The sequence below is a fragment of the Cognatishimia sp. F0-27 genome, from assembly GCF_020667845.1.
Taxonomy (GTDB): domain Bacteria; phylum Pseudomonadota; class Alphaproteobacteria; order Rhodobacterales; family Rhodobacteraceae; genus JAFMPQ01.
On the sequence record NZ_JAFMPQ010000010.1, the window covers coordinates 57672 to 114482 of the forward strand.

General features: G+C 60.9%; 53 protein-coding genes (2 of these 53 running past the window's edge). 31 read left to right on the plus strand and 22 right to left on the minus strand.

Features of this window, described 5'->3' with window-relative positions:
* Positions 1–997, minus strand: partial view of a 15-cis-phytoene synthase gene (gene crtB / locus J1C49_RS07430; RefSeq protein ID WP_227445179.1) — the 5' portion only. The gene continues 41 nt to the left of window position 1, outside the view; 997 of the gene's 1038 nt are visible here — the first part of the coding sequence; it begins with the start codon at positions 995–997; its stop codon lies beyond the left edge, outside the window.
* Entirely contained in the window at positions 994–2550 is a 1557-nt protein-coding gene (locus J1C49_RS07435) for a phytoene desaturase (RefSeq protein ID WP_227445180.1), read from the minus strand. The genes crtB and J1C49_RS07435 overlap by 4 nt, the downstream gene beginning before the upstream one ends.
* Positions 2551–2677: 127 nt before the next feature.
* Between J1C49_RS07435 and crtA the strand changes: the two genes are divergently transcribed.
* Genes crtA through J1C49_RS07460 form a run of 5 tightly spaced genes read left to right on the plus strand, consistent with a single transcriptional unit; the run spans position 2678 to position 8198 of the window.
* The gene (gene crtA, locus J1C49_RS07440) at positions 2678–3400 is read left to right on the plus strand and encodes a spheroidene monooxygenase (protein WP_227445181.1); all 723 of its coding nucleotides are present in this window, start codon (positions 2678–2680) and stop codon (positions 3398–3400) included.
* Positions 3397–4401, plus strand: coding sequence for a magnesium chelatase ATPase subunit I (bchI, locus tag J1C49_RS07445; protein ID WP_227445182.1), 1005 nt, complete (start codon positions 3397–3399; stop codon positions 4399–4401). The genes crtA and bchI overlap by 4 nt, the downstream gene beginning before the upstream one ends.
* The gene (locus J1C49_RS07450; protein ID WP_227445183.1) at positions 4398–6095 is read left to right on the plus strand and encodes a magnesium chelatase subunit D; all 1698 of its coding nucleotides are present in this window, start codon (positions 4398–4400) and stop codon (positions 6093–6095) included. The genes bchI and J1C49_RS07450 overlap by 4 nt, the downstream gene beginning before the upstream one ends.
* Positions 6096–6950, plus strand: a complete 855-nt coding sequence (bchO, locus tag J1C49_RS07455) for an alpha/beta fold hydrolase BchO (protein WP_227445184.1) — start codon at positions 6096–6098, stop codon at positions 6948–6950.
* A gap of 36 nt (positions 6951–6986) precedes the next feature.
* The gene (locus tag J1C49_RS07460; RefSeq protein ID WP_227445185.1) at positions 6987–8198 is read left to right on the plus strand and encodes an MFS transporter; all 1212 of its coding nucleotides are present in this window, start codon (positions 6987–6989) and stop codon (positions 8196–8198) included.
* A 325-nt stretch (positions 8199–8523) separates the two neighbouring features.
* Here the strand turns inward: J1C49_RS07460 and J1C49_RS07465 are convergent, their stop codons facing one another.
* Genes J1C49_RS07465 through J1C49_RS07475 form a run of 3 tightly spaced genes read right to left on the minus strand, consistent with a single transcriptional unit; the run spans position 8524 to position 10825 of the window.
* The gene (locus J1C49_RS07465) at positions 8524–9108 is read right to left on the minus strand and encodes a Smr/MutS family protein (RefSeq protein WP_227445186.1); all 585 of its coding nucleotides are present in this window, start codon (positions 9106–9108) and stop codon (positions 8524–8526) included.
* Positions 9108–10106, minus strand: a complete 999-nt coding sequence (locus J1C49_RS07470; protein ID WP_227445187.1) for a murein transglycosylase A — start codon at positions 10104–10106, stop codon at positions 9108–9110. The genes J1C49_RS07465 and J1C49_RS07470 overlap by 1 nt, the downstream gene beginning before the upstream one ends.
* 59 nt (positions 10107–10165) lie before the next feature.
* Entirely contained in the window at positions 10166–10825 is a 660-nt protein-coding gene (locus J1C49_RS07475; RefSeq protein WP_227445188.1) for a Tim44/TimA family putative adaptor protein, read from the minus strand.
* Between the two features lie 132 nt (positions 10826–10957).
* Here J1C49_RS07475 and J1C49_RS07480 point away from each other — a divergent pair, with 132 nt between their 5' ends.
* Together J1C49_RS07480 and secB are read left to right on the plus strand one after the other, a co-directional pair.
* A complete protein-coding gene (locus J1C49_RS07480) occupies positions 10958–11500 on the plus strand; it encodes an FxsA family protein (RefSeq protein WP_227445189.1) in 543 nt (180 codons plus the stop codon).
* Positions 11501–11637: 137 nt separating this feature from the next.
* Positions 11638–12162 carry a protein-export chaperone SecB gene (gene secB, locus J1C49_RS07485; protein ID WP_227445190.1) on the plus strand — a complete coding sequence of 175 codons (525 nt, stop codon included), beginning with the start codon at positions 11638–11640 and terminating at the stop codon, positions 12160–12162.
* Positions 12163–12184: 22 nt separating this feature from the next.
* Here secB and dnaQ read toward each other — a convergent pair whose 3' ends face one another.
* The 4 genes from dnaQ to J1C49_RS07505 are packed head-to-tail and all read right to left on the minus strand — an operon-like array spanning position 12185 to position 14869.
* A complete protein-coding gene (gene dnaQ, locus J1C49_RS07490; RefSeq protein ID WP_227445191.1) occupies positions 12185–12871 on the minus strand; it encodes a DNA polymerase III subunit epsilon in 687 nt (228 codons plus the stop codon).
* Complete coding sequence (gene coaE, locus J1C49_RS07495; protein ID WP_370639381.1) at positions 12868–13497, minus strand: dephospho-CoA kinase; 630 nt, start codon at positions 13495–13497, stop codon at positions 12868–12870. The genes dnaQ and coaE overlap by 4 nt, the downstream gene beginning before the upstream one ends.
* Positions 13440–14273, minus strand: coding sequence for a shikimate dehydrogenase (locus J1C49_RS07500; protein WP_227445193.1), 834 nt, complete (start codon positions 14271–14273; stop codon positions 13440–13442). The genes coaE and J1C49_RS07500 overlap by 58 nt, the downstream gene beginning before the upstream one ends.
* Positions 14270–14869: a nucleoside triphosphate pyrophosphatase gene (locus J1C49_RS07505; protein ID WP_227445194.1), complete on the minus strand. Its 600-nt coding sequence runs from the start codon at positions 14867–14869 to the stop codon at positions 14270–14272. Before J1C49_RS07505 ends, J1C49_RS07500 begins: the two co-directional genes overlap by 4 nt.
* Positions 14870–15400: 531 nt before the next feature.
* Between J1C49_RS07505 and rho the strand changes: the two genes are divergently transcribed.
* Genes rho through J1C49_RS07535 form a run of 6 tightly spaced genes read left to right on the plus strand, consistent with a single transcriptional unit; the run spans position 15401 to position 22149 of the window.
* Positions 15401–16672 carry a transcription termination factor Rho gene (rho, locus tag J1C49_RS07510; protein WP_227445195.1) on the plus strand — a complete coding sequence of 424 codons (1272 nt, stop codon included), beginning with the start codon at positions 15401–15403 and terminating at the stop codon, positions 16670–16672.
* Positions 16673–16676: 4 nt separating this feature from the next.
* Entirely contained in the window at positions 16677–17960 is a 1284-nt protein-coding gene (mnmE, locus tag J1C49_RS07515; protein WP_227445196.1) for a tRNA uridine-5-carboxymethylaminomethyl(34) synthesis GTPase MnmE, read from the plus strand.
* Positions 17961–17972: 12 nt separating this feature from the next.
* Positions 17973–19841, plus strand: a complete 1869-nt coding sequence (gene mnmG / locus J1C49_RS07520) for a tRNA uridine-5-carboxymethylaminomethyl(34) synthesis enzyme MnmG (protein WP_227445197.1) — start codon at positions 17973–17975, stop codon at positions 19839–19841.
* Between the two features lie 6 nt (positions 19842–19847).
* Positions 19848–20441: a 16S rRNA (guanine(527)-N(7))-methyltransferase RsmG gene (gene rsmG / locus J1C49_RS07525; protein ID WP_227445198.1), complete on the plus strand. Its 594-nt coding sequence runs from the start codon at positions 19848–19850 to the stop codon at positions 20439–20441.
* Positions 20428–21243, plus strand: coding sequence for a ParA family protein (locus J1C49_RS07530; RefSeq protein WP_227445199.1), 816 nt, complete (start codon positions 20428–20430; stop codon positions 21241–21243). The genes rsmG and J1C49_RS07530 overlap by 14 nt, the downstream gene beginning before the upstream one ends.
* An 18-nt stretch (positions 21244–21261) precedes the next feature.
* Positions 21262–22149 (plus strand): ParB/RepB/Spo0J family partition protein, encoded by an 888-nt coding sequence (locus J1C49_RS07535; RefSeq protein WP_227445200.1) that lies wholly within the window; start codon positions 21262–21264, stop codon positions 22147–22149.
* Positions 22150–22157: 8 nt separating this feature from the next.
* Here the strand turns inward: J1C49_RS07535 and hemW are convergent, their stop codons facing one another.
* The 3 genes from hemW to rph are packed head-to-tail and all read right to left on the minus strand — an operon-like array spanning position 22158 to position 24635.
* Positions 22158–23321 carry a radical SAM family heme chaperone HemW gene (hemW, locus tag J1C49_RS07540; RefSeq protein WP_227445201.1) on the minus strand — a complete coding sequence of 388 codons (1164 nt, stop codon included), beginning with the start codon at positions 23319–23321 and terminating at the stop codon, positions 22158–22160.
* Positions 23311–23925 (minus strand): RdgB/HAM1 family non-canonical purine NTP pyrophosphatase, encoded by a 615-nt coding sequence (gene rdgB, locus J1C49_RS07545; RefSeq protein ID WP_227445202.1) that lies wholly within the window; start codon positions 23923–23925, stop codon positions 23311–23313. The genes hemW and rdgB overlap by 11 nt, the downstream gene beginning before the upstream one ends.
* On the minus strand, positions 23922–24635 hold the full coding sequence (gene rph / locus J1C49_RS07550) for a ribonuclease PH (RefSeq protein WP_227445203.1): 714 nt from the start codon (positions 24633–24635) through the stop codon (positions 23922–23924). Before rph ends, rdgB begins: the two co-directional genes overlap by 4 nt.
* A gap of 130 nt (positions 24636–24765) precedes the next feature.
* On the opposite strand from rph, the gene hrcA reads away from it, so the two are divergent.
* Together hrcA and J1C49_RS07560 are read left to right on the plus strand one after the other, a co-directional pair.
* Entirely contained in the window at positions 24766–25830 is a 1065-nt protein-coding gene (gene hrcA, locus J1C49_RS07555; protein ID WP_227445204.1) for a heat-inducible transcriptional repressor HrcA, read from the plus strand.
* A 66-nt stretch (positions 25831–25896) separates the two neighbouring features.
* Positions 25897–26400 (plus strand): nucleotide exchange factor GrpE, encoded by a 504-nt coding sequence (locus J1C49_RS07560; RefSeq protein ID WP_370639382.1) that lies wholly within the window; start codon positions 25897–25899, stop codon positions 26398–26400.
* A gap of 77 nt (positions 26401–26477) precedes the next feature.
* Here J1C49_RS07560 and mutS read toward each other — a convergent pair whose 3' ends face one another.
* The gene (gene mutS / locus J1C49_RS07565) at positions 26478–29102 is read right to left on the minus strand and encodes a DNA mismatch repair protein MutS (RefSeq protein WP_227445242.1); all 2625 of its coding nucleotides are present in this window, start codon (positions 29100–29102) and stop codon (positions 26478–26480) included.
* Positions 29103–29219: 117 nt separating this feature from the next.
* On the opposite strand from mutS, the gene J1C49_RS07570 reads away from it, so the two are divergent.
* Both J1C49_RS07570 and J1C49_RS07575 read left to right on the plus strand, forming a co-directional pair.
* On the plus strand, positions 29220–31475 hold the full coding sequence (locus J1C49_RS07570) for an NADP-dependent malic enzyme (RefSeq protein WP_227445206.1): 2256 nt from the start codon (positions 29220–29222) through the stop codon (positions 31473–31475).
* 115 nt (positions 31476–31590) lie between these two features.
* Positions 31591–32463 carry a ribokinase gene (locus J1C49_RS07575; protein ID WP_227445207.1) on the plus strand — a complete coding sequence of 291 codons (873 nt, stop codon included), beginning with the start codon at positions 31591–31593 and terminating at the stop codon, positions 32461–32463.
* 44 nt (positions 32464–32507) lie between these two features.
* Here the strand turns inward: J1C49_RS07575 and msrA are convergent, their stop codons facing one another.
* Positions 32508–33140, minus strand: a complete 633-nt coding sequence (msrA, locus tag J1C49_RS07580) for a peptide-methionine (S)-S-oxide reductase MsrA (RefSeq protein ID WP_227445208.1) — start codon at positions 33138–33140, stop codon at positions 32508–32510.
* A 137-nt stretch (positions 33141–33277) separates the two neighbouring features.
* Between msrA and J1C49_RS07585 the strand changes: the two genes are divergently transcribed.
* Positions 33278–33997: an HAD family hydrolase gene (locus J1C49_RS07585; RefSeq protein ID WP_227445209.1), complete on the plus strand. Its 720-nt coding sequence runs from the start codon at positions 33278–33280 to the stop codon at positions 33995–33997.
* A 6-nt stretch (positions 33998–34003) separates the two neighbouring features.
* On the opposite strand, the gene J1C49_RS07590 is transcribed toward J1C49_RS07585, so the two are convergent.
* Positions 34004–34282 carry an SCP2 sterol-binding domain-containing protein gene (locus J1C49_RS07590; protein WP_227445210.1) on the minus strand — a complete coding sequence of 93 codons (279 nt, stop codon included), beginning with the start codon at positions 34280–34282 and terminating at the stop codon, positions 34004–34006.
* A gap of 84 nt (positions 34283–34366) precedes the next feature.
* Positions 34367–35593, minus strand: coding sequence for an argininosuccinate synthase (locus J1C49_RS07595; protein WP_227445211.1), 1227 nt, complete (start codon positions 35591–35593; stop codon positions 34367–34369).
* Positions 35594–35784: 191 nt separating this feature from the next.
* Between J1C49_RS07595 and J1C49_RS07600 the strand changes: the two genes are divergently transcribed.
* From J1C49_RS07600 to J1C49_RS07610, 3 genes are read left to right on the plus strand one after another with little or no spacing between them, the layout of a single operon-like run.
* Positions 35785–36525 (plus strand): hypothetical protein, encoded by a 741-nt coding sequence (locus J1C49_RS07600; protein WP_227445212.1) that lies wholly within the window; start codon positions 35785–35787, stop codon positions 36523–36525.
* Between the two features lie 57 nt (positions 36526–36582).
* Complete coding sequence (gene ilvA / locus J1C49_RS07605; protein WP_227445213.1) at positions 36583–37812, plus strand: threonine ammonia-lyase IlvA; 1230 nt, start codon at positions 36583–36585, stop codon at positions 37810–37812.
* A gap of 2 nt (positions 37813–37814) precedes the next feature.
* Entirely contained in the window at positions 37815–38633 is an 819-nt protein-coding gene (locus tag J1C49_RS07610; RefSeq protein ID WP_227445214.1) for an SDR family oxidoreductase, read from the plus strand.
* Between the two features lie 142 nt (positions 38634–38775).
* Here J1C49_RS07610 and J1C49_RS07615 read toward each other — a convergent pair whose 3' ends face one another.
* Positions 38776–39120: an Hpt domain-containing protein gene (locus J1C49_RS07615; protein WP_227445215.1), complete on the minus strand. Its 345-nt coding sequence runs from the start codon at positions 39118–39120 to the stop codon at positions 38776–38778.
* Positions 39121–39359: 239 nt separating this feature from the next.
* On the opposite strand from J1C49_RS07615, the gene J1C49_RS07620 reads away from it, so the two are divergent.
* Positions 39360–40649: a PP2C family protein-serine/threonine phosphatase gene (locus J1C49_RS07620; RefSeq protein ID WP_370639383.1), complete on the plus strand. Its 1290-nt coding sequence runs from the start codon at positions 39360–39362 to the stop codon at positions 40647–40649.
* Positions 40650–41021: 372 nt separating this feature from the next.
* Here the strand turns inward: J1C49_RS07620 and J1C49_RS07625 are convergent, their stop codons facing one another.
* Positions 41022–41471, minus strand: coding sequence for an NUDIX hydrolase (locus J1C49_RS07625; RefSeq protein ID WP_227445216.1), 450 nt, complete (start codon positions 41469–41471; stop codon positions 41022–41024).
* Between the two features lie 77 nt (positions 41472–41548).
* On the opposite strand from J1C49_RS07625, the gene J1C49_RS07630 reads away from it, so the two are divergent.
* From J1C49_RS07630 to J1C49_RS07670, 9 genes are all read left to right on the plus strand, one after another.
* A complete protein-coding gene (locus J1C49_RS07630) occupies positions 41549–42535 on the plus strand; it encodes an Hsp33 family molecular chaperone HslO (RefSeq protein ID WP_227445217.1) in 987 nt (328 codons plus the stop codon).
* Positions 42532–43137, plus strand: a complete 606-nt coding sequence (locus J1C49_RS07635; RefSeq protein ID WP_227445218.1) for a CoA pyrophosphatase — start codon at positions 42532–42534, stop codon at positions 43135–43137. Before J1C49_RS07630 ends, J1C49_RS07635 begins: the two co-directional genes overlap by 4 nt.
* On the plus strand, positions 43134–44297 hold the full coding sequence (locus J1C49_RS07640; protein WP_227445219.1) for a CCA tRNA nucleotidyltransferase: 1164 nt from the start codon (positions 43134–43136) through the stop codon (positions 44295–44297). Before J1C49_RS07635 ends, J1C49_RS07640 begins: the two co-directional genes overlap by 4 nt.
* Positions 44298–44460: 163 nt before the next feature.
* Entirely contained in the window at positions 44461–46299 is a 1839-nt protein-coding gene (locus J1C49_RS07645; RefSeq protein ID WP_227445220.1) for an ABC transporter ATP-binding protein, read from the plus strand.
* Positions 46296–48143 carry an ABC transporter ATP-binding protein gene (locus J1C49_RS07650; RefSeq protein WP_227445221.1) on the plus strand — a complete coding sequence of 616 codons (1848 nt, stop codon included), beginning with the start codon at positions 46296–46298 and terminating at the stop codon, positions 48141–48143. Before J1C49_RS07645 ends, J1C49_RS07650 begins: the two co-directional genes overlap by 4 nt.
* A complete protein-coding gene (locus J1C49_RS07655; RefSeq protein ID WP_227445222.1) occupies positions 48140–48688 on the plus strand; it encodes an AAA family ATPase in 549 nt (182 codons plus the stop codon). The genes J1C49_RS07650 and J1C49_RS07655 overlap by 4 nt, the downstream gene beginning before the upstream one ends.
* The gene (locus J1C49_RS07660) at positions 48675–49904 is read left to right on the plus strand and encodes a class I SAM-dependent RNA methyltransferase (protein WP_227445223.1); all 1230 of its coding nucleotides are present in this window, start codon (positions 48675–48677) and stop codon (positions 49902–49904) included. Before J1C49_RS07655 ends, J1C49_RS07660 begins: the two co-directional genes overlap by 14 nt.
* Before the next feature lie 2 nt (positions 49905–49906).
* The gene (locus J1C49_RS07665; protein ID WP_227445224.1) at positions 49907–50698 is read left to right on the plus strand and encodes an ion transporter; all 792 of its coding nucleotides are present in this window, start codon (positions 49907–49909) and stop codon (positions 50696–50698) included.
* 92 nt (positions 50699–50790) lie between these two features.
* A complete protein-coding gene (locus tag J1C49_RS07670; protein WP_227445225.1) occupies positions 50791–51294 on the plus strand; it encodes a murein L,D-transpeptidase family protein in 504 nt (167 codons plus the stop codon).
* Positions 51295–51599: 305 nt separating this feature from the next.
* Here J1C49_RS07670 and J1C49_RS07675 read toward each other — a convergent pair whose 3' ends face one another.
* The 4 genes from J1C49_RS07675 to J1C49_RS07690 form a co-directional block, all read right to left on the minus strand.
* Positions 51600–54740, minus strand: a complete 3141-nt coding sequence (locus J1C49_RS07675; RefSeq protein WP_227445226.1) for a peptidoglycan DD-metalloendopeptidase family protein — start codon at positions 54738–54740, stop codon at positions 51600–51602.
* A gap of 33 nt (positions 54741–54773) precedes the next feature.
* Positions 54774–55235 carry a hypothetical protein gene (locus tag J1C49_RS07680; protein WP_227445227.1) on the minus strand — a complete coding sequence of 154 codons (462 nt, stop codon included), beginning with the start codon at positions 55233–55235 and terminating at the stop codon, positions 54774–54776.
* 614 nt (positions 55236–55849) lie between these two features.
* Complete coding sequence (locus J1C49_RS07685) at positions 55850–56755, minus strand: metal ABC transporter substrate-binding protein (protein ID WP_227445228.1); 906 nt, start codon at positions 56753–56755, stop codon at positions 55850–55852.
* 5 nt (positions 56756–56760) lie between these two features.
* On the minus strand, positions 56761–56811 hold the final stretch of the coding sequence (locus J1C49_RS07690) for a hypothetical protein (RefSeq protein WP_227445229.1). 291 nt of this gene lie beyond the right edge of the window; the window shows 51 of its 342 coding nt (coding positions 292–342); its start codon lies off the right edge, out of view — the gene reads right to left on this strand; its stop codon occupies positions 56761–56763.

Consider the following 56811-nt stretch of genomic DNA (forward strand, 5'->3'; position numbering starts at 1 on the left):
TTTCCTGATCGGACCGCGCAAGCTGCGTCAAAGCCTCGATCAACCCGTCCGCGCGGCTGCGCCCACGGGCGCCAATTGCCGCCGCATCCACAAGGAACGCGACCTCTGGCAAGGGTCTGGCATACAGTGTCGCCGCCCTTGGCGTCAGCATCGAGAAGCCAGCCATGAAGCCCGCCTGCCCTATCCATGCAAGCTTTTGACCCTTGGACGTGTGCGCCCGTGACGAAATCGAGTCGTAGCCTGATTCCGCAACCTTGCCACCGATCCCGGCATAGATCAGACGCGCCGCGAAAATACCGGGCCGCGCAGCGCGCGGCAGGGCGGCAATGCCCGGCTCCGACCGGTAATAGAGCCGATTGGCCTCCATCACGAGGCGGCGGGTCAAAAGCCGAATCGCCTTGGTCGGGCGCGGGTTGGCAAGAAACGCCTCCGGGTCGATCCCGGCTTCATCAAGCCAGTCGGTCGGCAGGTAGAGCCGGCCTTCCAGCGCATCTTCGCCAATATCCCGTGCGATATTCGTGAGCTGCATCGCAACGCCGAGGTCGCAGGCCCGTGCCAGCGCATCCGCATCGCGCACCCCCATGAGAACCGACATCATCGCACCCACTGCCGAAGCGACCCGCGCGGAATAGGATTTCACATCCGACAGGCTCGCATACCGCCGGCCCATCGCATCCCAGGCCAATCCTTCGAGCAGCGCATCTGGCAAAGCGCGCGGCATCCGCGTTTCCTCGACCACTGCGGCAAAAGCCCGGTCGGGTGCTGCGTTGCGCGGGCGGCCTTCATAGACGCGGGCAAGGCGGTCCTGAAGTTGCAGGACCGCGGCCGCCTTCTCCGATTGCAGGTCGACGGCATCATCTGCAAGCCGACAGAATGCATAAAGCGCAAGCGCCGGTTCCCGCACCGATTTCGGCAACAGCCTCGAAGCGGCATGAAAGGAGAGCGACCCATGCCGGATCATCTCGGCGCATTCGGCCATATCTTCCTGGCGGCTCATTCTGCCGCCATCCTTTCATCGCGCATGACAAACTCCGGGTCAGGAACCAATTGACTAAGCACTTCGGCTGATGAAATCACACCGGGCAGACCGGCACCGGGATGTGTCCCCGCACCGGTGAGGTAGAGACCGTCCACTTCCTCGGAGACGTTGTGGGGCCGAAACCAGGCGCTTTGCAGAATGCGCGGCTCGATTGAAAAGCCGGTCCCGTAGGGCGCACAGTAGCGGTGCTTGAATGTCTCGGGTGTAAAGACCTCTTCCGCAGTCAGGCGGTCTGCGAAGCCGGGCAGAAGCTGGTCTTCGAGCACCTTGATGACCTTGGCCTTGTAAGCGGCGCCTTCCGCTTGCCAATCGACCGGGTTTTCGTGGCCGAGATGCGGCACCGGCGACAACACGTAGAACGTGTCGTCTCCGTCCGGCGCCACGCTTGGGTCGGTCACGGAAGGCCGATGAACATAGAGCGACATGTCATCCGCAAGTTTCCCGGACAGGAAGATATCGCGCACCAGCCCCTTGTAGCGCGGACCGTTCAGTATGGTGTGATGACCCACATCCTTCCACATTCCGCGCGTGCCCTTGGTGCCGAAATACCAGACATAAAGACCCATGGACCACCGCGACTTCTTCAGCCGTTTGGAGGTCCAGCGCTTGCGTGGAAGCTTGCGCAGCAGGTGATCGTAGGTAAAGCCGGCATCTGCATTGGATACGACCACATCGGCCGTGATGATCTCGCCACTGGCCAGTTTTATACCGCGGGCCTTGCCGTTCTTGACCAGGATCTCATCGACATCGGCGCCCATCCGGACATGTCCGCCCTGGCTTTCGACAATCTCCGCCATCACCTTGGCAATCCGGGCCACGCCACCAATGGCATAGTGCACCCCGAATTCCTTCTCCAGATGGCTGACGAGTATATACATCGAGGTGACGTTGAACGGATCGCCCCCGATAAACAGCGGATGAAAGCTCAGCGCCATACGCAGGCGTTCGTCCTTCACGCGTTTGGCCGCGTGGGCATAGACCGATCGATCAGCGCGCAGCATCGCAAATTTCGGCAGAACCTGAATCAGATCCCAGAGTTTGTGCATGGAGCGCCGACCGAGATCCTCGAATCCGAACCAGTAGCGCTCTTCGCTGTCGCGCAGGAACTTGTCATAGCCCTTCACGTCGCCCGGAGACAGGCGCGCCACTTCGGCCCGCATCTTCTCGGTCGATTGGCTGGCGGTGAAGGTCGACCCGTCCGGCCAGCGGATCTCGTAGAACGGATCGAGCGCACGCAGATCCACATCGGCATGAAAGTCGCGCCCGCAAGCCGCCCAGAGTTCCTTGAACACCTGCGGCACGGTAACGATGGTCGGCCCAAGGTCGAACCGATGGCCGTCCTTGGAGATCGAGGAGCCACGTCCTCCCGGAACATCGAGCCGGTCAAAGACGGAAACACGGTATCCGCGTGCGCCAAGACGCATGGCGGCGGCAAGCCCGCCCAGACCAGCGCCCACCACGATGGCATGAGCATTGGAACGGGGGGTAATGGAAGGATCTATGCGGGTCATTTTAACGAGACTACCACTGTCAATTTTTTCTGACAATGGAACGTTATGACACGCCTGCATAGCGGAAATTGAGTTGATTTCTGATTTTCATGTGTCAAACTAAGTTTACACGTTTGGGAAAGCGCACATGCAATCCGTTAGTTTGAGCTTGTTCCGCTTCGGCGGTCTTGCAGCCCGTTCATGGGCTTTTGCCATGATGGGCGCGGCTCGATTCTCCTTGCCCCGTGTCGATGGCATACAATTCTGGAAGCTCTGTGGCTCCGGTACGGGCGAGGGATTCACGCCGATTCCCAACACGGCGGTCTATGCCATCCTCGCCACCTGGCCCGACCTCAAGACCGCGCAGGATCGAATCGCCAACGCATCGGTCTTTCAGCGATATCGCCGGATGGCGGAGGAAAGCTGGACGCTTCACCTCACGCCAATCACCGCCCGGGGCCGCTGGTCGCAGCAGGCACCTTTCGAGGCGCAGGACGATTCGGGCGCCGGCCCCATTGCGGCGCTGACACGCGCGACCGTGAAACCGGCCGTTGCCGCGAAATTCTGGCGCCGCGTGCCCGATATCAGCACCGTGATCGGCGCAGATCCCAACGTGTTGTTCAAGATTGGTATCGGCGAGGTGCCGTTGCTGCACCAGATCACCTTTTCCGTCTGGCCGGACACGTCCAGCATGGCGCATTTTGCGCGCAAGGACGGGCCGCATGCACGCGCCATCAGCGCGGTGCGCTCCGAAAACTGGTTTCGGGAAGAGCTCTATGCCCGCTTCCGCGTCGCCGCAGAAAGCGGCCAGTGGGACGGACAAAGCCCACGCCTCCCCCTTACACACCCCCCTATGGAGGTTGCCCCATGAAGACCCCGTTCCCTTTCTCTGCCATCGTTGGTCAGGACGCCATGAAGCTTGCCATGGTTCTGACCGCGGTGGATCCCGGTATCGGCGGGGTTCTCGTCTTTGGCGACCGTGGCACCGGAAAATCCACTGCCGTGCGCGCGCTGGCCAACCTCCTACCGCCTATCGACAGGTTGGCGGGCAGCCCGACCAATGCCGACAGCCTCGACACGCATCCTTCCTGGGCCGAACCTGTATCCGGCAGATCGGAAACCGTGCCAACCCCGGTGATCGACCTGCCCCTTGGCGCCACGGAAGACCGCGTTGTCGGTGCGCTGGATATCGAACGGGCGTTGACCCGCGGCGAGAAAGCCTTTGAACCCGGCCTTCTGGCGCGCGCCAACCGGGGCTATCTCTATATCGACGAGGTGAACCTGCTCGAAGACCACATCGTCGACCTTCTGCTCGACGTGGCACAATCCGGCGAGAACGTCATCGAACGCGAGGGCCTGTCGATTCGCCACGATGCGCGCTTTGTCCTTGTTGGTTCGGGAAACCCGGAGGAAGGCGAGTTGCGCCCTCAGCTTCTCGACCGGTTCGGGCTGTCTGTCGAGGTGGCGTCGCCCACGGATATCGAAGAGCGGATCGAGGTCATCCGCCGCCGGGCCGCCTTTGAAAGCGATCCGGACAGCTTTTTGAACAAGTGGCAGGCCGAAGACAGCATCGTCCGCGACAGAATTCTCGAAGCGCGCAAGTCATTGCGCCGAATCGGTGCAACCGATGATGTGTTGCGCGATTGCGCGCGGCTTTGCATGACCTTGGGATCCGACGGCCTGCGCGGAGAGCTCACGCTCTTGCGGACAGCCAAGGCATTGGCAGCCTATGGCGGATCAAAAACGGTCACACGGGAACACCTCAGACAGATCGCGCCCATGGCACTGTCGCACCGGCTGCGGCGGGATCCGCTGGACGAGGCGGGATCGACCACACGGGTCAAACGCACCGTCGAAGACGTGTTCGCATGATCGAAGACGCCGTCGAGCCCTGGGTCGCGGGACAACTCGCGCTCTGCCTTCTTGCGGTGGATCCCGTCGGGCTCAAGGGCGTGCACCTGCGGGCGCGGGCCTGTCCGGTCCGGGACGGGTTCCTGAAAGGCCGGCCATCCGCCCTTGCCGATACGCGCAGGTTCACGCCTGCGATCTCCGATGTGCAGCTCTTTGGCGGGATCGACATTTCCGCAACGCTGGCGGCAGGCCGCGTCGTCACGTCGGAGGGGTTGCTGGCGCAGAGCAAGATGCTGATGCTTGCCATGGCAGAGCGCTGTGACGCCTCTTTGGCCGCGCGTTTGGCCCAAGTGCTTGATCGGGACGACGGGCACAGCCTCATTTTGCTCGATGAAGGGGCGGAACCGGATGAACGCGCTCCAGATGCGCTGACGGAGCGGCTGGCCTTTTCCTTCAATCTCGACGGGCTGCGGGCAGAGAACCTCGCCGGACTGGCACTTGACGAGGACGACATCATTGCCGCGCGCGGTCGGCTGGCGACGATGCGTGTCCCGGAAGAGGCATATGTGAGCCTCACCCATGCTGCCGTTCAATTCGGCATCCCCTCAATGCGCCCGCCGACAATGGCGCTGCGCGCCGCCATGGCGCATGCCGCCTTGATGGGGCGCGATACTGTCGGCGATGACGACCTGCGCCTCGGAGCGCAGCTGGTCTATGCCCATCGCGCGACGCAAATGCCCCCCGATGACGACGCCGATGACATGGAGCCGCCCGCAGATCAGCCCCCGGAAGACGAGGGGATGGCGCAGGACGAGACCGACCAGATCGAACAATCCATGCCCGACGAGATGATGATCGAGGCGATCGCGGCAATCCTGCCGCCGGACCTTCTGGCTGTTCTGGCTGACAAACGCAGCGGGCGCAGCACCGGTGGTGCCGGCGGTGCAGGACGCAAGCACAAGGGGAACCGCCGGGGTCGCCCCCTGCCCGCCCGACCGGGACACCCCGGTTCCGGCTCGCGCATCGACGTGGTTGCAACGCTCCGGGCCGCCGCCCCTTGGCAACCCGTCCGGCGCCGTGCGCGACCCGATGCCAAAAGCCGCGTGATCATCCATCCGTCCGATATCCACCTCAAACGCTACGAGGAGCGCTCCGACCGGTTGATCATCTTCGCGGTAGACGCCTCCGGCTCCGCCGCGGTGGCGCGATTGGCGGAAGCAAAAGGTGCGGTGGAGCTGATGTTGGCGGATGCCTACGCCCAGCGCGATCATGTGGCGCTCGTGGCTTTCCGGGGCGAAGGCGCCGATCTGGCGCTGCCGCCGACCCGCTCCCTCGTTCAGGTCAAGCGCCGCCTCTCGGGTCTGCCCGGTGGCGGAGGCACGCCGCTTGCGGCCGGGCTGCGCGCTGCTGCGGATCTGGCCCGCCACGCGATGGGCCAGGGCCTGTCGCCCTCGCTGGCGCTTTTGACGGATGGCCGGGCCAATGTGGCCTTGCCGGGCAGTGTTCCTGGACGCGCGAGCGCGCAACACGATGCCGAGGCCATGGCCCGTTTCGTTCGTCAGATCAACATGCCCATAGCGGTGGTCGACACGGCCAATCGCCCGCAAGCCGCGTTGCGCGGGCTCACCGCAATCCTCGGTGGATCCTATCTGCCACTGCCGCGCGCGGATGCGGCACGGATGAGCAAGGCGATCGGGGCTGCGCTGGAGAGCTGAATGGAACAGGCCAAGCTCAATACATGGCCGCTATGCGAGCATTCCCGCTTTGTGCGCTCCCGCCCGCATGAATGGCATATCCAGACGATGGGCGCCGGCGAAACCATGCTGCTTTTGCACGGCACCGGTGCATCGACGCATAGTTGGCGCGACATCATGCCGATACTGGCAACGCATTACCGTGTCGTCGCCGTTGACCTCCCCGGCCATGGGTTCACGCGGCTCGGCAGCAAGATGCGCTCCTCACTCGAACATGTGAGCACCGACCTTGCCGCGTTGCTGCAGCAGGAGTCGATAACGCCATCGGTCATTGTGGGACATTCGGCGGGCGCCGCCATCGCGCTGCGTCTCGGGATGCGCACTTTCCCGGATGCCACGCTGATCGGCATCAATCCCGCGCTTGAACCTTTCCAAGGGCTGGCCGGCGTCATGTTCCCCGTGGTGGCCCGTATGGTTGCCGTCACGCCGGGTGCGGTGAGCGTGATCGCGCGAAGCCTTGAGAACCCGGGCCGGGTCATCAGCCTGTTGCGCGGCACCGGGTCAGATGTTCCCGCCGCGAACATGAACCTTTATGCGCGGCTGTTCCGCGATCGCAACCATGTAGAGGGCACATTGATGATGCTGTCACAATGGTCGCTGGATGGCCTGTTGGACGACCTTCCGAGGATCCGGAACACGACAGTCTTCATTACCGGAAGCCGCGACCGCATGGTGCCACCCATCGGTGCGGTGGAAGCCGCGCACCGGATGCCGAATGCCGTTGTGCAAAGCGTGGACGGATGCGGGCACCTGGTTCACGAGGAAGCGCCCGAGGCGGTTGCGCGCCGGATAATTGCGGCGCTGAAAGCCAATTGATCTTGCGGCCCTGAGCGGAACGGAAGATGACGGGGCATGCGCCTTGCGACCTTCCTTTCCGAGAATGCCCGGTGGCTCGCGGCCGGCGCGCTGCTCACCTTCCTGTCGAGCTTTGGCCAGACATTTTTCATCTCGATTTTCGCCGGGCAGATCATGGAGACGCACGGGCTCAGCCACGGGCAATGGGGTGGCCTCTACACGCTCGGGACGGGCGCTTCCGCCGTTGTCATGCTCTGGGCGGGCTCCCTGACCGACCGCTATCGCGCCCGGGCGATTGGCGCGGCGATCCTGTCATTGCTTGCGGCAACCTGCCTGTGGATGGCGCTCAACCCATTTGCGGCGATGGTGCCCTTCATCATCTTTGCCTTGCGGTTTTCCGGGCAGGGCATGGCAAGCCACATTGCGGTCGTCTCGATGTCACGATGGTTCACCGCAACGCGCGGGCGGGCGCTTTCGGTGGCTGGTCTGGGCTTTGCGCTGGGCGAGGCGGTGCTGCCTGTGGCCTTTGTGTCGCTGATGGTGGTGATGGATTGGCGCTGGCTATGGGTGCTCGCGGCGCTGATCGTGCTGCTGGCGATCCCGGTGCTGTGGCGGCTTCTCCGAGAGGAGCGAACGCCGCAAAGCATGGCGCATGAAAACCAGTCCGCAGGCATGGGTGATGTGCACTGGACACGCGCGAAAGTGCTTCGGCATCCGCTGTTCTGGTTCATGGTCCCTGCGCTTCTTGGCCCCTCGGCCTTCAACACGGCCTTTTTCTTCAATCAGGTGCATTTCGCGGAGATCAAGGCGCTCTCGCATCTTCAACTCGTGGCGCTGTTCCCGATGTACACCGCGCTGGCGGTTGCCGCGATGGTCATGACCGGGTGGGCGCTCGACAGGCTCGGAACGCCCCGGTTGATCCCATGGTATCAACTGCCCATGGTGGCGGGCTTTCTGATCTTCAGTCTTGGGGACAGCCCGGCAACCATCTTGATCGGTCTTTTGTTTCTTGCCCTGACGACGGGCGCGAACTCCGTGTTGCCCAACGCGTTCTGGGCGGAATTCTATGGCACGCGTCACATCGGATCGATCAAGGCCATGGCCGCTGCGGTCATGGTTCTCGGCTCTGCCATCGGACCGGGCATTACGGGCGTGCTGATCGATGTCGATATCGGTCTGGAAACGCAATATCTCTGGGTAGCCGGGTATTTTGTGTTTGCCACCGGCATGATGGCCATTGGTGTCGGACGGGCAAAACACGGCCTCTAGCTTGCGACAGGGCTTGATCCAATGAGGCTCTCGTGGTTCTCGCGGAATAGACGCGAGCAGCCCGATGCGGCATGCCGATCGCGGCCAGGGACCAACCGAAACCGCGCCAAAACCGCAGGGCAGTGCGATACATCTCGCCGCGATTCGCTTGCGTTACGAAAACCCTTTGGAACCGGCCAGCAGCTCCGAGCTGGAACGACGTCGGCACCTGTCATGCGGTCTTTGGAAAAGCACCTTTCAATCCGGAGCGAAGCCTTGTCAGGACAAAACCGGCGGCGAATGCAACGCAACCCGAGGCCTTAGAGCAAAGCCGCGGCCCGTCGTATCACCGGCGCCGGCGCAAATACACATAGAAGGCCCCTTCTCCTCCGTGGCGACGGTGGGCCTGCGCGATCTGCAGAACCGCGCCGCCAATCGGGGTCATGCGCAGCCATTGCGGCACCTGCGTCCGCAAAACGCCCCGTCGCCGCGGCATCGGATCGTAGGGGTCTTCCCGCTGACCCTTGCCGGTGATCACGAGAACAAGCCGGAGGTTTCGGGCCTGACTGGTCAGGATGAAGTTGATGAGTGTGGGATGCGCCTGATCCAGCGTCATGCCGTGCAGATCGATACGGGCTTCCGGTGTGGCCTTGCCCCGCTTGAGACGCGTGAAGGCCTTGGCGTCCATTTGGACCGGTTCGGCCCTGAGCCGGTCGCCCGTGGTTGGTGGTGGCGCGGGTGCGGTGGTGCCACGACCCGGGGCCTTCTGCCCAAGGTGAAAGGCAGGAATAGTCTGAGGCTGTGGCTCGGGTTTCTTCGGCGACGGTTTCGGCAGAGGATCCGCCCGCCGCGCCTTGTGCAGCGGATCCGCGCTCCGCGCGACCTTGTTCCAAAGGTCAAGCTCTTCAGGGCGAACGCGCCGGCGCGACATTACAACGTCGCGTCAGGCAAAAGCGCATAGGCACGCTGAATCGGCATCAGCACCACAAGACGGCCCGGATCCTTGATCCGGCCTGCAATCCGGCCGGCTTCGTCGCCCGTCCCGATGAAAATATCCGCACGCTGGGCACCCTTGATGGCCGACCCGGTATCCTGTGCGATCATCAACCGGCTCAGTGGGTTTTCGCCCTGTTTCTCGATCCACACCGGTGCGCCGAGCGGTGTGTAAGCCGGATCAATGGCGATGGAGCGCATGGTTGTGATGGACCGGTTCATCGCGCCCAGCGGTCCGCGATCCGCGGGAACCTCGCTCACCTCCCGAAAGAACACGTAGCTGTCATTGGTCAGGAGGAGCTCCTCACCTTCGATCGGATTGCGGCGCACCCAGTTCTGGATCACCTGGGCCGACACTTGATGCGGCTCGTAGACACCCCGCCGCACAAGCTCCTGACCGATGGAGCTGTAGGGATGACCGTTCGAGCCGCCATAGCCAACACGAATATACGACCCGTCGGGATACCTGATCCGCCCGGAGCCCTGGATCTGCAGAAAGAACAACTCCACAGGGTCATCGACCCACGCAATCTCCAGCCCGAGCCCGTCCATGACACCGGATGTCAGGATACCGCGCCGTGTCATCCAGGGTCGCGTCTGGCGGGCCTCGCGTGGCATTTCATAGACCGGGTAGCGATAGCGCGTGGTCGGCACGGGAGACCCGTTCAATTCCGGTTCGAAATAGCCGGTAAACAGACCGTCCTTGCCATCGGTGATCATGACCGGGCGGAAAAAGAGCTCGAAGAAAGCGCGCGCGTCGGTGACGTCTCCGGCCACGGCACAAAGCGTCTGCCAATGCGGGTCCCGCATATCGCCACAGGTGTTGCGAAACACCGTAAGGGCTGCGGCGTGGTCATCGTCCTGCCACCCGCTCAGGTCGGAAAAATCGAGGATCGCGTAAGAGGGATCGCTCTCTGCGCTCGCAGAAATGGTCATGGCCGCGCATCCCAGCGCGGCCCATATCGTAATACAGAATGCAGCAAAGCCGCCCCGCGTCATTCGTCCGTGGCAACAAGCTGCCAGTTGGGATCGTCCACGCCCATCATGCGTGCATAGGTCCAGACATCCTTCTGTCGCTTGACCGATTTGGGATCGCCCTCGACGATCTCGCCAGAAGTATCCTTGACCACGGACGTCAGCTCACCAACGTAGCGCACGGTGATTTCGGCCTTGCCGCTCTGCTCATCAAAGCTCGCATCGGCGAGGGTCAACTCCCGCAGCCCGATAAACTCGGCTTCGATGGTCAGGCCCTGCTCCTCGCGGGCCGCCACCACCTCTGCAAAGGTCTCATAAACATCATCCGCAAGAAACGGCTTGAGGTTCTCGATCTCTCCGCGTTCGAAACCCATGAGGATCATCTCGTAAGCGCCACGCGCCCCGCCGAGGAAATCCGACACGCCGAAAGACGGCTCGACCCGTTTCATTGCGGCAAGGGCCCGCGCGGCGTCGCTGTGTTCGGGCACATGGTCAATGATGTCATGATCGGGACCGCCCTCGATCACCTCGAAATCCCGGCGGTCGTTTGCCCGTGACGATCCCGCTGGCGCGGGCGGATTCTCATACCCATCCCGCGTGCCCAGGACACTGCGCAGCCGCAGGATCAAAAATACGGCGATGCCGGCCAGGACCAGTAACTGCAAGATAGGGGACTCCATCGATACCTCGTTGCGGGTGGAATTGTGGAAACACGTCTGCTGCATCCTTATGTAGGTGCTGGGATGGGGTGAGTCCACCTGTCCTGCCCGAACACACGCGGTCAGTGCCGCGGTTTTGAGAAAGGAAGTCCCATGTGGCTGTTTATCGCCTTCCTGATGGTGCCGTTGATCGAGATTGCCTTGTTCATCCAGATCGGCGGTCTGATCGGTCTCTGGCCGACATTGGCCATCGTCGTTGCAACGGCGATCCTCGGCACCTGGCTGGTGCGGGCACAGGGACGCTTGGCCATGAATGACTTGCGGCGGTCTTTCTCGACGCTGGATGATCCGAGCGAGCCGCTTGCGCATGGGGCCATGATCCTCATTTCCGGCGCCTTGTTGCTGACACCCGGATTTTTTACCGATGCCGTGGGCTTCGCGTTGCTTGCGCCGCCGGTCCGTCGCGCTGTGTTCCGCTATGTCGCGGCCCGGGTGCAGGTTTCCCGGTTCGAGATGGGTGCCGCCGCCGGGCCCGACCCAAGCCGGGTCGATCCGCGCAGCGGTCACGGCCGCCCGCAATCTCCGCCACCGCAACGGCCACGCAGCGGTGACACGGTGATCGATGGTGAATATACGGAAGTTCCGCCCACCAAACCGTCCAGTCAGAAAGGACCATCCGGCTGGACCAAATCCTGACGGACTGGGGCGGCCACCAGGGTGACCGTTTATGTGGCCCGGCTTCTTTCGCCAATCTTACATCAATGGCCATTGAGGCTGGTCCGGTCCGCTGCTAAGCCTGTCGCCGACCAATTTTTTTGACCGGAGTAGCAAAAATGGCCGAGACTGAAAACGGCGCAGGGGCAGACCAGGCGGCTCAGCCCGCCCAGGCAGCGCAGCCCAAGATGAATGTCCTGGCGCAATTTGTACGCGACATGAGCTTTGAGAATATCCTCGCGCAAAAAGGCGTGCAGGGTGAGGTGCAGCCGGACGTGCAGGTGCAGGTCAACCTCGACGCCAAGAAACGCAGCACCGAAAACCAGTATGAAGTGGTTCTGAAGCTGAAGATCGATTCAAAATCGAAATCGGCGGGTGAGCAGCTTTTCCTTCTCGAGATGGATTACGCCGGCGTTTTCAACATCGAAAACGTGCCAGACGAGCAGCTGCATCCCTATCTCCTGATCGAATGCCCGCGGATGTTGTTCCCGTTTGTCCGCCGCATCGTATCGGATGTGACGCGGGATGGTGGCTTCCCGCCGCTGAACCTCGAACAGATTGATTTCCTTGGTCTCTATCGCCAGGAATTGCAGCGTCGTGCGGCCGCGCAGGCGCAGCAGTCGGCACCTCCCGCGCAGGCCTGAGCTGACACGTTGGCGCTTCGGCTCACGTCTTGAGCCAGAGCGCGTCAGACCCGAGTTTCTCGACAAAGGCGGCGTGAGCCGCCTTTTCGCTTTCCGTGATCCGAGAGGGCAGGGGGACGGGGCGCGGGCGCGGGCGCCAGACCTCGGCCGGTTCACCGTTCTGCGCAGCACCCGGCGAGGCCAGACCGAAATCCGGTTGCTTGCCACCGATCAGCTCAAGATACACTTCCGCAAGGATCTCGCTGTCAAGCAAGGCGCCGTGCAAGGTGCGCGCTGAATTGTCGATGGAAAACCGACGACACAACGCATCAAGGGAGGCTGGTGAACCGGGGAAACGGCGCCGCGCGATTTCGAGCGTGTCAATAGCGGCATCGTTCGGCAGGAGCGGGCGCGAGGCCCAGCGCAGCTCCGCATTGAGGAATTTCATATCGAATGCGGCGTTATGGATCACCAGTTTGGCGCCGTCGACAAATTTCAGGAAATCATCGGCGATTGCCGCAAAAAGTGGTTTGTCGCGCAGAAAATCGTCGCCAAGCCCATGCACTTCGAAGGCTTCCTGCGGCATGGAGCGTTCCGGGTTGATATACTGGTGGTAGGTGCGTCCGGTGGGCACGTGATTCATCAGCTCAACCCCGCCGATTTCGACGATGCGGTCCCCGGCTTCCGGTTCGAACCCCGTGGTTTCCGTATCGAGAACGATCTCTCTCATGTCAGCTCCTCGATGATCTTGGACACCATATCTTGTGCAGATCCCAAAGTCGATGTGTCTATAATGTAGTCAGCGCGCTTCCGTTTTTCAGCATCCGGTGTTTGGCGCGACAGAATAGTCTCAAAATCCGCGTCGGTCATTGTGCCGCGATCCAGCACGCGCTGTCGTTGGGTTGCCGCATCGACAGAGACAACCGCGATCTTGTCGCAAAGCGCATCCGCACCGGTCTCGAACAAAAGCGGAATGTCGAGCACGACCAAACCGGACGCCTTTTCCAGAAATCCGGCCCGGTCCCGAGCCACCAGCGGGTGCACGATGCCATTGATCTTGTCCAGAACGGCTGGATCTTTGGCGATCAGCGCGCGCAACGCATCGCGGCTTACATGACCATCGTCGCCAACCACGCCCGGAAAGACCGCTTCAAGCGCGGCCGGGGCAGGGCCATCCGGCGCATAGAGCTTGTGAACCGTGGCATCCGCATCCCAGACCGGGATACCGGCCTGCGCGAACATCGTCGCAGTGGTGCTCTTGCCCATGCCAATAGAGCCTGTCAGACCCAGAATAACCCTCACAGAAGGACCGCATCGCGGGTTGCGGCGTCGATCTCCGGTCGGTGACCAAACCACCGCTCGAATCCCGGAACGGCTTGATGCAGCAACATCCCCAACCCGTCCACGGTGACACAGCCAGCCTCTTTCGCCACTCGCAGAAGGCGCGTTTCCAGAGGCGCATAGACCAGATCGGTCACAACCGTGCCCGGCATCAACCCGTCCAACGGCACCCGCAGCTCCTGTTTGCCGGTCATGCCAAGCGACGTCGTGTTGACGACGGTTGCGGCATCTTCGAACAGGTTGCCCGCCTGAACCCAATCATAGACGCGGATGCGATTTCCGAAATCATCCTTGAGTTTTTCTGCGCGCAGCCGGGTCCGGTTCGACAGGCGGATTTCCGGAACGCCCACGTCCAGCAAGGACACGATGACGGCGCGCGCCGCGCCACCCGCGCCCAGCACCGCAGCGGGACCCGATTTCGGATCCCAGTCCGGCGCGCCCTGGCGCAGGTTCTCGATAAACCCGTAACCGTCGGTATTGTCCGCGTGGATCAACCCATCCTTTCGGAAAATCAGGGTGTTGGCGGCACCAATCAGCGTTGCACGATCCGAAATCAGATCGGCAATTTCCATCATCTGCTCTTTATAGGGGATCGTCACGTTCACTCCGACGAAACCGATCTTTGGCAGAAGACGCAACGTTTCCGCCAGCTTGTCATGCGGCACATCCATGGGAATGTAATGCCCGGGCAGCCCGTAGCGGCGCAGCCAATGCCCATGAAGCCTTGGCGACTTGGAATGCGCAATCGGTGAGCCGATGACACCGGCGAGCGGAATTTTCGAGAGTGTCATGCCGGGATCCTTCCGGTGATCGCCAGGTGATTGAGGAGTTCGAGAAGCGGCAGACCGAGGATCGTGAAGTGATCCCCGTGTATACGCGCAAACAGCCGCACACCTTCTTCTTCGAGCTTGTAGCCGCCAACGCTGTCTCCGATCCCGGGCCAGCAGCGCTCGAGATAGGCGTCGAGATAGGTCTCGGAGAGATCCCGCATGGTGAGACGGGCCACGCCCACATGGCGCCACACGGGTTCCGCACCCTCGTAAAGGACAGCGGCGCTCAGCAATTGGTGGGTCTTGCCGCGCAGTTGGAGGATCTGCGCGCGCGCTTCATCGCGCGTGGCGGGTTTGGAGAAAACGGTGTTCTCGAAGGCCAGCACCTGATCGCAACCCAACACAAGCGCTTGCGGATGCCGCGCGCTGATCTTGCGTGCCTTTGCTTCCGCCAGCGTATCCGCAATGTCACGCGGGCTTGCGGCGTCACCGAGCATCGATTCGCGGATGGCGTCTTCGTCGACCCGCGCTGGTATCGTATCGATCTGCAATCCTGCGGATCGGAGAAGGCTGGCACGGATTTGCGATCCGGAAGCGAGGATGAGGTCAGTTTTCATGCGGATAGATCTGGGGACAACCCTGTGTCTCGAACCATGTATTGTTCTGAGGAAAAAGCCTCTCGGATGCAAGCTGGGGAGAAGCACGGCGGTTGTGCGCAAGATCGACCCGGGTTGTACGGGCTCTGAGTAGGATAACTTCGCTCTGTCGACAAAATGCGGGTTCCTGTGGGTGTCCAACAGGTCATCAACAGTGCATGGACAGGTCTAGAATCTTTATAACAAACTGAATTTATGAACTTTTTTGGAAAAAGACAAATTTCATGCTCTTGCTGTCCACAGATTTATTCCCGGAACGGTCGTATGTGGAAAACGCGTTAACAGAGTGTTAATCCACAAGTCAGGCAGCCCTCTTCTTACATCATCAATTCTTCTATAATTCTTCATTTTTTATGAGTTCCCTCCGGTCCGGGCTGCGCAATTGACGAGTGAGGCTCAGGTGGTGTAGGGAACAGCACCTCCTGTTCTGGAGGCTTTTTCGACAATGAAATGGAAAGGCGAGGCAGACGATGGCCTCGCGATGGGTATGCCATGGGCGAAGAGACGTTGAATCTTGCGGATTTGAAGGCGAAGAGCCCGAAAGACCTTCTTGCAATGGCCGAAGAGCTTGAGATCGAGAACGCCTCGACCATGCGCAAGGGCGAGATGATGTTCCAGATCCTCCGAGAGCGGGCGGATGAAGGATGGGACATCTTCGGTGATGGTGTGCTCGAAGTGCTCCAGGATGGGTTTGGTTTCCTGCGTTCGCCGGAAGCCAACTATCTCCCCGGTCCCGACGATATCTACGTCTCGCCGGAGATGATCCGAAAATACTCCCTGCGGACGGGAGACAGCATCGAGGGCGAGATCAAGGCTCCGGATGAGGCGGAGCGTTATTTTGCGCTCGTTTCGGTTGTGAAGATCAATTTTGAAGATCCGGAAAAGGCGCGTCACAAGATCGCGTTTGACAACCTCACACCGCTTTACCCCGATGAGCGTCTGAAGATGGAAATCGAGGATCCGACGATCAGGGATCGCTCGGCCCGGATCATCGATCTTGTGTCGCCGATCGGCAAGGGACAGCGGAGCCTGATCGTTGCGCCGCCGCGGACCGGCAAGACGGTTCTGTTGCAAAATATCGCGCATTCAATCGAGAAGAATCATCCGGAATGCTATCTGATCGTCTTGCTTATCGACGAGCGGCCTGAGGAAGTGACGGACATGCAGCGCTCCGTGAAGGGCGAGGTGGTGTCGTCAACCTTTGACGAACCGGCAACACGGCACGTTGCAGTGAGCGAGATGGTGATCGAGAAAGCCAAACGCTTGGTCGAACATAAACGAGATGTGGTTATCCTTCTCGACTCAATCACAAGACTTGGTAGAGCCTTCAACACAGTTGTCCCATCTTCTGGTAAGGTCCTGACCGGTGGTGTCGATGCAAATGCCCTGCAGAGGCCGAAGCGGTTCTTTGGTGCGGCACGCAACATCGAGGAAGGCGGGTCTTTGACGATTATCGCGACTGCGCTGATTGATACGGGCAGCCGCATGGACGAAGTCATCTTCGAAGAATTCAAAGGCACGGGTAACTCGGAGATCGTGTTGGATCGCAAGGTTGCCGACAAGCGGGTCTTCCCTGCGATTGACATCCTGAAATCGGGAACGCGGAAAGAAGACCTTCTTGTGGACAAGCTGAACTTGCAAAAGACTTTTGTCCTGCGTCGGATCCTCAACCCGATGGGCACGACGGATGCAATCGAGTTCCTGATCTCGAAGCTCAAGCAGACGAAGACCAACTCAGAGTTCTTCGATTCCATGAACAGCTGATGTCATGGAGACGATCTACGCCTTAGCAAGCGCGTCGGGGAAGGCCGGCGTGGCTGTGGTGCGCGTCTCTGGCTCTGCGGTGGACACGGTGTGCCTGCGTATGGCGGGTCGACTTCCGCAACCGCGTCTGGCGACTGTATGCCGAATTCAGGACCTGGAGGGCGGGTATCTGGATGAGGCGCTGGTCTTGAGATTTCTGGAAGGCGCCAGCTTTACCGGGGAGTCTGTTGTTGAATTTCACCTGCACGGCAGCCTTGCGGTGGTGTCGGCTGTTTTGCGGACGTTGGGTTGTTTTGATGGGTTGCGGCTTGCGGAGCCTGGGGAATTTACCCGACGCGCGCTTGAAAACGGGCGGATGGAGCTCACGCAGGTTGAAGGTCTGTCTGATCTGATTGAGGCGGAAACGGAGGCACAGCGTGTCCAGGCGCTGCGTCAGCTTTCAGGGGCACTGGGGCAAAAGACGGCCGAGTGGCGGACCCAATTGGTGCAGGCTGCATCGCTACTGGAAGCGACGATTGATTTTGCCGACGAGGAGGTTCCTGTCGATGTTACCCCGGATGTCGAGCGGCTGTTGCAGGCAGTTGATACGAGTATTCGCGGAGAACTGCGTGGGCTCGAGGCTGCGGAGCGCGTGCGGTCGGGATTTGTTGTTGCGATTGTGGGCGCGCCGAACGCCGGAAAATCGACGCTATTGAACATGTTGGCGGGACGCGATGCTGCGATTACGTCGGAGATCGCAGGAACGACGCGGGACGTGATCGAGGTGAGGCTGGACATCGCGGGTCTGGCTGTGACGCTCCTTGATACGGCTGGCTTGCGTGAAACGACCGATCCGCTTGAGGTTGCGGGGATATCAAGAGCACGGGTGCGAGCAGCAGAGGCGGATCTGCGTATTCACCTTGATGTGGCCGGGCAAGCTGTCGATGATTTGCTTCAGGAGAACGATATCTGCCTGGTGAGCAAAGATGACGATGGTGTGTTCGAGAATGGCGTGTCCGCCAAGACCGGGTGGGGTATTGATCGACTGATCTTGCTGCTTGAGAAACGACTGAAAGATGTGCCGGCATCCGCGGGCTTGGTGAACCGGCAGCGTCATCGCGAAGCTTTGGAGCGAGGCCTTGATCATCTGGGATCAGCGATTGCTTTGGTGTCAGAGGGGTCTGACATGTATGATCTTGCAAGCGAAGAACTTCGCGCTGCAATCCACGGTCTGCAACGGCTTGTGGGCCAGGTGGACGTGGAAGATCTGCTGGGTGAGATATTTGCGAATTTTTGTATCGGCAAATGAGGAGTGTTTCACGTGAAACATGATCGGGTTGATGTGATTGTGGTCGGCGGCGGTCATGCCGGGACGGAGGCCGCCGCTGCCGCCGCGCGCATGGGTGCCGAGACACTCTTGATAACGCTGCGCTTGTCGGATCTTGGCGTCATGTCATGCAATCCCGCGATTGGCGGGCTCGGAAAAGGGCATTTGGTCCGTGAGATTGATGCGCTTGATGGGATCATGGGTCGCATAGCCGATAAGGCGGGTATCCAGTTTCGCCTTCTGAACCGTCGGAAGGGGCCCGCTGTCCAAGGCCCGCGTGCGCAGGCAGATCGCGCGTTGTACCGGTCCGCGATGCGCACAGAGATAGAATCGACGCCACATCTCACAGTTCTGGAGGCCGAAGTTGCCGATCTGTCGGTAAAGGGTGATCGCGTCACCGGTGTTCAACTGGCAGACGGCAGCATCATTCCCGCCGGTGCCGTGATTCTGACAAGCGGCACATTCCTGAGAGGCGTCATCCATATCGGAGACCGTCAGATTGCCGGCGGTCGGATGGGTGACAGGCCTTCGGTCCGTCTTGCTGAACGGATAGAGTCTCTCGGACTGCCATTGGGTCGTCTGAAGACAGGGACACCTCCGCGTATCGACGGAAAAACAATCGATTGGGCGCGTCTCGAAAAACAGCCGGGGGATGAGGATCCCGTCATGTTTTCCTTTTTCAGCAAGGCTCCCGAAGCTAGGCAGATCTCTTGCGGTATCACCGAAACAAACGAAAAAACGCATGAGATCATTCGTGAAAACCTTGATCAGTCAGCGATGTATGGCGGACATATCGAGGGCGTTGGCCCAAGATACTGCCCTTCGATCGAGGATAAGGTCGTCCGCTTCGCGGATAAATCGTCGCATCAGATTTTCTTGGAACCCGAAAGCCTGTCCGACGATCTGATTTATCCGAACGGGATCTCGACCTCTCTGCCTGAGGAAGCCCAGCAGGCATATGTCCGGTCTATCCGCGGTTTGGAGCATGCGGATATCGTCCAGCCTGGCTATGCGATCGAATACGATTATGTCGATCCTCGCGCGCTGGATAGCCGTCTTCATCTGCGTTCGATGCAGGGCTTGTTCCTTGCGGGGCAGATTAATGGCACGACCGGTTACGAAGAAGCGGCCGCACAGGGTTTGGTGTCTGGCGCAAATGCGGCGGCCGAAGTTCTTGGGAAAGATGCGCTGATCTTTAGCCGGACAACCAGTTATATTGGTGTGATGGTGGATGATCTGACCACAAAGGGCGTCTCTGAACCCTATCGGATGTTTACGTCTCGCGCAGAATTCCGCTTGTCATTGCGAGCAGACAACGCGGATTCACGTCTGACGCCGTTTGGTCTGGATCATGGGCTTGTTCAGGCAGAGCGTAGGTTGATGTTTGAGACGAAGGCTGAGGCACTGGAGGCAGCCAAAAGCAAATTGGTTGGCGCAAGGCTTCTGCCTCGAGATCTGGAAGCGGCCGGACTGAAAGCTCCGAAGGATGGACAGCCCCGGTCTGCTTATCATGTCTTGTCAGACCGTGATGTGGATTGGTCGCTCATATCGAAATTGGTGCCGGAACTGGAGACCGTTTTGCCGGATATTGCGGCCCAGCTGGAGAGAGAGGCGCTCTATGCGAGTTACGTTGAGCGCCAAAAAAGGGATGTTGCGGCGCTCGCAAAAGATGAGGGCTATCGCATTCCGGATGATTTTGATTATGACGCGCTTTCTGGTCTTTCCAACGAGATTACGCTCAAGCTGAAGACCGTACGGCCGGAGACGCTGGCGCAGGCCGGTCGCATCGAAGGCGTGACACCGGCTGCTCTGACGTTGATCTTGGCCGCGCTCAAGCGACAAGCAATGTCTCGTGCGGTTTGACGCCACATGAATGTTTCACGTGAAACATCAGAGCGCTTGGAGCATGTCCTTGCGTTGCTGAACCGTTGGAATCCGACCATCAATCTTGTCTCCAAGGCAAGCTTGAGCGACGCCAGAGAGCGCCATATCAAGGACTCCATGCAGGTTTTCGACCATGCGCCAAGCAAGCCTACGAACTGGGTGGACCTCGGAACGGGTGGGGGGTTCCCCGGACTCGTGTGCGCCATACTCGCCCTCGAGAAATCACCCGAAATCCGCTTCACGTTTGTCGAGTCCGACACGCGGAAATGCACGTTTCTAAGAACGGCCATCCGCGAAACTGGCGTTCAGGCAACCGTCCTGTCTCGCCGGATTGAAGACCTTGAGCCATTGAACGCAGACGTTGTGACAGCACGTGCGCTGGCCCCTTTGACGACCCTCCTGCGCTACGCCGACCGGCACATGTTAAAAACCGGGCGCGGGCTTTTCCCAAAGGGAAAAAGCTGGCGTGAGGAATGCAACGAGGCAAAAGAGTCATGGCGCTTCGAAATGCAATCCCATAAAAGTAAAACCAACGCCGACGCGGTTATTCTGGAGATCTGGAACCTTGAACACCTCTGATCCCAAAGCGCGCGCTGACACCCGCATCATCGCCATTGCCAATCAAAAAGGCGGGGTCGGCAAGACAACAACGACCATCAATCTTGGGGCAGCGCTCTCGGAGCTCGGCTGTAAAGTGTTGATCGTTGATCTCGATCCACAGGGAAACGCGTCAACCGGCCTTGGAATTGAGCCGGATGCCCGCGACTTCACCACGTACGACCTGCTGGTGGACGAAGCACCGGTGGACCAAATCATTCAGCGCACGGCAACCGAGAACCTTTTTATCATTCCGACGACCGTGGACCTCAGTTCAGCCGATCTTGACTTGATGTCCAATGAAAACCGAAGCTTTCTTCTACATGACGCGCTTCGGCAATCCAGTCTGCGCGCTCTTGGCTTCGATATCGTCTTGATCGATTGTCCGCCGTCCCTGAACTTGCTGACCGTCAATGCGCTCGTCTCCGCGACGTCCGTTCTTGTGCCTCTCCAAAGCGAGTTCTTTGCGCTGGAAGGCTTGTCGCAGCTTATGCTGACAATTCGCGAAGTGCGCCAAACGGCAAATCCGGGCCTCCGTGTCGAGGGCGTTGTCCTCACGATGTATGATCGGCGCAACAATCTCTCGCAACAGGTTGAAGCTGATGCGCGCGATACGCTGGGCGACCTCGTGTTTTCAACCGTGATCCCACGCAATGTCAGGGTCAGCGAAGCGCCGTCTTATGCGCTTCCTGTTCTATCGTATGATACCAGCTCGAAAGGCGCAGTGGCCTATCGCGCTCTGGCACATGAAATCCTGAACAAAACGTCTCCAATTGCTGCCTAACGCGGAAAGGCCCCGGGAATGAATGAACGCAAAGAACCACGCAGGGGCTTGGGTCGTGGACTTTCGGCCTTGATGGCTGACGTGGAGCCCGCCGTATCCACAAGCAGGCCCGCGCCGGACCGGACCATTCCGATCGAACAGATTGCACCCAATCCAGATCAGCCGCGTCGATCCTTCAGCGACGACGAGCTCAAGGAACTTGCTGCATCCATCGCAACCAAGGGCATCATTCAGCCCATCATCGTCCGAAAGGCGCCGAGCGACGATGGCACCTACCAAATCGTTGCCGGTGAGCGCCGGTGGCGCGCAGCCCAGATGGCGCAGCTGCACGAAGTGCCAGCCATCATCCGAGACTTCACGGATATCGAAATCCTCGAAGTCGCCATTATCGAAAACATCCAGCGTGCGGATCTCAACCCAATCGAAGAGGCCGCAGGTTACAAGCAGCTCATGCACCGCTTCGGGCACACCCAGGAAAAGCTCTCGGAAGCCTTAGGGAAAAGCCGCAGCCATATCGCGAATTTGATGCGCCTTCTGAACTTGCCCGACTCGGTGCAGGACATGGTCTCCACTGGCGTTCTCACGGCGGGACATGCGCGCGCCCTGATCACAGCCCCCAATCCTGAAGAGCTGGCCGAGAAGATCCGCGATCGCGGTCTGACGGTGCGCGAGGCTGAACGGCTGGCCAAGGAGAAAACACCAAAGCAACGACCGAACCGCATGGGCGCGTTGGAACTGGATGGAGATGCCGATACGAGGGCGCTGGAAGCGGACCTTTCGGCGGCTTTGGGCATGAGTGTAAAGATCGAACACAAGCCGAACCAGGAATCTGGCCGTGTGTCGATCAAATATGACACGCTTGAAAAACTCGATGCGCTTTGCGCCATTCTTGGATCGGGGCGCTGATCGCAAGATCAATCGTCAGGGAGAAGCCTGGCAACAACCGAATTCAAAACCAACCGCCCTCGCGCGGTCGCTTTCAAGCGGTTGTTGTCGACCATCAAAAACCCTTCGTCCACCAAGTCATGCACCGCAACGGAGTTGAGAAGTCCCGGTATCATCCGATCAAATCGATCCATATCTAGACCATCATTGATCCGCAAACCCATCATGATGAGTTCACCCACTCTATCCTGTATATTGATAGGTTGAAAAACACGATCACCGCTTCCGGATTGCGCTTCGGTGAGCCATCGTGCCGGCGATAACCAGCCTTCCGTCACATGGCACTGCCCGGACAGCGTTAATCGCCCGTGTGCCCCGGGGCCAATACCAGCATAGTCACCACCCATCCAGTAAATCAGGTTGTGCCGGGATTCCGCACCCGGAACAGCATGGTTCGAGACTTCATAGGCAGGCATGCCCGCGATATCTGTAAGCTCTTGCGTCAATTCATACATGTCCGCCGCCAGATCCTCGTCCGGAAGACCGCGCAAACCACCCCGTTCGGCGCGCTCCCAGAAAGCGGTCCCAGGCTCGATTGTCAGCTGGTAAAGCGACAGGTGATCCGCGGCCATGGACAGCGCATCCCGCAATTCCGTGCGCCACGCCTCCAGCGTCTGACCCTGCCGCGCGTAAATCAGATCGAAGCTGACCCGGTCAAAAACCGATCGCGCCACGTCGAAAGCCGCGCGCGCTTCGCTCGCACTGTGCAGCCGCCCAAGGCGCTTCAGGTCGTCATCATGCAAAGATTGGATGCCAAGAGACACCCGGTTCACACCCGCGTCGCGGAAGCCGCGGAACTTGTCCGCTTCGACCGAACGGGGATTGGCCTCGAGCGTAATCTCAATGTCATTGGCCGGACGCCACCGTTTACAGGCCTGCTCTATGATCGCGGAAACTGTCTCGACCGCCATGAGTGACGGCGTTCCCCCACCAAAAAAGATCGAACGCAAGACACGCCCGGGGCTCAGGTCGGCCACGCGATCCAGTTCGGCCACGAGCGCCTCGGCCCAGGCACCGTGGTCGACCTGTCGGGTAACGTGGCTGTTGAAGTCGCAATAAGGGCACTTGGCTTCGCAAAACGGCCAATGCACATAGAGACCAAAGCCCCCGTATTGCCAGTCCTCAACGGTCAAAACAGCCCTTCACCAGTTTCGCGAAAGCATCCGCGCGATGGCTGATCCGGTTCTTTTCCCAGCGATCCATTTCGCCGAAAGTAAGATCATAGCCATTCGGCACAAAGATCGGGTCATAGCCGTGGCCCTGATCTCCGCGCATCGGCCAGACGACGCGCCCTTCCATCACGCCGGGAAAGACCGCGTCGTCGCCATCAGGCCAGGCCAGCACCAGGGTGCAACAGAACCGCGCGGTCCAGGGCTCCGGCGCGTTGCGATCGCGCAGCGCGTCATGGGCGCGGGTCATCGCCATGACGAAATCCCGGCCAGAGCCGGTCTCGGCCCAGTCTGCCGTATAGACGCCGGGTGCGCCGTCCAGCGCGTCGATCTCTATGCCGCTGTCATCCGCCAGCGCCGGCAGCCCCGTGGCCTTTGCAGCGGCATGGGCCTTGATCCGCGCATTCTCCACAAACAGCGTGCCGGTCTCTTCCGGTTCCGGCAAACCCAGTTCCGCCGCGCCGATGACCGAAACACCGTAATCCGTGAGCAGATCGGAAATCTCTTCGAGTTTTCCCTGATTGTGGGTTGCCACAAGAAGCCTGTCGCCTTCGAAGCGCCGTGTCATGCAACCGCCGCCTTTTGCGCCTGCACCAGCTCCGTCACGCCTTTTTGCGCGAGGTTCATCAACTCGCTCATCTGAGCCACAGAAAAGGTGGAGCCCTCTGCGCTCATCTGAACCTCGATAAGCTGACCGTCGCCGCGCAAGATGAAATTGCCGTCGACACCGGCCTCACTGTCCTCGGGATAATCGAGATCGAGCACTGGCTGACCGGCATAGATCCCGCACGACACCGCAGCCACCTCGGACATGAGCGGATCGGTGCGGATATCGCCGGCTTTCAGAAGCTTGTTCACGGCCAGGCGCAAAGCGACCCATCCGCCGGTGATCGAGGCACAGCGTGTTCCCCCGTCAGCCTGAAGAACATCGCAATCAACCGTAATCTGACGTTCGCCAAGCGCGTTCCGGTCAACGCCCGCCCGCAGCGCCCGTCCGATCAGACGCTGGATCTCGACCGTGCGCCCACCTTGTTTCCCCGCGGCCGCTTCGCGGCGCATCCGTGACGACGTCGATCTGGGAAGCATGCCGTATTCCGCTGTCACCCATCCCTGCCCGGAGCCCTTGATGAACGGGGGAACCCGCTCTTCAAGCGAGGCCGTGCAAAGCACATGGGTGTCTCCCATGCGGATCATGCAGGATCCTTCGGCGTGTTTGGTCACATTCGTTTCAATTGAAACGGCGCGCATTTCGCTGAGCTGACGTCCCGATGGTCTCATGATTGTCGTCCTTATATATATTGGGCAGGGCCTTTGCGCCGGGCATAGACGCCGCACCGGGCAGGACGCAAGCCCGATTGACGTTTCCTGCCGAGCGACTTTAATGATGCCCTGCTGGGGAACAACGACGATGACATCGCACAAACCGATCCTGAACGAATTGAACGACCGGTCCCGCGAGGTTTTTCGCAGAGTGGTTGAAGCCTATCTGGACAGCGGCGAGCCGGTGGGTTCGCGCACCTTGACCCGTACCTTGTCGGAAAAAGTCTCTGCTGCGACGATCCGGAACGTGATGCAGGATCTCGAGTATCTCGGTCTGCTTGACAGCCCCCATGTGAGCGCCGGTCGCGTGCCGACCCAGCAAGGGCTCCGCATGTTTGTGGACGGCCTGCTTGAAGTCCGGGATCTGGACAATGAGGACCGCGAAAAACTCGACGCAACCCTTGGAAACAACACCCGGGACGTGAGCGGCTTGCTCGATACGGTCGGGTCGGCCCTGTCCGGCGTCACACAAGGCGCGTCTCTCGTGCTGACCCCGAAACGCGAAGCACCGCTCAAGCATATCGAGTTTGTCTCCCTGTCGCAGGATCGCGCGCTTGTGGTGATTGTTCATGCAGACGGGCATGTGGAAAACCGGGTGTTCACACCGCCACCGGGACAGACTCCCAGCTCGCTCCGCGAGGCTGCCAATTTCATCAACGCCTTTGTTGATGGTCTCACGCTTTCGGAGCTGCGCAAGAAGATGCAGGAACAGATTTCCCAACGCCGTCGGGAAATCGACACGCTGGCCGCATCGCTGATCGAACAAGGCGCCGCCGTCTGGGAAGATGACGCGGATCAATCGGCACGATTGATCGTGCGGGGACGGGCGAATCTCCTCGGTGACGAGACGGCAGAAGCGGAACTTGACCGCATCCGCAGCCTGTTTGATGACCTTGAACGCAAGACCGATATCGCGGATTTTCTGCAACTCGCCGAACAGGGCGACGGGGTGCGCATTTTCATCGGGTCAGAGAACAAACTTTTTTCGCTTTCGGGTTCCTCTCTGGTGGTCTCTCCATATATGAACGCTGACCGTAAGATTGTTGGCGCGGTGGGTGTGATTGGACCGACGCGTTTGAATTATGGCCGGATCGTCCCGATCGTGGATTATACGGCCCAACTGGTCGGCAGGCTGATCGCCGACCGGCAATAGAGGTGACCTATGGCAGACCCCAAAGAAGACCCGTTCCTCGACGATCCCGAATCCTTCGAGGATGCGATGGAAACAGAGCCGACCGAGGCAGAAATGGCCGCTGATACCGTAGCGGTTCTGACCGCGGAGCGCGACGAATACAAAGACCGGTTCATGCGGGCGCTCGCCGATGCCGAGAATGCCCGCAAGCGGGCCGACAAGGATCGTCGTGAAGCACAGGCTTATGGCGGCTCGCGGATCGCGCGCGACCTTCTACCCGTCTATGACAACCTCAACCGGGCGCTTGCAGCCGCGCGCGAAGACGGAAGCAATGCCTCCACGGCGCTTGTCGAGGGTGTGGAACTGACTCTCAAGGAACTGCTGAACGTGTTTGACCGTCACGGGGTCAAGCGGATCGCGCCGGAAGTCGGCGACCGGTTTGATCCACAGAACCACGAGGCCATGTTCGAGGCGCCGGTTCCCGGCACCAAGGCTGGCGACATCATTCAGGTGTCCGCCGAAGGGTTCCTGCTGCATGATCGCTTGCTGCGTCCGGCGCAGGTGGGTGTGAGTTCAACCCCGGCAAGCTGACCCGACACGCGCGCTCTGCGCGCGGGGCAAGGGCTTTCAGGAAAACGCCGCGTGTCGGGCAGGGGCCCCACGCGGCGTTATTCGTCGAGCGCAGCCTTCAACGCATAGAGCGCTTCGAGCGCGTCACGCGGGGTCATGTCGTCCGGCATCATCGCGGCAAGCTTTTGCTCGACAGGCGACGGGCCGCTCTTGGGGGAGGCAGCGGGTTCCACCGATAGCGCGGCCGCGGAAAAGAGCGGGAGATCGTCAATCAACGCTTTTGGCGCGGCACGGCCGCGTTCGCCTTCTTCCAGAGCGTTCAAAACGGTTCGCGCGCGCTCGATCACGGCTTTTGGCAAGCCGGCGAGTTGGGCCACCTGCACGCCGTAGGATCGGTCCGCCGCGCCATCGCGCACTTCGTGGAGAAAGATCACCTCTCCGTCCCACTCCTTGACGGCGACGGTCGCGTTCTTGACACCGTCCAATGTGCCGGCAAGCTGTGTCAACTCGTGGTAATGCGTGGCGAACAGCCCACGCACGCGGTTCACGGATTGCAGGTGTTCGAGCGTGGCCCAGGCGATGGACAGGCCGTCATAGGTTGCCGTTCCGCGCCCGATCTCGTCGAGGATCACAAGCGCCCGATCATCCGCCTGATTCAGGATGGCCGCCGTCTCGACCATTTCCACCATGAATGTGGACCGACCCCGTGCAAGGTCGTCCGATGCGCCCACGCGGCTGAAGATCTGGCTGACAATGCCGATATGCGCTGTCGAGGCCGGGACAAAAGAGCCCATCTGTGCAAGCAGGGCGATCAACGCGTTCTGCCGCAGATAGGTCGATTTACCGGCCATGTTGGGACCGGTGAGCAAGATCACCGCCGCCCCGCTGCTGTCGGCACTCAGGTCGCAGTCGTTGGACACAAAGGACGTTCCGGCCTTGAGAAGCGCGTCTTCGACCACGGGATGGCGCCCGGCCTCCACGTGAAACGCCCGGCTGTCATCCACGTAAGGCTCGCACCAGTCCCTTTGGCGCGCGAGATCGGCCAGACCGAGGCTGACGTCGATCTCTGCCAGCGCCAGAGCAAGGTCTGACAAAGCCGGCGCTTCCTCCAGAATCGCGCGTTTGAGCCTTTCATAGAGACGCTTTTCGATCTCCAGCGCTTGATTGCCAGCATTCAGGATCCGTGTCTCGAGTTCCGATAGCTCCACGGTCGTAAAGCGCACCTGATTGGCCGTGGTCTGGCGGTGGATGAAGGTTTCGGACAGCGGCGGCGCCATCATCTTGGGGCCGTGCGTTGCTGTCGTCTCGATGAAATATCCCAACACGTTGTTATGCTTGATCTTGAGCGCAGACACCCCGGTCTCCTCAGCGTAGCGCGCCTGCATCTGGGCAATCACGCCACGACCTTCGTCCCGAAGGGTCCGGGCTTCGTCGAGCGAGCCATCATAACCGGGCGCAATGAACCCGCCGTCGCGTGCCATGAGGGGCGGCTCTGCGATTAGAGCGTCCTCAAGCAAGGAAAGTAGGCTCTGTTGGCCCGTTAGAGACTGTTTTGCCTCCTCAAGAAGCTCTGGCAGATCGGCGCCTTCAAGGGCTTCGTAAATCTGCGCGCCCTGTGCCAGCGCGTTGCGCACCGTGGCCAAATCGCGCGGACCGCCGCGGTCCAGCCCCAGCCGGGACAGGGCACGGTCCAGATCGGGCACCCGTCGCAGGGCGTCCCGCAGAGCCTTGGCAAGCGGTGTTTGCGTGGCCCAGTGCACCGCCGCCAGCCTGTCGCGGATCACAGTCAGATCGCGTGACGGAGACGAAATGCGCCGCTCCAGCAGGCGGGCGCCCGCAGCCGTGGCGGTTCTGTCCACCGAGGCCAGCAGCGAACCGGCACGGCCCCCTTGCAAGGAGGCCGTAAGTTCAAGGTTGCGCCGCGTCGCGGCATCAATCTGCATCAGGCGGTTGACGGTTTCGGAGCGGGGCGGGCGCAGAAGTGGGAGTCGCCCCTTCTGGGTAATGTCGAGATAGTCGACGATGGCCCCCATCGCCGCACATTGCGCCCGATCGAAATCGCCAAACCCGGAGAGCGAGGTGACACCAAACAGCTTGGTGAGCCTCGCCTCGGCCCCCGTTGAATCAAAGCTCGCCGCACCCAGCACCGTGGCCTCGATCCCGAGATCGGACAGCATGTCTCGCAGCGCGGTTTCAGTCGTTTCAGAGGTCAGGACTTCCGCGGGCGCAAGCCGGGCAAGTTCGGCGCCGATACGGGCTTGCGACAGCGGCATCACGTTGAACGCCCCAGTGGAAATATCGGCCCAGGCGAGCGCAAATGTGTCTCTAACATGGGCAATTGCAGCGAGGTAATTGTGCCGCCGCGCCTCCAGCAGCGAGTCTTCCGTCAGGGTCCCTGGGGTGACAAGCCGCACCACGTCGCGTTTGACAACCGCTTTGTAGCCGCGTTTCTTTGCCTTTTCGGGGCTTTCCAGCTGTTCGCCCACCGCGACGCGGAATCCCTTCCGGATCAAGGTAAGCAAATAGCCCTCCGCGGCATGGACGGGCACGCCGCACATGGGAATGTCTTCGCCGCCATGTTTTCCGCGCTTGGTCAGAGCGATATCAAGCGCTTCGGATGCCGCAACCGCGTCATCAAAGAACATCTCGTAAAAGTCGCCCATCCGGTAAAACAGCAGCGCATCTGGATACTGCGCCTTGATTTCCAGATATTGCGCCATCATTGGCGTTACAGTTGCATTTATTGCGCTCAACACCTTCCCCCCGGCGGTTTCGCGTGACATTAAGTGCGCAGACAGGCGGGTGAAACCCGTAATCTTGACTGCGAAGTAAGGGACGGCATGGCAAATCAGAAATACACCCGCGAAGAGGCACTGGCTTTCCACCTCGAACCCCAGCCCGGCAAATGGGAAGTCAAGGCAACGGTGCCGATGACAACGCAGCGCGATCTTTCGCTGGCATATTCACCGGGCGTGGCCGTGCCGTGCGAAGATATCGCGAAAGATCCCGGACTTGCATATGATTACACCAACAAGGGCAATCTTGTCGCGGTGATCTCGAACGGGACGGCCGTTCTCGGTCTCGGCAATCTGGGTGCGCTTGGCTCCAAACCGGTGATGGAAGGCAAGTCCGTCCTGTTCAAGCGGTTTGCCGATGTGAACAGCATCGATATCGAGCTTGATACCGAGGATCCGGATGAGTTCATCAAGGCGGTGCGCCTGATGGGCCCGACCTTTGGCGGCATCAATCTCGAAGACATCAAGGCACCCGAATGTTTCATCATCGAGCAGACGCTCAAGGAACAGATGGACATTCCGGTCTTTCATGACGACCAGCACGGCACGGCGGTGATCTGCGCGGCTGGCTTGCTCAATGCGCTGCATATCTCCGGCAAGAAGATCGAAGACGTGCGGATCGTTCTCAACGGTGCGGGTGCCGCCGGGATTGCCTGTATCGAGTTGCTGAAATTCATGGGCGTGCGGCATCAGAACTGCATCATCGCCGATACCAAGGGTGTGATTTACCAGGGTCGCACAGATGGCATGAACCAATGGAAATCCGCCCATGCGGTCAAGACCGAGCACCGAACGCTTGAAGAGGCCATGGTGGGTGCGGATGTGTTCATTGGCGTTTCCGTCAAAGGGGCGGTGACGCAGGCCATGGTGGAATCCATGGCCGACAACCCGGTGATCTTTGCCATGGCAAATCCCGATCCGGAGATCACGCCGGAAGAGGCGCACGAAGTCCGCCCCGATGCCATCGTCGCCACGGGCCGCAGCGACTATCCGAACCAGGTCAACAACGTGCTCGGGTTTCCCTACCTGTTCCGCGGTGCTCTGGACATCCACGCCAGAGCGATCAACGACGAGATGAAGATCGCCTGTGCGCATGCATTGGCCGAGCTTGCCCGCGAGGATGTGCCGGATGAGGTGGCGCTGGCCTATGGTCGCTCGCTCGCCTTCGGGCGGGACTATATCATTCCGACGCCGTTCGACCCGCGTCTCATTCACCGCGTTCCCCCGGCGGTTGCCAAGGCGGGGATGCAGACCGGTGCGGCGCGTCGGCCAATCGTGGATATGGACGCATATGAGGAGACGCTGAAAGGTCGTATGGACCCGACGGCGTCGATCCTGCGGTCGATCAACGCGCGGGCCCGCTCGGCGCAATCGCGGATGATCTTTGCCGAAGGGGACGATCCTCGCGTGCTGCGCGCAGCCGTGACGTATCAGCGGTCCGGCTTCGGGAAGGCCGTCGTGGTCGGGCGTGAGCAGGACGTGAAAAACAAGCTTGAAGCGGCGGGTCTTGCGGATGCGGTGCGCGAGCTTGAGGTGGTCAATGCGGCCAATACGCGGCACCTGTCGACCTACAAGGAGTTTCTCTATCACCGCTTGCAGCGCAAGGGCCACGACCAGCACGACATACACCGTCTGGCGGCGCGCGACCGGCATGTATTCGGGGCCTTGATGCTGGCCCATGGCCATGGTGACGGGCTGATCACCGGCGCGACGCGCAAATCTGCACATGTGCTTGAACTGGTCAACCACGTGTTCGATGCCGACCGCAGGGTGGGCGCGGCCGGTGTCACCGCGATCCTGCACAATGGCCGTATCGTGCTGATCGCGGACACGCTTGTGCATGAATGGCCCGATGAAGAAGACCTTGCCAATATCGCGGAGCGCGCAGCGGGTGTCGCCCGCCATCTCGGGCTTGAACCGCGCGTCGCGTTCGTGAGCTTTTCGACTTTCGGATATCCGGTGTCCGAGCGCGCCGAGAAAATGCACATCGCCCCGCGTGTTCTTGACCGGCGGGGTGTCAGTTTCGAATATGAGGGCGAGATGACCGTCGACGTGGCGCTCAATCGCCTCGTGCAGGAGGGATATCCGTTCCAGCGGCTGACAGGGCCTGCGAATATCCTCGTGGTGCCGGCGCGCCATTCGGCTTCCATCAGCGTGAAGCTCATGCAGGAAATGGCCGGCGCAACGGTGATCGGTCCGATCCTCACCGGTGTCGACAAGTCGATCCAGATCTGTTCGACCAACATGACCGCCAATGATATCCTCAACATGGCCGTTCTGGCGGCCTGCAAGGTCGGCTAGGCAGGACGCTTGAGGGCCGCTTGCGGGGAGCGTGACCGGGACCGGCCGGCTCCGTGGCCTTCAGCCGGCGCGGATGTGCCAAGGCGGAAACAGAAGTAGCGGGGGTCACGGGACCATGAGCATCTGGAATCTGGGCTCCATCAACGTGGACCTCGTCTACCGCGTGCCGCATCTGCCTCAGGCGGGGGAAACGCTTGCGGCAACCGGCTTTCAGCGCGGGCTTGGCGGCAAGGGCGCGAACATGTCGGTGGCGGCGGCCCGCGCCGGTGCGCGCTGTGTGCATCTCGGAGCGGTCGGGCGTGACGGGCGCTGGACCGTTGAGCGGCTGATGGAATACGGCGTCGACACACGGTTGATTGCGGAAATGGCCGAAGCCACGGGGCACGCCATCATCGCCGTGGACGAGTCGGGCGAAAACAGCATCATTCTTCATTCCGGTGCCAACCGCGCGCTTGATGCGCGCTCACTCGCGGATCAGTTGGAGGGTGCGGCGGACGGAGACTGGTTCGTGACGCAAAACGAAACCAACGCCCAGCAAGAGACAGCACAGGTCGCCTCGCGCCGGGGTATGAAAGTGGCCTATGCCGCTGCGCCGTTCGAGGCGGATGCCGTGCGCGCTGTCCTGCCGGTCCTCGATCTGTTGATCCTCAATGCGGTCGAGGCTGCGCAGCTCGCGCGAGCGCTTGGGGTGGCACCGGGTCGTTTGCCGGTGCGGGATGTGGTGATCACCAAAGGGTCTAAGGGCAGCGTCTGGATCGAGACCGATACCGGCACGGAAACAACGGTGCCGGCCCTACCCGTGGAGCCTGTCGACACGACCGGGGCAGGAGACACGTTTACCGGCTATCTCCTTGCGGGGCGCGATCGTGGCATGCCCATGGAGCAGGCGTTGCGCCTTGCGAGCAAGGCCGCGGCCCTGATGGTCACGCGTCACGGCACGGCGGATGTGATCCCGGATCTCAAGGATGTGCAGGACATGACGCTCTGACGGCACGGCCTTTTGGGTCTGGCCCCAAGCCGCCCGCCGGCCTGTTACTTGAGGAAGGGTGCGTCGGGTCCCCAGACCTGTTTCACCCGCGCATCGCGCCCGCAGCCCTTGCGATACCGTTGATAGGCAACGGGCTGATCCACATAGCCGAACCGGGTCAGGACCTTGTTATCGGTCTTGTAGTAATCCTGATGATAGTCTTCGGCATCGTAGAACGGCTTGGCATCAAGGATCGGTGTGACGATGGACCGGCCAAGCTCTGCCTCCGCCGCTGCAATGGCCGCTTGCGCCGCCGCGCGCTCTTCCGGACCGTCGACAAAGATCGCCGTGCGGTAGCTGTGGCCCCTGTCGCAGAACTGGCCGCCATCGTCGAGCGGATCGATGGAGCGCAAAAACAGGTCATACAGCGCGCGTGCCGAGATCACGTTCGGATCATACGGGATGCGCACGGCCTCGTAATGGCCGGTGTTCTTGCGCGTGACCTCCTTGTAGGTCGGGTTGGCCGTGCGCCCGCCGGTATAGCCGGAGACCACGTCGCCCACTCCGCGAACCTTTTCGAAATCCGCCTCGACGCACCAGAAGCAGCCACCGGCCACGACAATATCGGCGGCTTTCGCATTCTGCGCGACGAACAGAAGCGACAAAGACAGGGCAAGCGAAGCGAGAACAGGGCGCATGAAACATCTCCTTTGGTGCGACAGTGACCGCAGATGCGCGCCACGCCAAGCGTTGCCTGTGGTGATCACGGGGGTTTTATCGCGCCGTGCTCTGTGGTGAGGTCCGGCGACCGGAGACGAAACGCGGAGTGACTGGCATGCGACTGGCGATGTGGAGCGGGCCACGCAACCTGTCGACGGCCATGATGTATGCTTTTGGCAATCGCCCGGATTTTCATGTGGTCGATGAGCCGTTCTATGGGCCTTTCCTGCGCGCGACAGGGCGGGCGGACCCGATGCGGGATGCGATCCTTGCCGCGCGTCCGGAAGACGGGCGCGCCGTGCAAAAGGCACTGCTTGGCCCAGTTCCCGACGGCAAGCGGCACGCTTATCACAAGCATATGTGCCAACATATGGTGCCAGAGCTGCCGCGCGACGTCTTGGCGGGATCGGTCAATGTGTTCCTGCTGCGGCATCCCGCGCGGGTGGTCGCCAGTTTTCTCAAGGGCTTTCCGGAAGCCACGCGGGAGGATCTTGGCTTTGATGCGCAGATTGCACTGTTCGACGCCTGTTGTGCGGCGGGCCAAACCCCGGTTGTGATCGACAGCCACGATATACGACGCGATCCGGAGCGCGCCTTGCGCGTCTTGTGCGATGCGGTTGGCTTGCCCTTCGATCCCGCGATGCTGCGCTGGCCCGCCGGGCCCAAGCCGTTCGACGGGATCTGGGCCGCGCATTGGTATGGCTCTGTGCACAGCTCGACCGGCTTTGCCGGACCGGAAGGGCCCTTGCCAAGGTTGAGCGCGCGGGCCGCATCGCTCTGCGCGGCGGTGATGCCGGCCTATCGTGCGATGGCGGAACGCCGGTTGCGGCTCTGAGTTTGGTCAGCCAAGCAGCTTGGCAAAGGCCAGCGCGCGCGTCATGTCGCCGGTGACCCGGAGTTTGCCCATCATCACCGCCGTCATCGGGTTGAGCTTTCCGGCGAGCAGCTTGCCCAGATTGTCCTTGGTGAGGCTGAGCGTGCAATCGGTGGCACGGTCGGTGCGATCCGCGGCACCGTTTTCAAGCACGATCACGCCATCGGGGCCGCAATCGAATTTCAGGGAGCCGTCAAAGCTCTTGTTCTGCAATCCGCGCAAGATCTTGTCGAGATACTGGTCCATTCACCGCCTCTTGATGTGCAACGACCCGCCAAGGGTATGGCGGGTCGCGCGATGCGTCGATGGTGACGTGGCGGCGGTTGCGCGTCAGCCGCCCAAGCGGCGTTTGCGCGCTGCCAGAAGGCGCAGACGCAGAGCGTTGAGCTGGATGAAACCGGCGGCGTCTTTCTGATCATAGGCGCCTGCGTCATCCTCGAAGGTCACATGCGCTTCGGAATAGAGCGAGTGCTCCGACCAGCGGCCCACGGTGCGGGCAAGACCCTTGTAAAGCTTGAGCCTTACGGTGCCGGTCACATGGGCTTGGCTTGCATCAATCGCCGCTTGCAGCATCTCGCGCTCCGGCGAGAACCAGAAACCGTTATAGATCAGCTCCGCATACCGCGGCATGAGCTCGTCCTTGAGATGGGCCGCGCCGCGATCGAGAGTGATCTGTTCGATGCCCCGATGCGCTTCGAGAAGGATGGTGCCGCCCGGGGTCTCGTAAATGCCGCGCGATTTCATGCCAACAAAGCGCCCTTCGACAAGATCGAGGCGACCAATGCCATGCTTGCCACCGAGCTCGTTGAGTTTTGTCAGAAGCGTCGCGGGCGACAGGGTTTCGCCGTTGATCGACACCGCGTCGCCACGCTCAAAGCCGATTTCGATGAATTCGGGCGCGTTTGGGGCGTCCTCGGGTGCGACTGTGCGCTGATAGACGTAATCGGGCGCGTCCACTGCGGGATCTTCGAGCACCTTGCCCTCGGAGGAGGTGTGCAAGAGGTTTGCATCCACGGAGAACGGCGCTTCGCCGCGCTTGTCCTTGGCGATCGGGATCTGGTTTTGCTCCGCGAATTCAAGCAGCGAACTGCGGGAGTTGAGGTTCCATTCGCGCCACGGCGCGATGCACTTGATATCGGGGTCGAGAGCGGCGGCAGACAGTTCGAACCGCACCTGGTCATTGCCTTTGCCCGTGGCGCCATGCGCAACCGCATCCGCACCAGTCTCATGGGCAATCTCGACCAGTCGCTTCGAAATCAGCGGACGCGCAATCGAGGTGCCCAGCAGGTAGAGCCCCTCGTAGACCGCGTTTGCCCGGAACATCGGAAAGACAAAATCCCGCACGAATTCCTCGCGCACATCCTCGATGAAGATATGCTCGGGCTTGATGCCGAGCAGCTCCGCCTTCTTGCGGGCGGGCTCAAGCTCTTCACCCTGACCAAGATCGGCGGTGAAGGTCACCACTTCGCAGCCATATTCCGTTTGCAGCCATTTGAGGATGATGGACGTGTCGAGACCACCGGAATAAGCGAGAACAACTTTCTTAGGTGCGGACATGGGACCCCTCGTTTTGGCTGCGGATTGCGCGGCGCTTAGCCGGTTTTTACCGTATCGGCAAGCCGCGCCCGCGCTGGCGGATGCGGGTATCGGGCGCTTTTCGGACAACCGGAGCACCATTCGCGGTGCGTTGACGTTAAGCGGCGGCGTGGTAGGTCTGAGGGGTGGAGAAGCCGAAGAGGGCAGGCGTCATGAAGGGTTGGCAGATTTTCATGCATTCGGTGCAGCTTGTGCTGCGTAATCTGACTGCGGCGCTGCAGGTTTCGGGTTTGCTTTACCTTGTGCAAGTCGCGGCCCAGATTTCCGCCTGGAGCAATCCGGCGCCGGTGAGCGATGACCCGATTGCCGCGATCGGGGCGCAGGCCTCCTTCGGGTCGGTGCTGCTGTCGATCGCGGGGCTGATTGCGAGCCTCTGGATTGCGGTGGGCTGGCATCGCTACGTTCTGGCGAACGAGACGCCGCGCGGCTGGGTGCCGGTGTGGCAGGGGCCATATCTGCTGGGGTATCTCGGACGGTCCGTTCTGATCGGGCTGTTGATTGCCATTGCGATCATGATTGCAGGGATCCCGGTTGGGCTGCTGGCGGCGGTGGTGCCGTCGATTGCCGCTCTTTTTGCATTCGGGCTTGTCGGGCTTGGAGGCTACCTGTTTTTCCGACTCGGCGTGATGCTTCCGGCGGGCGCGGTCGGCAAGCCGCTCAAACTCAAGGAAGCGTGGGAAGCGACACGGGATGACGACGGCGCGGTGATCGTTCTGGCGTTCATCGTGATGGGCGGATCTGCTTTGATCCAGCTGCCGTCGCTGATTGGCGGTGCCGGAACAATCGTCGATCTGGTCTACCAGATCGTGGTGGGCTGGTTCGCCACGGTCATCGGGATTTCGGTTCTGACGACGCTTTACGGGCATTATGTCGAAGGACGCCCCATTGATTGACCGTCCGACCCGTGACGCGGTCTTGCGCCGGGCTGCGTTCCGCGTCACCGTCCGATCATGAGTGATACCGATTTCAAACGCGCCGCGCGCGCCGCGACGGAAGCGATGCGTGCGGTGTTCCCCGAGACACCCTTGCTGCAGAACGCCCATCTTTCGGAGCGCTTCGATGCCGACATATGGCTCAAGCGGGAAGACCTGAGCCCGGTGCGTTCCTACAAGTTGCGTGGTGCGTTCAACGCCATGCGCAAGGCGAAAGCCCCGCTTTATGTCTGCGCAAGTGCCGGCAACCATGCGCAGGGTGTTGCCTATATGTGCCGGCATTTCGGGGTGAAGGGGGTGATCTTCATGCCGGTGACGACGCCGCAGCAGAAGATCCAGAAGACACGGATGTTTGGCGGAGATCACGTGGAGATCCGCCTGACGGGGGACTATTTCGACGATTGTCTGAATGCGGCGCAGGATTTCTGTGCAGAGGCCAAGGGGCATTTCCTGTCACCATTTGACGATGAGGATGTCATCGAAGGGCAGGCCGCCGTCGCGGTGGAAATCGAGGCCACGTTGGGCGCCGCCCCGGATCACATCGTCTTGCCGGTGGGCGGCGGCGGATTGAGCGCGGGGGTGCTGAGCTATTTCGGCACCGACACCCAGTATACTTTTGTCGAGCCGTCGGGCGGAGCGTCGCTCAAGGCGGCGCTGGCCGCGGGCACGCCAGTGACTTTGCCGCATGTGAACACCTTTGCCGATGGGGCCGCGGTTGCGCGGATCGGCGAGCGCACATTTGCCCGGCTCAAGGGGGTGGGGCTGGCCAATACGCTCACCATTCCCGAGGACCGGTTATGCATAACGATCCTCGAGATGCTGAATGTCGAAGGCATCGTGCTGGAACCCGCCGGGGCTCTTTCGGTGGATGCCTTGCGCGACCTTGGGCAAGCGATTCGCGGGCGGCGTGTTGTCTGTATCACCACGGGCGGGAATTTCGATTTCGAGCGGCTGCCGGAAGTGAAGGAACGTGCGCTGCGCTATTCCGGCGTCAAGAAGTACTTTATCCTGCGCTTGCCGCAGCGGCCCGGGGCGTTGAAGGATTTTCTCGGGTTTCTTGGCCCGGACGACGATATTTCCCGCTTCGAGTATCTCAAGAAGTCAGCGCGGAATTTCGGGTCGGTGCTGATTGGGATCGAGACGCGCGATCCGGCCAATTTCGAAAGGTTGTTCGCGTTGCTTGATGCCCACGGGTTTACCTATCAGGACATCACGGATGACGAACTCCTGGCCCAATTCGTGATCTGATCATGGATTTTGAAGACCGCAGTATCGTGGTGACAGGCGCGGGGCGTGGAATTGGCCGTGCGCTGGTCCATGCGTTTGCGAGGCGGGGTGGCCGGGTTTGTGTCGTGGATGTCGACAGCGCTGCGGCCGAGCGCGTCGCCGCCGAAGTCGGAGGCGTCGCCGTCACTTGCGACGTGGCCGACCCCGAGGCAATCATTGCGATGATCGAGCGCGCGACCGCGTCGCACGGGCCTGTGGAAATCCTTGTCTCCAATGCGGGTTTCGCGGCTGGTGCCCTGAGCGGGCCAACGCTCGCTGACGATGCGTTGTGGCAGCGGAATTGGGATGTTCACGTCATGGCGCATCTCCGCGCGGCGCGCGCCGTTCTTCCCGAGATGCAAAGGCGTGGGGAAGGATGGTTGGTCAATGTCGCCTCGGCGGCCGGGTTGCTCAGTCAGATCGGTGATGCGCCTTACTCGGCGAGCAAACACGCAGCGGTGAGTCTGGCGCAATCGCTCGCGATCGAGCACGGTCATGAAGGGATCAGGGCATCCGTTGTCTGTCCGCTTTATGTGGCAACACCGTTGCTCGGATATGACGATGACCATCCCGAAGGCAGGCCGCATGAAAGGGTGCTGACCGCTGAAGACGTGGCCGGGGCGGTTTTGCAGGGTATGGATGAAGACCGGTTCCTGATCTTGCCGCATCCGGAAGCGGGAGAGTTCCTGCGACGTCGCGCCGAAGATATGGATCGATGGATTTCCGGTATGCAGAGAGTCCGTGACCGGGTTTGGGATGATGGCACGCCCGTTGATCTCGGTGCGTTGCATCGGCTGATCTGACTCGGACAGTCAGAAAGTTTTCGAAACAGGATGCCACGGGGCGCGCCATTGCAAACGGCTTGCTCCAAGTCCGGGCATGGTTTGCCGCCGGCATCCGGCACCACCTGCTCGTGGAGGAATTGCTGCCGACAAGCCGATGCTGTCATGCGGCAAACCGTTCCGGGTATTGCTCTTCATATTGCGCGCTGGATTCGGCAAAGCAGGCCCGTATTTCAGCGGGCGAAACCGCATGTGCATCGCCATTGGCAGCGGCATGCTCACCTTTCTCGCAAATGGTGGAGAGCGCCGAAAACCCGAGATTGAGCGCCGCGCCTTTCAGGAAATGCATCTGCTCTTCCATCAAGGCAGGTTTGCCAACAGCTTCATCAATGGTTTCGATAATGCCAAGCACCTCTGTCAGAAAAAGATCCGACACCTCGTCGAAGTCTTCCGGTCCGATTTCATCGCGTAGTTCCGCGATTCGGCTCCAATCGATCAACTCTTTCATCGAAGGCCTTTCCCATCGTCTGTCATGGCAGCATCAACCGCGGCCGGAGCGGTGTTTTCCCAGCGTGTCGATGCCCCGCCCGTTGTCGATGTCGGAGTAGCATGGGTGAAATGAATACATGGTTCATACCGCCCCATTTTTCTTTCGATTTTGAGCTTTCACCAGTCCTTAAGGTGTCCGCGCCTAAGTGACGTGATGACCTTAGGAATGCGACAAAGGCCGAGCCCTCCATGATGGCAATGAACCCGACTCTCAATCTCGGTAGTGATCCCGGCAAGGCCGCCGGAGTGGTCAGCCGTGTTTTGATTGTGGATGACAGCGCCTTGCAGCTGAAGATCATGCGCACGATGCTTTCCAAATGGGGGTTCGAGGTCCTTGAGGCTTCATCGGGTCGTGAAGCGCTGGAGATATGCCGCCTGACCCCGCCGGATTTGATTCTGTCGGATTGGATGATGCCCGAAATGAACGGGCTCGAATTGTGTCGTCAGATCCGGGCGTTGGATCACAAGGGTTACGGCTATTTCATTCTCCTGACCTCCAAGAGTGCGAAGGACGATGTTGCGCAAGGGCTTGATGCCGGGGCGGACGATTTCCTGACAAAGCCGGTCAATGCGCATGAGCTGCGCGCGCGCATCAATGCGGGTGCGCGCGTTGTGTCCATGGAGCGGGCCCTGAGCGAGAAAAACCGCGAGGTATCCGAAGCGCTGGCGGAATTGACGGAGATCCACGAGGCGATCGACAAGGATCTGCGACAGGCCCGCACAATTCAGCAATCACTCGTTCCTGAGCGGACCCGTGTCATCGCAAATTCGCGCGTCAGCCTGATGCTGCATCCTTGCGGGCATGTCGGCGGTGATCTTGTCGGGATGTTTGCACCGGGGGCAGACCGGCTCGGGCTCTATTCGATCGACGTTTCCGGGCATGGCATCACCTCCGCCATGGTGACCGCGCGGGTAGCTGGCTACCTGTCGAGCACGTTTCCGGACCAGAATATCGCGCTTGAACGGCGGTTCGACCGTTTCCATTCGATGCGTTCACCCACTGAGGTCGGCTGTTTGTTGAACCAGCGTCTTGCAGCGGATCCGGGCGTCGAAGAGTATCTCACGATGGCCTATGTCGCTGCGAACCTGCGCAGCGGTACGCTTCGTATGGTGCAGGCCGGGCACCCGCCTCCGCTGCTGATGTCTTCGGATGGCCACGTGGAGTTCATCGGCAATGGAGGCCTTCCGATCGGGCTGGTCGAGGAGGTCAGTTACGACGATATTCGGCTCACCTTGAAGCCGGGCGACAAGCTCCTGTTGTATTCGGACGGCTTTACGGAAGCGGTTCTCAAATCGGGTGAAATGCTTGGCAATGATGGTCTGGTCGAGATTTTTGCTCAAAGCGCGGCGGAGGCCGAAGGCCCTGAAGTCCTCGAAGACATGTATTGGCGATTGACCCAGCAGATGGCCGATCCTGAACAGATGGGTGACGACGTTTCTGCGGCTCTTCTGGAATTTGGCACGGTTGCGGACAGCGTCGACCCGTGAACTGTGAACCGGAAGGCAGCCCATCCCGCCTCTCCAAACCGGGATTGCAGGCGCAAACAAGATTCAACAGCTTCCATGCGTTCCAAGCCCTCTCGGCAAGGGACCTTGCCCTGGAGGGCGCCTTGCCCGGAGAGCTTGAATGAGGATGATCGATTTCTTGGGTTACCCGGCACGATCGCCCTTCGCATGGCCGTCTCATGATGGGGCAAGCGGGCCTGTCCCGACCTTAACCACCACAGACGCGGAGACGGCCTCAGTCCGGATATGCCCGCGAAAAGCATCGGATCGGTCGCAAGGCACAGAGCCTGTTCGATCTGATAACCAAGTCTCCAAACGCCGCGCCGACGGATCGGACGCCTTTGCTGTCCGACGTCAGCCCTGAAAACCTGAGGCAAAGCGCGCAACGAATGCCCGATCGCCCTGATTTCCGAGATCTTGCGCCGCGTTTTCGATGGGCATCCATGTTGCGATGTGATCCGCTTCTGTCGGGTCGCCCAATCGGCAAACGGGATGCGCCACGTAAATCGTGCAGAGCTTTTCGGCCCACAGGTTGTATTCCGGCATGTAGGTGAAGCGGCGAAACGCGCCGAGGCGGCGCGGCGCGGCGATGCGCCAGCCGGTTTCTTCCCAGACTTCGCGATGCAAGGCGGATAACGGGCTTTCGCCGTGGTCTATACCGCCGCCGGGCAATTGGAGTTCGGGGCCCGGGTTGGTTTGCAACGTCAGCAGCAAGGCTCCCTCTCGCGGCAGAATGGCGTAAACGCCGGGCCGCAACCGGTAACGTTGCGCGCGGTCGGGTTGTCGGCCATAGCGTCGGATCATGTTCCGCCCCTTTGCGCTCGCTGCAATTGATCCTATATGGCAGCGGTATGCCAGCGCCCGGCAGATAAGGAAACCCCATGAGCCTTGGTTCAAAACTCGCCTGGGACGACACAGTCCTGCCATTTCAGCTTGACCGCTCCGACATTCGCGGCCGCATCGCGCGGCTTGACGGTGTGCTGTCCGGCGTGCTCAAGCAACATGACTATCCTGCGCAAGTCGAAGCGCTTGTTGCCGAGATGGCCCTGCTTACGGCCCTGATCGGTCAGACGGTCAAGCTGCGCTGGAAGCTGTCGCTTCAGGTGCAGACCAATGGGCCGGTGCGCATGATCGCAACCGATTACTTCGCCCCGCAGAGCGAAGGGGAGACGGCCCGGATCCGCGCCTATGCAAGCTTCGACGCGGACCGTGTGACCGACGCGCCGGGGTTTGACCAGCTCGGCAAAGGGTATTTCGCAATCCTGATCGACCAAGGCGAAGGCATGACGCCCTACCAGGGCATCACCCCCATCGCCGGTGCGTCCCTGTCGGATTGTGCAGCCTCCTATTTTGCCCAGTCCGAACAGCTTCCGACCGTTTTCGCCCTGTCCTATGGCCGGTCAACCGAACGCGGCAGCGACGAGCATTGGCGCGCTGGCGGCATCATGTTGCAGCATATGCCCGAGGCGTCCCCCTTCGCGAAGGATGGCGGGTCGGGTGAAGGCGGTTTGCTTGAAGCCACGGATCTGGTCGAAGGCGAGGATGGTGAGAACTGGAACCGCGTCAATCACCATCTGGCGACGGTTGAAGAGCTTGAGCTGATCGGCCCGAGCGTGTCGCCAACCGAATTGCTGCGCCGGTTGTTCCACGAGGAAACGCCCCGTGTCTTTGACGCACAGGCAGTCCGGTTCGGCTGCACCTGTTCTGAGGATCGCGTGCGCCAGAGTCTGTCGATCTATTCCGCCCGCGACATCGAGAAGATGACCACGGAAGAGGGGCGCGTGACTGCGGATTGCCAATTCTGCGGCGCTCACTATGACCTTGATCCCAAAACCGTCGGCTTCGAGGCCGAAGATACACGATCATGAGCCTTGCCGCGGACCAGATCGACTCTCTTCGCAGGGCTTTGGATCGGGTCAGCGGCGCCTCGTCGGATTTCGACCTCAATGCCGATGGCGCTCGACCGGCTTCGCGGACCTTGCACCCGGCGGGTGTTCTTGCCGCCTTTTCAGAAACGCCGGAGGGGTTGAGCCTTGTGTTGACGAAACGCTCGTCGAGGCTCAAGCATCATCCCGGCCAGATTGCCTTTCCCGGCGGCAAGCAGGATGACACCGATCCTGACGTGACGGCGACGGCTCTGCGCGAGGCACAGGAAGAGGTGGGCCTGCCTCCCGAAAGCGTGGAAGTGCTGGGGGTCCTTCCGGACCATGAGACGGTTACGGGCTTTCTGATGACACCCGTGATCGGCATCCTGCGCGCGCCTTTCGAGCCCGTGCCGGAACCGGGCGAGGTAGAGGAAGTGTTTACCGCACCTTTTGCTCATGTGACGGACCCCGCGCGATACTCGGTGCAGTATCGCCGCTGGCGCGGCACACGGCGGCATTACTATGCCGTCCCGCTCGGCCCGTATTACATCTGGGGGGCCACCGCGCGGATCTTGCGCGGACTGGCGGAACGGGTTTCTGCGTGACAATCCTGCGGGGTGCCTGGCTGGAGGCCGACGGGACGCAAGCCGTGCTTGGTATGCTCGTGCGGGCCGGACACAGGGCTTATGCGGTTGGTGGCTGCGTGAGAAATGCCCTTTTGCAGCGCCCTGTGGAGGATGTGGATATCGCCACGGACGCAACGCCGGAAACGGTGATCCGTCTTGCCAAGGATGCGGGGCTGAAGCCCGTGCCGACCGGCATCGACCATGGCACGATCACGGTGGTGGCCGATGGCACGGGCTACGAGGTCACGACCTTCCGCGCCGATGTGCAAACCGACGGACGCCATGCAACCGTGCGCTTTTCCACCAGTGTCGACGAGGATGCGCGGCGGCGGGATTTCACGATGAACGCGCTCTACGCGGATTTCAAAGGCCGCCTGACCGATCCGCTTGGCGGTTTGGACGACCTGCGCGCACGGCGCGTGCGCTTCATCGAGGACCCGGTGCGCCGCATCGAGGAAGACTACCTGCGCATTCTGCGGTTCTTCCGGTTCTCGGCCTGGTATGGCGACCCCGGACTTGGCATGGATCCGGACGCTCTGGCGGCGATTGCGGGGCATGTCGAGGGGCTCGATAATCTGTCACGCGAAAGGGTCGGTGCGGAACTGATCAAACTCCTCGCCGCGCCGGACCCGGTCATGGCGGTAGCGGTCATGGAACGCACCGGGGTCCTGACACGGATCCTTCCGGGCAGCAGCGCGCGGGGTCTTGGCCCGCTTGTCCTTGCCGAAAAGAGCTTGGCCTGCCCGCCGGACGCGATCCGCAGGCTTGCCGCGCTTGGATCGGTCGAGCCGCCCGCGCTGCGCCTCAGCAAGCGGCAGGGCAGGGCGCTTGACCTCTTGCGGCGTCTCGTTGGCGCGGACATGGGTCTTCCCGAGATTGCCTGGCGGCACGGAGCGGAGGCCGCCACCGATGTCGCGCTCTTGCGCGCGGCAAGCTTCGAGTCGCTCCCAAGTGCAGATGCGCAATCCCTCATTGCGCAGGGGGCCGCCGCGCGCTTTCCGATAGAATCGCGTGACCTCATGCCGGCTTTTGAGGGCGCAGCGCTCGGCGCCATGCTCAGACGTCTGGAAGCGCAGTGGATTGCATCCGGGTTCACTCTGACACGTGAGGACTTGCTGGCGCGCGCGCGGCAGGGGTGACACAGGGGCGCAAATGTTGTAACGAATTCGAACCAATCGGAGGACCGTGATGATTTACGACAGGATTCGACCCAGCTTCGTCTGAGCCGCCCTGCGTCGTGCGGGCTGCCTTGGGCGCCCCGCCATTTTCATCATTTCGTTCAAGCCTATCTAGGTCCTTCAGATGTTCCGCTTCTTTGAAAATCTCGTAAATCCCTACGTGGATTATGCCGAAACCGACCGCCCGCCGCAGCGGCTCTGGCCGTTTTTGCTGGCGTATTCCCAGCCTTTCAAGGGGTTGTTTATCGGCGCAACGCTGCTCTCTATCGTGGTGGCGGGGGTCGAACTTGGCCTGATTTTCGCCATGGGCTGGGTCGTCGATATCCTGACGGGTGAGCCGGCGGCGGTGTGGGATGCCCATGGCACCACGCTCATCCTGCTCGCGCTCTTTGTCTTGCTTGTGAGACCCTTCTTTCAGGCGCTCGATGTGCTTGTGCTCAATAATGCCATCATGCCGAATTTTGCGACGCTGATCCGCTGGCGGGCGCATCGGCATGTCTTGCGGCAATCGGTCGGCTGGTTCGAGAACGACTTTGCCGGACGGATCGCCAACCGGATCGTGCAGACCCCGCCCGCCGCCGGCGAAGCTGTGTTTCAGGTTTTTGACGCCGTGGCCTATGCCCTCGCCTATGTGGTCGGTGCGATGCTTGTTCTGGGCGATGCCGATCCGCGGTTGATGATCCCGCTGGCGCTTTGGCTGTTGCTTTATTTCGGCCTGCTGCGGTGGACGATCACGCGGGTCGGCCCCGCGTCGCAGGCATCGTCCGATGCTCGGTCGGAAGTGACCGGGCGGATTGTCGATGCCTATACCAACATTCACTCGGTCAAGATGTTCGCGCATCACGACCGGGAGTTGGCCTATGCCAAGGATGCAATCGAGAATACCCGCACAACCTTCCGCACCGAGATGCGGCTCTATACGATCATGGATATCGCGCTGACCCTGCTGAATGGGCTGTTGATCGTCAGCGTGACCGGTTTTGCCATTGCGCTCTGGATGGCGGGCGAGGCGACCACGGGCGGTGTTGCGGCGGCGGCGGCGCTGACCTTGCGGCTCAACGCGATGACAGGGTGGATCATGTGGGCGCTGACCACGCTGTTTCGGCAGCTTGGGGTGGTGGCGGAGGGCATGGAGACCATCGCCCAGCCTCTTGCGCTCACGGACGCAGTGGATGCCAAGCCGCTTGCGCTCACCGAAGGGCGGATCGAGATCGAAGGGCTGTCACACCATTACGGGCGCGAAGCCGGCGGGCTCGACCGGATCAACCTGACCATCCAGCCCGGCGAAAAGATCGGTCTCATCGGGCGGTCGGGAGCGGGAAAGTCGACCCTGGTGAAGCTGCTGTTGCGGTTCTACGATGCCGAAACGGGTTCGATCCGGATTGATGGGCAGGATATCGGCAAGGTCACACAGGACAGCTTGCGGCTCGCCATCGGCATGGTTCAGCAGGACAGCTCGCTTCTGCATCGGTCGGTGCGGGACAACATCCTTTACGGCCGCCCGGACGCCACCGAAGAGGCGTTGTTCGAGGCGGCAAGACAGGCGCAGGCGCATGACTTCATCATGGACCTCGAAGACCCGCAGGGCCGCAAGGGTTATGACGCGCAAGTCGGGGAGCGCGGTGTCAAACTCTCTGGCGGACAACGCCAAAGGGTCACGCTGGCGCGGGTCATCCTCAAGGACGCACCCATCCTGTTGCTGGACGAGGCGACCTCGGCGCTGGACAGCGAGGTGGAAGCGGCCATCCAGGACACGCTTTATGGCATGATGGAAGGCAAGACCGTTATCGCCATCGCGCATCGGCTCAGCACCATTGCACAGATGGACCGGATTCTGGTCATGGATCAGGGCCGGATTGTCGAAGAGGGCTCACATGAGGCGCTTTTGGCCTCAGGCGGGCTATATGCCCAATTCTGGGCGCGCCAAAGTGGCGGGTTCCTCGATACGGAGGCTGCCGAATGATGAGCCGCATTTCCAACTGGATCGACCCGTTTGCCCATGCAGACGGGCCGCCACCCAGAACGCTGATCCCGTTTGTGCGCTGGGCGTTGCGCGGGGCGGGGCTGCCGTTGTTCGTGGCTGGGGTGATTTCCATTTTGTCGGGTATAGTCGAAGTGTCAGCGGCGCTGCTTCTGGGTCGCGTGGTCGATGCTGCGCTGAACGCACCCGCCGATCAGGTCTTTGGCGAGAATTCCGGCATCCTGATCTTTTCGCTGATCTTTTTCCTTGTGCTGCGGCCTGTGTTCTTTGGCGCCAACGCGCTGATGCAAAACCTCGTAGTCGCGCCCAATGTCTTCAATCTCGCGTTGCAGCGGCTGCACCGGCATGCGCTGGGTCATTCGGTGACCTTCTTTGACAACGACTTCGCCGGACGCATCAGCCAGAAGGAGATGCAAACCGCGCGGGCCTTGACCGATGCGGCGGTTGAGATCCTGCAAACGGTGCTCTTTGCGCTGGCGTCGATTGCGGGTGCCGTGCTGCTGTTGGGCACAGTGGACGGCCGCATCGCGTTTGGCCTTGTGGTGTGGATGATCGGGTATCTGGCGATGATCCGATATTTCATGCCGCGCATTCGCGTGCGGTCCAAGGCGCGGGCGGCTGCGCGGGCCAATGTCACCGGCCAGATTGTCGACACCGTGACCAATATCAAGACAGTCAAACTGTTTGCCCATGCCGATCACGAGGATCGCGCTGCGCTGGGCGCGATGGACACGTTGCGGGGCCGGGCGCTGGACTATGGGCGTGTTTCGGTAACCTTCCGCTTTTGCCTGATGGGTGTGGCCGGGCTTCTGCCGCTGATGCTTGTGGGCGGCGCGCTCTACTACTGGTCACTTGGCCTTGTGAGCGCCGGCGATATTGCGGCCACGGGTGCCGTGAGCCTGCGTCTTGCACAAATGACCGGCTGGGTCAGCTTCACGCTCATGGCGCTGTATTCGAATATCGGCGAGGTCGAGGACGGTATGCGGACGCTGACACCGCCTCATGCGCTTGTCGACAGCCCCGACGCGACAGAGCTCGCGGTGCCCAGCGGGCGCATCGTGTTTGACAATCTCAGCTTTGCCTATGGCCGCGAAAACGGGGGTGTCCGGGACATTGCGCTGGATATTGCCGGTGGCGAAAAGGTGGGCGTCGTTGGTGCCTCTGGTGCAGGCAAGTCGACATTGGTTGCGCTGCTCCTGCGCCTTTATGACACCGAAGAGGGCGCGGTAGAGATCGACGGGCAGGACATTCGGAGCGTGACACAGGAAAGCCTGCGCCGCCAGATTGGCATGGTCACGCAGGAAACGGCCATGTTCAATCGCTCTGCGATCGACAACATCCGGTATGGCAAGCCCGATGCGACCGATGCGGAGGTTTTTGCCGCGGCGCGCAAGGCGGAAGCGCATGATTTCATCATGGGTTTGCAAGACCATAATGGCCGGGAAGGCTATGACGCACATCTTGGCGAGCGGGGCGTCAAGCTGTCTGGTGGACAGCGGCAACGCATCGCTCTGGCGCGTGCGATCCTCAAGGATGCGCCGATCCTCGTGCTTGATGAGGCGACCTCCGCGCTCGACAGCGAGGTGGAAGCCTCCATTCAGGCCGCGCTTGACCGGGTGATGGAAGGCAAGACCGTTCTTGCGATTGCGCACCGGCTCTCGACGCTGGCATCCATGGACCGGATCATCGTGCTTGACGCGGGCGAGATCGTCGAAGAGGGCACCCATGAGGGCCTTTTGAACAAGCGCGGGCTCTACGCGCGCTATTGGGAGCGGCAGTCCGGCGGGTTCCTCGGATCAGACGAGGCACCGGAGGCCGCCGAGTGAAACGCGTGATGATCGTCGGTCAGCCGGGTTCAGGCAAATCGACGCTCGCACGCGAGATCGGCGCGCGCACCGGTTTGCCGGTTGTCCATGTCGATCACATTCACCATCTTCCGGGTTGGGGCGCGCGTCCGCGCGACGAGAAAATCGCCATGGCGCTTGACGTGCAGGCGCAACCGGAATGGGTTTTCGAAGGCGGGTTATCCGCCACCTGGGAAGATCGCTTTGCCCGTGCGGACACGATCATCTTTCTCGATTTTCCGTTGTGGTTGCGCGGTTGGCGCGTCATCAAACGGACGCTGCGCTACTACGGAAAAACGCGTCCGGATATGGCGGAAGACTGTCCCGAGCGGTTCAACTGGGAATTCACGCGCTGGATCTGGGACACGCGGCATAGCGGACGCGAGGGGCCGTTGCGGCTGATCGCGGATCCGGTTCCGGGCAAGCGCCGCTTTCATCTGACATCCCGCGCCGATGTGCGCCGGTTCCTTGCCGGGCTGGACGCGGGCGCGCAAAGCGGGCAAGAGCCAGCAAATGGAACGCTTTGAGATCACAAGACTGGGCCATCGCGGCGATGGCATTGCGCAGGATGCAGAGGGACAGACCGTGTTTGTCCCCCGAACCCTGCCCGGAGAGGTCGTCGAGGGACAGCGCAAGGGCGATACGGTGCCGGAGCCCCGCATCGTCACACCGTCGGCGGACCGGGTCTCACCGCCCTGTCGCCACGCGAAGTCTTGTGGCGGGTGCCAGCTCCAGCATGTCTCCGAGACATTCGCGGCGCGTTGGAAGGAATCGGTGATCCGCAATGCACTGGCCGCGCATGGCGTGGAGGCTGACATCCGCCCGATGCTGACGTCGCCGCCCCGGTCACGGCGTCGGGCGACCTTCTCCGCGCGCCGGACCAAGAAAGGCGCGCTTGCCGGATTTCACGCGCTGCGCTCCGATGTGGTGATCGCGGTGCCGGATTGCACATTGGTCACGCCGCGCCTTGCCGCCGCGCTGCCAATGGTCGAAGCGCTGGCCGTCCTTGGCGCAAGCCGCAAGGGAGAATTGTCTGTTCAGGTCACAGACAGCCTCTCCGGCCTCGATGTGGGCGTCACCGGCGGCAAGACGCCCGACGTGACGCTCAGACAGGCCCTCAGTGACATCGGGCGCGCATTCGATCTTGCGCGGATCGCGTGGGATGACGAGGTTCTTACGCGCCGCCCGCCAATCCAGCGGTTTGGCTCGGTCGATGTGGTGCCCCCGCCGGGCACGTTCCTTCAGGCGACGCAGGCGGGGGAGACTGCCTTGCGTGCGGCGGTTCTCGACATTCTGGCAGGCTCCACCTGTGTTGCGGATCTGTTTGCCGGGTGCGGAACCTTTGCCCTGCCTCTGGCGGGAAAACGCCCGGTGCACGCGGTGGAGGCCAATCGCGCCATGCTCGCGGCGCTTGATCATGGCTGGCGGCAGGGCACCGGCCTGCGCAAAGTCACGACGGAGGCGCGAGACCTGTTTCGCAATCCGCTTCTTCCGGACGAGCTCGCACGCTTTGACGGCATCGCCCTTGATCCGCCGCGGGCCGGTGCCGAAGCTCAGATCACCCAGATCATCGGGGCACGGGTGCCATGCGTGGCCTATGTTTCGTGCAATCCGGTGACCTTCGCGAAAGATGCCGCCCGTATGATTGCGGCGGGCTACGAGATTGGCGCCGTTCAGGGGATTGATCAATTTCGTTGGTCAACCCATGTGGAGCTGGTCGCCGGTTTCACCTTGAAAGGATAGTCATGGGATTTCAGGCTCGTCTCGCCGCGTATCTCGAACTTGCCGTTGTGCGCAACACCATCATTGCGGTGATTATCGTGAATGCCGTTGTGCTGGGGCTCGAAACCTCGCAAACGGTCATGGCCCGGGCGGGAGGCGTGATCCTTTTGATCGACAAGATCTGTCTTGCGATCTTTGTCGCGGAAATCGTCGCAAAGCTGATCGCCTATGGCGCGCGGTTCTTTCGCAATGGCTGGAATCTCTTCGATTTCGTAATCGTCGGCATTGCGCTTGTCCCGGCTGGACAAGGGCTGTCCGTCTTGCGCGCGCTGCGTATCCTGCGTGTCTTGCGCGTGGTTTCGGTGGCACCGAGCCTGCGCCGCGTGGTCGAAGGGTTCATCACCGCGCTGCCCGGCATGGGCAGCGTGTTTCTCCTGATGGCGCTGATTTTCTATATCGGTGCGGTCATGGCGACCAAGCTTTTCGCAAGTGCTTTCCCCGACTGGTTCGGCGATCTGGGCCGTTCGGCCTATTCGCTCTTCCAGATCATGACACTTGAGTCCTGGTCCATGGGTATCGTGCGCCCGGTGATGGAGGTTTATCCCTATGCATGGGCCTTCTTTGTGCCGTTCATTATGGTCACGACCTTCGCAGTGGTGAACCTGCTTGTCGGTCTGATCGTAAACTCGATGCAGGACGCCCACGAAAAGGACGATACGGAGAAAACCGACGCCTACCGCGATGAGGTGCTGGCCCGCCTCGAAGCCATTGAACTGCGGTTGACCGAGTCGGAAGAGTCGCGCTCCAGACAATAAAATTAGGCCCGCTTCACAGTATGCTTCTCGATTGACCAAAAATCGGATACATTTGGTCAAAAAAATACCTGAGCAGAAATGAGGCAGAACTCATGAGACCAATTCGACTTATCGCATTGCTGTTCGCCATGTTGACGGTGGCGGGTTGTGCGACGCAGGACCAGAGGTTCTTGCATTACGACGGGCCCGAAGTGACCCATGTGCTTGTCGAAAAGAGCAAGCGCAGGATGTATCTCCTCCATCACGGCACCGTTTTGCAATCGCACCGCATTGATCTTGGGTTTGCACCGGATGGTGACAAGAAAGTGCAGGGAGACGGGCGCACGCCGGAAGGCGATTACAGGATCGACAAACGCAATCCGAACTCGGCCTTTCACCTGTCGATCGGGATAAGCTATCCGAACCGGCAGGATATCGCGGAAGCCATCGCCTTGGGCCGGTCTCCGGGCGGAGACATCTTCATCCATGGCGAGCCGAACGACTGGAAAGCCAAGGGGCGCGACTGGACCGAAGGTTGCATTGCCGTCACAAATGCGGAGATGCGCCGAATCTATGCCATGGTGCAGAACGGCACTCCGATCCGCATCAAGCCATAATCCGTCAGAGCACCATCAAAGCACTGAGAGCGCATGGGCCATCCGGCCCTTGCGCGTTGCTTGCAGATATCTGTGCAGTGGGTCTCAAGATTGGCGGAGGCGCCATTTCTTGTGCTGATCCACCGAGACGGGCGGGTTTTTGGCCGCATCGAGGGGAGCTTTCCGCGCCTCCTTCCGGTCAGCCGCGCAGGCCGCGCGTGCACCCCTCCGCCACGTCACGGGCAAAAGAAACGCGAGGCGCATTGGGCGGCGAGGGCGGACCGTTGATCCGAGGGATCGCCGGCCCGCTCGCTCCCGATGACGGATCAGAGCAGGAAGTCGCCCGCCTCGGCACCCCCGACGATATAGATCTGGCCGTCCGCCGACGCGTCACCGTCCACGTCGAGGCTCGCAATCGTGACCGTCACGCCTGAGCGAACCACGTCGAGCAGGGTCATCTCCCCAGCATTGCCGCCGAAACTGTTGACCACGGAGAATGCCTGATTGCCCGGTGCCCCGATATTGGCATCAATCAGGTAAAGGTTGATCACGTCTCCTTCTGCTGCAGAGAAATCGCGCACTTCGTCGCGCCGGAACTGGCCCACGCCGATATCGTTGATGTCTCGGAACACAAAATTATCCGCCCCCGGTCCACCGGAGATCAGATCCCGTCCGGGACCGCCATCGAGGTAATCGGCCCCTGGCCCGCCAAAGATCCGGTCGCCATCAGCGCCACCAAGTAGGCGATCGGCACCATTTCCGCCCAGGATCGTGTCTGCGCCCGCGAGGCCATAGATCGTGTCGTTGCCGTTGCTCCCTTCAAGCCGGTTCCCATGCAGCGCGGTGCCGTAGATCGTGTCATGCGATCCGGAACCGAACACATGCTCGATCGTGGAGATCTGATCGTTGCCACCCCCTCCCGAGGCCTGCCCCGCTTGAAGGTTAACCTGAACGGGCGTGAATGTGCCGCTATACAGCACCGTGTCGAAATTGGACCCGCCCGCAAGGGTGTCGTCGCCGGACCCGCCGAGCAGCGTATCCGGACCGGAGCCGCCATCGAGCGAATCTGCCCCATCCTCGCCCTCCAGCCGATCCGCATGGGCACCGCCAAGAAGCGTGTCGCTGGCATCGCCGCCAAACAACCTGTCATCCTGTGCGCCACCATCGAGGAGGTCTTCATCCGAGCCGCCGTAGAGCGCGTCATCGCTGGCGCCTCCAAGCAATGTGTCATCGCCATCAAGCCCGTAGAGGCTGTCGCGCCCGGAGTCTCCTTCGATCCGGTTGCCATGAATCCGCGTCCCATAGATCACGTCATTCGAGGCCGATCCAACCGCATGCTCGACCTGCAAAACAGTATCCTGGCCGCCGCCGCCGGTTGCGCGCCCGGCTTCGAGGTTGAGACTGACGGGGGCAAAGATGTTGGTGTAGCGCACCGTATCGAAATTGGTGCCGCCAATGATCGTATCGTCTCCCGCGCCGCCATGCAGCATGTCAGGCCCCGTCCCGCCATCAAGCCAATCGTCCCCGCTTGCGCCGAGCAGAGTGTCATTTCCAGACTGACCAAGCAGCCGGTTGTCGTCCGCGTTGCCGGTGATGGTGTCGTTGCCAGCAAGAGCGAAGGCGGTTGTGCGCCCTGTCCAGAATTCGTCGTCGTCTCCGGTCGTAAACGGACTTGATGCGCCGCCGCCGCCGCCCGGAGCAAACAATTGCGTTGTGCTGGTGTAGCTCGACCCCTGTGCAAGCGACGATCCGGTGGTGGAATTTGCATGCTCGAATTGCACGAAATCCGCCGGGATCCGTCCGACGCTGGCATCTGCGACCAACCCCGCTCGGAATTGGATTGTCGCGTTGGAGTACTGGAAGTGCAAATGGTCCACGTTCTGATCTTCGGGCCCATAGCTTGTTCCCGTTCGGCCGATATATCCGATAACCTCGCCAGCTTGCACAGTTTGTGCGCCCGCGGCAGGCACGTTGGAGCCATCATTATCGGGACCCATCAGGTGAAAATAGCTGGTGTAGAAGAAGTTCCCGTTTGCGTCAGTATGACGAAGCGTGACCATATTCCCGATATTGCTCGTCCCAAGGCTGGCAATAACATCGGCGTCGGTGGAGTTTACCGGTCTGATATTGGGTCCATCCGGCACATGATCCACATAGTCGACGACCTCCCCGTCGGCGACGGCGAGAACAGGCGTTCCGAAAGGCAGCGAGAAATCATAGGCCTGCGCAACATAGCCTTTATGCGTTTGTCCACTCCCGGGAATCTGCATGACCAGTGAGTCAATCCCGGCTTCGAAAGGCAATGGAACGACATAGGGCGGACCAGAAAGACCGGGCGGTGTCACGGGCGCATCGTCATCATCGACAATGTCCATACTGGCCGTTGACGTGCCGATCGTCGCGCCCCCGGTCGGGTTGCTCAGGACAATCTGAAAGCTTTCCAGATCGGCATCCGTGTAGTCGGTGTCACCATTTACAAACACCGTGATTGTCTGTGCCGCGGTGCTGCCATTGACAAAGGATACTGTGCCGCTTTGGCTTCCAGCGAAGTCATTCGGGCTTGTTGACGCATGAACCAATTGCCAGCTGGCACTTACAAAACCGTCATCGCCGCCGCTTCGCGTCACCGTGAAGGTCACGGGCGTCGTGCCGCTGTCTCCCTCATTCACAGAAACCTGGTTGCGGTTGATCGACAGTTGCCCTGGGACTGTCGGTGCGGGATCTGCATCGAACACGGTTCCGATAAACTGTGTCGAACCACCCAATGTCGCATTGCCCGAAACCGAATTCAGCTCCAGCGTGTAACCCTCTGGTCCACCGTCATAGACGCCATCCAAGACGGCGAAAACCGTGACTTGACCGGTGGTTTGCCCCGCCGGAATGAAGAATGACGCGCTGCTGGTGGTCACATCATTTGCGTCGATACGATCGTCCACAAACGCACCGCGGCCGCGCAATTCGTATCCAACAGTGACATTCGTATTTGACGGCTCTGAAAGCTGGATGGTGTAGGTAATACTGCCACCCTCGGTCATGCTGCTGCTGGTGGCCTGAAAGACATTGACTTCGGGTGTCGGATTTGGCGCGACCGTCTGCACGGAGCCATATTCAGCGCCGATATTCCCATAGCCTTCAATGGCGCCGTTGATCACCAAGCTGTCGACCGCATTCGAGGTGCCGGCATGGAACCGCAGGCCGAGGATATCGCTCAACAGGTATTCGAAAGAATTTTGGATTGAGCTGGCGTCCCGGAAAAAGTCGACGGTTTGACCTGAGGGGATAATCGTCCCGTTGAAGGAGAAATAGCCGCCACCAGCGGTATCGTCACGCAGGTTGATCGCAAGAAGATCTGAACCCGAATACCCATTGGACGTGAAATTGAAAAAATCGATGTAATCGTAGACTCGAATAGACTGTCCCGGAGCAAGCGCGGGAATCGTATCATAGTCAATTCTTGGTGGGGGCATCGTGCGTGTCTTTCTACTGAGTTCGGTGCTGTGTCATATTGAATGAAGCGATTGATGAATGGCTTGCATCGTGCTCGGCGGCCCCGAATTCGACAGCCTCGCAGGGTTCAAGAAAATCATGGTGTTACCGTTGAGATGGCGTGGGCCGGAGTCCCGTCGAACAGGTGTCGCATCCATGATGATCCGTGCGCCGGTTTCCACCACCCGAGGCGCGTCTATGGCGAACAAGACCGGCTCCTTGACGGACATGGTGCCGAGGCGTGGTTCGACCGCCACATCGAAGCTTGTATGCGCCAAGAACCGGCAATCGAATGAAACGGTGCCCGGTGTGTTGCCGCCCAGATCAATGGATTGGCTGAAGGTTTCCGGATCTGTCTTGTCTCCGCGTTCGAAGGTGAGATCGGCAAAACAGGATTCCGACCCAGGATTCACGGGATTGGACGCGGAATGCACGGAGGTAACCAAAAAAATCGTTCCAATCTGCAATATCTTCACAGGAGATGCTTCATACCGGCCAATGTAACGCCGCAGACCCTCTTGCCCCGATGTGGCACCACCGAAAGGGCGCTGTAAACGATGAAGGGTTCAAATGTGCGGTTTTGTCCATATCGGAGGCTTCTGACGGGGAGTCTGATCGGATGAGAGCCAAGTGGCCGGTCCTGCAATACTGCTTGACCGTCCGATGAGCGGTGAAGCAGGTGACAGGCTGTTGATGCCTCGCCCGCGGGACGCGGCACTTTTCATGCGGGGGTGGCGCTGTCTGGCTGCAGCCATTGCGGCCTGCCGATTGTCTGACCCGGTCTGCCATCGGGTCATTGCCGCCGAAGGGGACAGTCGATTGTGGAGAGTCCCGCGCAAAAAACGCGCCTTGCCAATCGTTTGTCCGCGGTTGACCAACGCGATTGATGACGATCTGTGCACGCAACGCGCGCTGGCTCTGCGTTCGTGAGAAACGAGCCGCTTTTCAGAACACGCGATCGCGTCCAAAACACCTCATGAGGTCGGCTCGGAGGGCGCGGCGCTCAACGGCCGGTCCGGCGCTCGCGGGTAGCGTGATCGAAGAATACACGTCAGGCGGCGCTGATGCGGGCGAGCATAAGAGCCGCAGCCTAGCCGCGGCCAGCGCGGTCGGCAGCGTCGGCCAGTCGCGCGACGGCAGCCTCAAACGCTTGCAGGAAGGGAAGATCGCCGTCTGGCTGCGCGAGAGGGGGGAACACAACATCCTGCAAGCCAAGCTTCGCCACGTCTGCGCGCGCCTCGTCGGGCGGGGCAGCCTCCCAGATCAGCACGCGCGCCCCGCTCTGGTCGACAAGCGCTTGCAGATCCGCGAGCTGGGCGGCATCGGGGGCCGCGCCAGCATCCCATTCGAGCGAAAAGATCGTCAGGCCATAGGCGCGCGCAAGATATTGGTAGCGCGGGTGCGTGGTAATGAAGACCGTGTCCGAAAGTCCGCTGAGCGTATCCCGGGCCAAACCGTCAAGAGCCGCGAGGTCATCGGACAGAGCGGCAAGACGTGCGTCGATCTCGGACGCGTCACCCAAACCGCGCGCCTTCAACGCCGCAGCCACGGCCTGCGCTTGGGCTTGGGCCAGACGCGGATCCAGCCATGTGAAAGACGCGGTGCCGTCATGAGAATGTGTGCCGCCATCACCGTGGCTATGGGTGATCGTTTCCGTCGCGATCAACGTATCCTCGATCCCGCGCGTCGTGTTCACAAGTTTCGAGCGGGGCAGCGAGACCTGGGTTGTCCAGCTTGCGAAGCCGGCACCGTTCAACAGGATCAAATCCGCCGCCTGTATCGCGCTGATATCGGCAATGGAGGGGCGCCAGAATGACGGGTCCACGCCGTCGGGCACGGGAAAGTCAACATTTGCCCCATCGCCCAGAAGCCGTTCGGCCATGACCTGAAGCGGATGGTTGACGGCAATCACGCGGGGGGCCTCCTCGGCGCTGACCGCGCGCGCGGCGAGCAGCAAGGTCGCCAAGAGGGCAGCAACACAGATCTTGAGGCGCATAAGCATCAACTCCCGCAATTCCGGGCGATATCGTCCGGGGTCACGATCCAGTAGCC

Excerpts from the sequence above, each read along its gene's own strand:
- J1C49_RS07435 (WP_227445180.1), bottom strand. The coding sequence starts at position 2,550 with ATGACCCGCATAGATCCTTCCATTACCCCCCGTTCCAATGCTCATGCC.
- crtA (WP_227445181.1), top strand. The coding sequence starts at position 2,678 with ATGCAATCCGTTAGTTTGAGCTTGTTCCGCTTCGGCGGTCTTGCAGCC.
- bchI (WP_227445182.1), top strand. The coding sequence starts at position 3,397 with ATGAAGACCCCGTTCCCTTTCTCTGCCATCGTTGGTCAGGACGCCATG.
- J1C49_RS07450 (WP_227445183.1), top strand. The coding sequence starts at position 4,398 with ATGATCGAAGACGCCGTCGAGCCCTGGGTCGCGGGACAACTCGCGCTC.
- bchO (WP_227445184.1), top strand. The coding sequence starts at position 6,096 with ATGGAACAGGCCAAGCTCAATACATGGCCGCTATGCGAGCATTCCCGC.
- J1C49_RS07460 (WP_227445185.1), top strand. The coding sequence starts at position 6,987 with ATGCGCCTTGCGACCTTCCTTTCCGAGAATGCCCGGTGGCTCGCGGCC.
- J1C49_RS07465 (WP_227445186.1), bottom strand. The coding sequence starts at position 9,108 with ATGTCGCGCCGGCGCGTTCGCCCTGAAGAGCTTGACCTTTGGAACAAG.
- J1C49_RS07470 (WP_227445187.1), bottom strand. The coding sequence starts at position 10,106 with ATGACCATTTCTGCGAGCGCAGAGAGCGATCCCTCTTACGCGATCCTC.
- J1C49_RS07475 (WP_227445188.1), bottom strand. The coding sequence starts at position 10,825 with ATGGAGTCCCCTATCTTGCAGTTACTGGTCCTGGCCGGCATCGCCGTA.
- J1C49_RS07480 (WP_227445189.1), top strand. The coding sequence starts at position 10,958 with ATGTGGCTGTTTATCGCCTTCCTGATGGTGCCGTTGATCGAGATTGCC.
- secB (WP_227445190.1), top strand. The coding sequence starts at position 11,638 with ATGGCCGAGACTGAAAACGGCGCAGGGGCAGACCAGGCGGCTCAGCCC.
- dnaQ (WP_227445191.1), bottom strand. The coding sequence starts at position 12,871 with ATGAGAGAGATCGTTCTCGATACGGAAACCACGGGGTTCGAACCGGAA.
- J1C49_RS07500 (WP_227445193.1), bottom strand. The coding sequence starts at position 14,273 with ATGACACTCTCGAAAATTCCGCTCGCCGGTGTCATCGGCTCACCGATT.
- J1C49_RS07505 (WP_227445194.1), bottom strand. The coding sequence starts at position 14,869 with ATGAAAACTGACCTCATCCTCGCTTCCGGATCGCAAATCCGTGCCAGC.
- rho (WP_227445195.1), top strand. The coding sequence starts at position 15,401 with ATGGGCGAAGAGACGTTGAATCTTGCGGATTTGAAGGCGAAGAGCCCG.
- mnmE (WP_227445196.1), top strand. The coding sequence starts at position 16,677 with ATGGAGACGATCTACGCCTTAGCAAGCGCGTCGGGGAAGGCCGGCGTG.
- rsmG (WP_227445198.1), top strand. The coding sequence starts at position 19,848 with ATGAATGTTTCACGTGAAACATCAGAGCGCTTGGAGCATGTCCTTGCG.
- J1C49_RS07535 (WP_227445200.1), top strand. The coding sequence starts at position 21,262 with ATGAATGAACGCAAAGAACCACGCAGGGGCTTGGGTCGTGGACTTTCG.
- rdgB (WP_227445202.1), bottom strand. The coding sequence starts at position 23,925 with ATGACACGGCGCTTCGAAGGCGACAGGCTTCTTGTGGCAACCCACAAT.
- rph (WP_227445203.1), bottom strand. The coding sequence starts at position 24,635 with ATGAGACCATCGGGACGTCAGCTCAGCGAAATGCGCGCCGTTTCAATT.
- hrcA (WP_227445204.1), top strand. The coding sequence starts at position 24,766 with ATGACATCGCACAAACCGATCCTGAACGAATTGAACGACCGGTCCCGC.
- J1C49_RS07560 (WP_370639382.1), top strand. The coding sequence starts at position 25,897 with ATGGAAACAGAGCCGACCGAGGCAGAAATGGCCGCTGATACCGTAGCG.
- mutS (WP_227445242.1), bottom strand. The coding sequence starts at position 29,102 with ATGATGGCGCAATATCTGGAAATCAAGGCGCAGTATCCAGATGCGCTG.
- J1C49_RS07570 (WP_227445206.1), top strand. The coding sequence starts at position 29,220 with ATGGCAAATCAGAAATACACCCGCGAAGAGGCACTGGCTTTCCACCTC.
- J1C49_RS07575 (WP_227445207.1), top strand. The coding sequence starts at position 31,591 with ATGAGCATCTGGAATCTGGGCTCCATCAACGTGGACCTCGTCTACCGC.
- msrA (WP_227445208.1), bottom strand. The coding sequence starts at position 33,140 with ATGCGCCCTGTTCTCGCTTCGCTTGCCCTGTCTTTGTCGCTTCTGTTC.
- J1C49_RS07585 (WP_227445209.1), top strand. The coding sequence starts at position 33,278 with ATGCGACTGGCGATGTGGAGCGGGCCACGCAACCTGTCGACGGCCATG.
- J1C49_RS07590 (WP_227445210.1), bottom strand. The coding sequence starts at position 34,282 with ATGGACCAGTATCTCGACAAGATCTTGCGCGGATTGCAGAACAAGAGC.
- J1C49_RS07595 (WP_227445211.1), bottom strand. The coding sequence starts at position 35,593 with ATGTCCGCACCTAAGAAAGTTGTTCTCGCTTATTCCGGTGGTCTCGAC.
- J1C49_RS07600 (WP_227445212.1), top strand. The coding sequence starts at position 35,785 with ATGAAGGGTTGGCAGATTTTCATGCATTCGGTGCAGCTTGTGCTGCGT.
- ilvA (WP_227445213.1), top strand. The coding sequence starts at position 36,583 with ATGAGTGATACCGATTTCAAACGCGCCGCGCGCGCCGCGACGGAAGCG.
- J1C49_RS07610 (WP_227445214.1), top strand. The coding sequence starts at position 37,815 with ATGGATTTTGAAGACCGCAGTATCGTGGTGACAGGCGCGGGGCGTGGA.
- J1C49_RS07615 (WP_227445215.1), bottom strand. The coding sequence starts at position 39,120 with ATGAAAGAGTTGATCGATTGGAGCCGAATCGCGGAACTACGCGATGAA.
- J1C49_RS07620 (WP_370639383.1), top strand. The coding sequence starts at position 39,360 with ATGAACCCGACTCTCAATCTCGGTAGTGATCCCGGCAAGGCCGCCGGA.
- J1C49_RS07625 (WP_227445216.1), bottom strand. The coding sequence starts at position 41,471 with ATGATCCGACGCTATGGCCGACAACCCGACCGCGCGCAACGTTACCGG.
- J1C49_RS07630 (WP_227445217.1), top strand. The coding sequence starts at position 41,549 with ATGAGCCTTGGTTCAAAACTCGCCTGGGACGACACAGTCCTGCCATTT.
- J1C49_RS07635 (WP_227445218.1), top strand. The coding sequence starts at position 42,532 with ATGAGCCTTGCCGCGGACCAGATCGACTCTCTTCGCAGGGCTTTGGAT.
- J1C49_RS07645 (WP_227445220.1), top strand. The coding sequence starts at position 44,461 with ATGTTCCGCTTCTTTGAAAATCTCGTAAATCCCTACGTGGATTATGCC.
- J1C49_RS07650 (WP_227445221.1), top strand. The coding sequence starts at position 46,296 with ATGATGAGCCGCATTTCCAACTGGATCGACCCGTTTGCCCATGCAGAC.
- J1C49_RS07660 (WP_227445223.1), top strand. The coding sequence starts at position 48,675 with ATGGAACGCTTTGAGATCACAAGACTGGGCCATCGCGGCGATGGCATT.
- J1C49_RS07665 (WP_227445224.1), top strand. The coding sequence starts at position 49,907 with ATGGGATTTCAGGCTCGTCTCGCCGCGTATCTCGAACTTGCCGTTGTG.
- J1C49_RS07670 (WP_227445225.1), top strand. The coding sequence starts at position 50,791 with ATGAGACCAATTCGACTTATCGCATTGCTGTTCGCCATGTTGACGGTG.
- J1C49_RS07675 (WP_227445226.1), bottom strand. The coding sequence starts at position 54,740 with ATGCCCCCACCAAGAATTGACTATGATACGATTCCCGCGCTTGCTCCG.
- J1C49_RS07685 (WP_227445228.1), bottom strand. The coding sequence starts at position 56,755 with ATGCGCCTCAAGATCTGTGTTGCTGCCCTCTTGGCGACCTTGCTGCTC.